Raw genomic sequence first — 55,657 nt, forward strand, 5'->3', positions numbered from 1 at the left:
GTGGATCGCGTACTTCACGCTCACGCCATGCTCGGTCAGCTTCTGCGCCAGTTCGTTCACGGCGTGCTGCGCACGCGCCACGGCCAGACCGTAACCCGGCACGATGATCACGCTGTCGGCGTTGCTCAGCATGTAGGCTGCATCGTCCGCACTGCCGCTCTTGACGGTACGCTGCTGCTGGTCGCCACTGGCAGCCGCACCGGCGTCCCCGCCAAAGCCACCCAGAATCACGTTGAAGAACGAACGGTTCATCGCCTTGCACATGATGTAGCTCAGGATGGCACCGGACGAACCCACCAGCGAACCGGCAATGATCAGCATGCTGTTGTTCAGGCTGAAACCAATGCCTGCAGCCGCCCAGCCCGAGTAGCTGTTCAGCATGGACACCACCACCGGCATGTCGGCACCGCCGATCGGGATGATCAGCAGCACGCCCAGCAGGAAGCCGATCAGCGTCACCAGGATGAAGGCGGTCCAGCTCTGCGTCATGGCAAAGCTCACAATGAAGAACAGCGCGGCAATGCCCAGGCCCAGGTTGATCCAGTGCTGGCCGGGGAAGGTCACCGGCGCGCCCTGGAACAGGCGGAACTTGTACTTGCCGGACAGCTTGCCGAAGGCAATCACGGAACCAGTGAAGGTGATGGCACCGATGAAGGAGCCCAGCGCCAGTTCCACGCGGTTGCCGACCGGAATCGGATCACCCAGCGCGGCAATGCCCAGCGCATGCGGCTCGGCCACGGCAGCAATGGCGATGAACACCGCAGCCAGACCGATCATGCTGTGCATGAAGGCCACCAGCTCTGGCATCTTCGTCATTTCGACGCGCTTGGCCATGATGGCACCGATGGAACCGCCGACCAGCAGGCCCAGCAGCACCCAGGTCAAGCCGATGGGCGAACCCGCCAGCTTGACGATCAGCGCCGCCGTGGTCAGCACGGCGATGGTCATGCCGACCATGCCAAACATATTGCCGCGGATGGAGGTGGTCGGATGCGACAGGCCCTTGAGCGCCTGGATGAAGCAGATGCTTGCAACCAGATAGAGCAGAGTAACTACGTTCATGCTCATTTTTCAGCTCCCTTCGCGGCGGGCGTCTTGCGCTCCTTCTTCTTGAACATTTCCAGCATGCGGCGCGTCACCAGGAAGCCGCCGAACACGTTGACCGCGGCCAACGCCACGGCAGCCACACCCATGGTCTTGGCCAGGGCGCCCTCGGTCAGGCCGGCGGCCAGCATGGCACCGACGATCACGATCGCGGACACCGCGTTGGTCACGGCCATCAGCGGCGTATGCAGCGCGGGCGTGACGTTCCACACCACGTGGTAGCCCACATAGATGGCCAGCACGAAGATGATGAGGTTGATGATGGTGGGAGAGACGATGTCCATGATTACTTCCTCTTCACTTCGCCGTTCTGCGTCATCAGGCAGGCCGCCACGATGTCGTCTTCCATGTCGACCTTCAGGCCCCCTTCTGCCGGCAGCACCAGCTTGAGGAAGTCGATCACGTTGCGCGCATAGAGCGAACTGGCATCGGCCGGCACCAGGCCGGCGATGTTGGTCTCGCCCACGATGGTCACGTCGTGCACGCGCACGGTCTGGCCGGCCTGCGTCAGCGGGCAGTTGCCATCCGTGCCGTTCGGGCCCTTGCCGGCGGCCATGTCCACGATCACGGAACCGGGCTTCATGGCCTTGACCATATCCTCGGTCACCAGCGTGGGCGCAGCGCGGCCCGGAATCAGCGCGGTGCTGATCACCACGTCGGCAGCGGCCACGCGCTTGGCCACTTCGGCCTTCTGGCGATCCAGCCAGCTCTGCGGCATGGGGCGGGCATAGCCCCCCACGCCTTCGGCCGCTTCACGCTCTTCGTCAGTCTCGTAAGGCACATCGATGAACTTGGCGCCCAGCGACTCGACCTGCTCCTTCACGCTCGGGCGCACGTCGGAGGCCTCGATCACGGCACCCAGGCGCTTGGCCGTGGCAATCGCCTGCAAACCGGCCACGCCGACGCCCAGGATCACCACGCGCGCGGCCTTGACGGTACCGGCAGCGGTCATCAGCATCGGAAAGAAGCGCGGGTACTTGTCGGCCGCCAGCATCACGGCCTTGTAGCCGGCGATGTTGGCCTGGCTGGACAGCACGTCCATGCTCTGCGCACGCGTGGTACGCGGAGCGGCTTCGAGGGCAAACGCGGTGATACCCGCAGCCGCCATGCGCTCCAGATTGGCGCGATCAAACGGATCAAGCATGCCGACCAGGGTGGCAGACGGCTTGATCTGGGCCAGTTCGGCTTCGGAAGGCGCACGCACCTTCAGCACCAGCTCGCTGCCCAGGGCAGTGGCCGCATCGACGATGTTGGCACCGGCCGTTTCATAGGCCGCATCGGTAATACCGGCACGAATGCCGGCGCCTGCCTGGACTTTCAGGGTATGTCCCTGTCCGACCAGCTTTTTCACAGTTTCCGGCGTTGCGGCCACGCGGGCCTCGCCGGGCACTGTTTCCAGTGGGACTCCAATTTGCACGATACTCCTCCAATATCAAACGGAACCTGTGTCTATCTGGCCTTCTGCGGGCCATTCGGCAAACGATCGTCGCGCCCCCCGTTTCACGGCACGGGACGAAGGCATCCCATGCTGCCTAATCTATTGCAACAGATATTAACAGTCAAAGGCCACGCCTTTCGATGTAATTACCAATAACCGGCCGGCAGCAACCACCCGAATTACTGCCGCGCGTTGCGCACGGCCGGTGGCAGCGCCTGCGGGTGGCTGGTGCGGAAGGGATTGATATCCAGCCCGCCGCGACGGGTGTATCGCGCATAAACCGAGAGTTTGACGGGCGCGCAGCGGCTCCAGATGTCGGTGAAGATGCGCTCCACGCACTGCTCGTGAAACTCGTTGTGGTTGCGGAAACTCACCAGATAGCGCAGCAACCCTTCGTGGCTGATTTGCGGGCCGCTGTAGCTGATTTGCACACTGCCCCAGTCCGGCTGCCCGGTAATCAGGCAGTTGCTCTTGAGCAGGTTGCTGGTCAGCGTCTCGCTCACGATGCCCTCTTCAGGGATGGTGGTCAGCAGCTCGGGCGCGGGATGGTAGTGCGTGCACTCGCAGTCCAGGCGATCCAGGCTGAGGCCGTCCAGCTCGTGGATCGGCTGCTGGTCGAACAGTTCGGCCGGCACCAGGCGCACGCCGATGCTGGCATCCATGGTAGCGGCCCCGCGCCAGGCCGCCTCGTTCAGGTCGGCAAAAATGCGCTCGCGCACTTCCTCGATCGAGCCGATGCGCGTGTTGTTGAAACTGTTCAGATAGAGCTTGAAGGACTTGCTCTCGATGATGTTGGGCGTCTCGCAGGGAATGTTCACCTGCAGCAGCGCCACCTGCGGTTTGCCGCGCAGATTGAGCCAACTGAGTTCATAGCCGGTCCACAGGTCGGCGCCCATGAAGGGCAGGCGGCCGGTAATGCCGATTTCATCGCGCTTGGGCTGGCGCGGCAGGGGAAACAGCAGCGTGGGATCGTACTGGTCGGCGTAGCTGACGGCCTTGCCGAGGGGAGATTGCTCAGGAGTGGGCATGGATTTTCAACCGGAAAAAAGCCGCCATGGCGCGGCGGCATGCATCTTTTCATTGTGACGCAGCACAGCCCCGCTGCGGCCTGGCCGTGGCGCCCACGTCACACCTTTGCGCGCCGATGCCGCCTCACTCCTGCCGGCGGCGAAACACCAGACGATCCGGACCGGAAGCCTCGGCCGCAAATGCATAGCCATCCGTGGCGAAACCCTGCAGCCCCTTGACCGACTTGATCTTGTGCTCGACCGCATAGCGCATCATCAGGCCACGCGCCCGCTTGGCATGGAAGCTGATGATCTTGTAGACGCCGTTCTTGTCATCCTCGAACACGCACTCGACCACGCGGGCCTTCAGCGCCTTGCGGTCCACCGCCTTGAAGTATTCCTGCGAGGCCAGGTTCACCAGCACCGGTTCGGCCGCGCCCTCTTCCTCGAAACGCGCATTCAGGTACTCGGCAATGCGGCTGCCCCAGAAGTGGTACAGATCCTTGCCACCGGGATTGGCCAGCTTCGTGCCCATTTCCAGGCGATAGGGCTGCATCAGGTCCAGCGGGCGCAGCACGCCATACAGGCCACTGAGGATGCACAGGTGCTGCTGCAGCCAGTCCAGCTGCGCCTTGCCCAGCGAGTTGGCATCCAGCCCATCGTACACATCGCCATTGAAGGCCAGCACCGCCTGCTTGGCATTGTCCGTATCGGCCTTGGTGCTCCAGGCCTGGTAACGACCCACGTTCAGGGCAGCGAGCTTGTCGCTCAGGCCCATCAGGGTGGCGATCTGCTGCGGCGACTGCTCGCGCAACACGGCAATCAGCTCGGCGGACTGTTCCGGAAACAGCGGCGCGCTGTGCGTGGCCACTGCAGGCGGGGTGTAGTAATCCAGGGACTTGGCGGGAGAGAGAACAAACAGCATGGCAGAAACAAAAATGGCAGGCGTTGTGAATGCCTGCCATTATCACCAAGGGTTCTGCTTACTGCAGGCGCGTGCTGCCTTGCACCCAGTCACGGCCCTGTTGCTCGGCGTAGCTGGCCGCCTCCAGCGCGCAGGCAAACTCGCCGGCAAAAGTCACGATGCGGTCGGTACGCGAGCAGCCGCTGCCGCTGGCGATGGACACGCGCGGCGCATAACCGCCGCTGGGCATGCGCAGCGGGCATGCCTGGATGTGGTAGCGGCCCAGCGCAATCGGCGCGCGAGCCTGGTTAATGGAATGGTTCATGTCTCAAAATCTTTCTGATAACGTCGCGGTCGGCATGCGCCAGCCGGCGTGCGCACGCAAAACGTGGCACTTCAAGTGGCAACTGTGGCCGAAAACTGTGACGGGAAAATGTCAATTGGGCGCTCCCGATCCGGGAGAAACCCGCAGCCCCATGAGCGAAACTGCAGCGAAGATGGCGGCATCCGGGAAAGGCCGGACACTGCCCTTGCATGCGTGCTTTTTATCGTGAAATCTAATGGGCACGCGAATGCAAAATGTAATATTAGCAAGAATCAACACCAGACTCAAGTCTTTCCATAGGCAAAAATGTAATTCTGTGGTTTACATTTCCGCCTCGGGGACATTTCACGTGTTTGTATGATGTCTGCCATGTCCATGCCCTTCACTCTCTCCCGGCCATGATCTGGAACAGCCTGCTGCTCGGCCTTTCCATCGGCACCGTCATGGGCCTGACCGGTGCCGGCGGCGGCATCCTGGCCATCCCGGCGCTGGTGCTGGGCATCGGCATGAGCATGGTGGCCGCCAAGCCGGTTGCCTTGCTGGCCGCCACGGCCGGTGCCATGCTGGGCGCGGCAGACGGCCTGCGGCGCGGGCTGGTGCGCTACAAGGCGGCGCTGTTCATGGTGCTGCTGGGCGCCATCACCTCTCCCATCGGCCAGTGGCTGGCCCATCAGGTGTCGCCCGAACTGCTGGCCGTGCTGTTCAGCGGCATCCTGCTGTTCGTGGCCGTGCGCGGCTGGCGGCAGGGCACGCGCTCCCGCAGCGCCATCCTGGTCGAGCGCGTCACCCCCTGCATGCTCAACCCCGCCACCGGCAAGTTCAGCTGGACGCCCCGCTGCTTCCTCACCCTGGGCGGCATCGGCGCCGTCACCGGCCTGATGACCGGCATGCTGGGCGTGGGCGGCGGCTTCTTCATCGTGCCCATGCTGCAGCGCTTCACCAACCTCAGCTACCAGAGCATCGTGCTCACTTCCCTGGCCGTGATTGCGCTGGTATCCGGCTCCACCGTGCTGCAGATGGTGCTGCACGGCACCCGCATCGAGCCCTCGGGCTGGTGGTTTGTCGGCGCCACGGCGCTGGGCATGTTCGCCAGCCGGCTGTTTGCCCACAAGGTGCCGCAGCACTGGCTGCACCGGGGCTTCGCCCTGCTGGTGCTGCTGGCCATGCTGTTGCTGCTGCTCAAGACCTTTGCCCCGCACTGGCTGCCCCTGGCCTGACCCATCCGACGCGAGGATTTGCCATGACGCTCCGCATCACCCCCTTCTTCGACAGCTTCTCGAGCACCCTGAGCTACGTGCTCGACCTGGGCGACGGCGCCCCGTGCGCCATCATCGACCCGGTGCTCGATTACGACCCCAAGGCCGGCCGCACCAGCACCGACAGCGCGCGCAAGCTGATCTCGCATGTGCAGCGTCACCGCCTGCAACTGCATTGGATCATCGAGACCCATGCCCACGCCGACCACCTCTCCGCCGCGCCCTTCATCCAACAGCAGCTGGGCGGCAAGACCGTCATCGGCAAGCACATCACCACCGTGCAGCGCACCTTTGCCGGCATCTACCATTTGCCCGGGCTGCCCACGGATGGCAGCCAGTTCGACGTGCTGCTGGGCGAAGGCGAACAAATCGAGCTGGGCGGCGTGCGCATCGAGGCCATGCATGTCCCCGGCCACACGCCCGCCGACACGGCCTGGCATGTGCATGCGCCGGCAGGAGAAGCCGATCTGGTCTTCGTGGGCGACACCCTGTTCGCGCCCGATGGGGGCACGGCGCGCTGCGACTTTCCCGGCGGTTCCGCCTCGCAGCTGTACCACTCGGTGCACCGCCTGCTGGCCCTGCCGGACGACACCCGTCTGTTCCTCTGCCACAACTATGCCGATGGCGTGGCCGACAACCCGGCGGCCTATTGCGAGCACACCGTGGCCGAACAGCGACGCAGCAACAAGCATGTGCGCGACGGCATCAGCGAACAGGAGTTCGTCACCATGCGCACGGCCCGCGACGCCACGCTGGACATGCCGCAACTCATCCTCCCGGCGGTGCAGGTCAATATTCGCGCCGGCGCCCTGCCGGAACCCGAGCACAACGGCACGCGCTATCTGAAAATTCCGCTGGACGTCCTGTAAGGCTGAACGCCTCCGGACAAGGCCGCAGGCTTGCAGTGCCAGCCAAGTCCCGTCACGCCCTGCCCGAACAGGCATGACGCCTCCCTGCAAGCACGCCCCGTTGTACCCGGAGACCGACACCTGCCACCAGGCAGCTCGCTGCACTGCACCATCCGCGTGCATGAGGCTGCCACAGGCCGTAAAATGAAAGTTTGGCCCGCGCCAGCGCGGCGTGGCGCCCCTGCATGACAAACTGCTTCCGGCCGCGGCCCCCTGCCGTGCAGCCATGGATGCCCATTCGACCCCACACCATCATGACCGACGCCCTGCAGCAACCTGGCCTGAACAGCCTGACCAAATCGTTTGAACCCGCCGCACTCGAGGCCCAGTGGGGCCCGGAATGGGAAAAACGCGGCTACGGCCAGGCCGGTTTCCGCGGCACCGGCACGCCCAGCGCGGCAGCACACGCCGCCGGCCATGACTTCGCCATCCAGCTGCCGCCGCCCAACGTCACCGGCACGCTGCACATGGGCCACGCCTTCAACCAGACCATCATGGACAGCCTGACGCGCTACCACCGCATGATGGGCTACAACACGGCCTGGATCCCCGGCACCGACCACGCCGGCATCGCCACCCAGATCGTGGTGGAGCGCCAGTTGCAGGGCCAGGGCATCAGCCGCCACGACATGGGCCCCACCCCGGCCGAGGCACGCAAGAACTTCGTCGCCAAGGTCTGGGAATGGAAGGAACAGAGCGGCAACACCATCACCACGCAGATGCGCCGCATGGGCGACAGCGTGGACTGGAGCCGCGAATATTTCACCATGGACGACAAGCTGAGCAAGGTCGTCACCGAAACCTTCGTTCGCCTGTATGAGCAAGGCCTCATCTACCGCGGCAAGCGTCTGGTCAACTGGGACCCGGTGCTCAAGAGCGCCGTGAGTGATCTCGAAGTGGAAAGCGAAGAGGAAGACGGCTTCCTCTGGCACATCGCCTACCCGCTGAAAGACGAAGACGGCAGCCTGCAGGCCGCCGGTGCGCCGAGCCACCTGACCGTGGCCACCACCCGCCCCGAAACCATGCTGGGCGACGTCGCCGTCATGGTGCACCCCGAAGACGAGCGCTACCAGGCCCTGATCGGCAAGACCGTGATCCTGCCGCTGGTCGGCCGCGAGATTCCGGTGATTGCCGATGACTACGTGGACCGCGCATTCGGCACCGGCGTGGTCAAGGTCACGCCCGCGCACGACCCCAACGACTACCTGGTCGGCCAGCGCCACAAGCTGCCGATGATCTGCGTGCTCAACCTCGACGCCACGATCAACGACAACGCCCCCGAAATCTTCCGTGGCATGGACCGCTTTGCCGCGCGCAAGGCCATCGTCAAGGATCTGGAGGCTCTCGGCGCGCTGGTCGAAACCAAGAAACACAAGCTGATGGTGCCGCGCTGCGCACGCACCGGCCAGATCGTCGAGCCGATGCTGACCGACCAGTGGTTCGTCGCCATGAACAAGGTGGGCGAAGGCGACCCCACCGGCAAGAGCATCGCCCAGAAGGCCATCGACGCCGTCGAAAGCGGCCAGGTGCGCTTCGTACCCGAGAACTGGGTCAACACCTACAACCAGTGGATGAACAACATCCAGGACTGGTGCATCAGCCGCCAGCTCTGGTGGGGCCACCAGATTCCGGCCTGGTATGACGACGAAGGCAACGTCTACGTCGCCCGCAACGAGGACGAAGCCAAGGCCCAGTGGAAAGCCCGCATCCAGGAGGGCATGGCCCACGCGCGTGTGCGTTGCCACACCTCGATTACGGACAGCCTGCAGCTCAAGCTGACGCAAGGGCCCAAGCTGACACGCGACGAGGATGTGCTGGATACCTGGTACTCCTCTGCTCTGGTGCCATTCAGCACCATGGGGTGGCCTGAATCGGCTGCGGGGGGCGCTTCGGCTCTCGGCGCTGCCGGGACGGCTCATGCTCGCTTCGCTCACGAAATCGCCGCTCCCGGCGCCGGTAGCAGCCGAGGCGATGTGCCGCCCGCCCCGAATAACGAAGAGAGTGTGGCTTCGACCGCAGCAGCTTTGGCTGAGGCCGGAATCGGATCCGGCGATTTGGCGAGCGCAGCGAGCATGAGCCGGACCGATTCCGGCCTCAGCCAAAGCGGCACCGAAGCCACAACGAACGACTACGACCTGTATTTGCCCAGCACCGTGCTGGTCACCGGTTACGACATCATCTTCTTCTGGGTCGCCCGGATGATCATGATGACCACCCATTTCACCGGCAAAGTCCCCTTCCGCCACGTCTACATCCACGGCCTGGTGCGCGATGCCCAGGGCAAGAAGATGAGCAAGTCCGAAGGCAACGTACTGGATCCGGTCGACCTGATCGATGGCATCGAACTCGCCCCGCTGCTGGACAAGCGCACCACCGGCCTGCGCAAACCCGAAACCGCACCCAAGGTGCGCAAGGACACCGAGAAGGAATTCCCCAACGGCATCCCCGCCTATGGCGCAGACGCACTGCGCTTCACCTTCGCCGCGCTCGCCAGCCTGGGCCGCAGCATCAACTTCGACAGCAAGCGCTGCGAGGGCTACCGCAACTTCTGCAACAAGCTCTGGAACGCCACCCGCTTCGTGCTGATGAACTGCGAAGGCCATGATTGCGGCATCGTGGCGGATCCGAATGCGCCGAAGGTCTGCGACAAGAGCCACAAGACCTTCTCCCAGCCGGATCGCTGGATCGTCAGCCAGTTGCAGCGTGTGGAGGCGGAAGTGGCCAAGGGCTTTGCCGAGTACCGCCTCGACAACGTCGCCAACACGCTCTACGACTTCGTCTGGAACGAGTTCTGCGACTGGTATCTGGAAATCGCCAAGGTGCAGATCCAGACCGGCGATGCGCCGCGCCAAACCGGCACGCGCTACACGCTGATCCGCGTGCTGGAAACGATCCTGCGTCTTGCCCACCCGATCATCCCCTTTATCACCGAAGAACTGTGGCAGAAGGTGGCCCCCATCGCCGGCCGCGCGGGCGACTCGATCAGCATTGCCGAGTATCCGGTGTGCAACCCCGAGAAGTTCGACGAGCAGGCCGAGGCGCATGTGGCCAAGCTCAAGCAGATGGTCGATGCCTGCCGCAACCTGCGCGGCGAAATGGGCGTATCGCCGGCACAACGCCTGCCGCTGTATGCGCTGGGCGATGCCGCCTTCCTGCAGGAAGTGGCACCCGCGCTGCAGGCGCTGGCCAAACTGAGCGAAGTGAAGGTGTTCGACAACGAAGCCGATTGGCAGGCCGCGGCCCAGGCCGCTCCGGTGGCCGTGGTCGGCGAGGCCCGCCTGGCCCTGTTCATGGAGATCGACAAGGACGCCGAACGCGCCCGCCTCTCCAAGGAAGCCGCCCGCCTCGAAGGCGAGATCGCCAAGGCCAACGGCAAGCTGAACAACCAGAACTTCGTCGCCAAGGCCCCGCCTGCGGTGATCGAACAGGAACAGAAGCGCGTGGCCGAGTTCGGTGCCACGCTGGCCAAGGTGAAGGAACAACTCGCCCGCCTGGGCTGATCCTTGCCCGACGGCGCAGCGCTCCCCGGCCTGCGCCGTTTTTCCCCTGCCGGCTTCGTCACCGGCAACCGTTACGACAAAGCATTCCACCATGTCCTCCCAGCCCGAAAGCAAGAACAACACGGCCGCCCTCACCCCGGACGACTATCTGAAGAAAATCCTCAACGCCCGCGTCTATGACGTGGCGAAGGAAACCCCGCTCGATCTTGCGCGCAACCTGAGCCGCCGCCTCAACAACACCGTGCTGCTCAAGCGCGAAGACAAGCAGCCCGTGTTCAGCTTCAAGCTGCGCGGCGCCTACAACAAGATGGCGCAGCTCTCGCCCGGGCAACTGCACAAGGGCGTGATCTGCGCCTCCGCTGGCAACCACGCGCAAGGCGTGGCGCTGGGTGGACGCACCCTGAACACACGCACCGTGATCGTGATGCCCATCACCACGCCGCAGCTCAAGGTGGATGCCGTCAAGGCCCTCGGCGGCGAAGTGGTGCTGGCCGGCGAGAGCTATACCGATGCCTACAACCACGCCGTCAAGCTGCAGGAGGAGGAAGGCCTGACCTTCATCCATCCCTTCGATGATCCGGACGTGATCGCCGGCCAGGGCACGGTTGCGATGGAAATCCTGCAGCAGCTGCAGTCGCTGCCGCACAAGCATCTGGATGCCGTATTCGTCGCCATCGGCGGCGGCGGGTTGATCTCCGGCGTGGCCAACTACATCAAGGCTGTGCGCCCGGGCATCAAGGTGATCGGCGTGCAGATGGATGATTCCAATGCCATGATCCAGTCGGTGCAGAAGGGCGAGCGCGTCACGCTCAATGACGTGGGCCTGTTCTCCGACGGCACCGCCGTCAAGCTGGTGGGCGAGGAGACTTTCCGCATTACCCGCAAGCTGGTGGACGACTATGTGGAGGTCGACACCGACGCCGTCTGCGCCTCCATCAAGGATATTTTCGTGGACACGCGCAGCATCGTGGAACCCGCCGGCGCCATGGGCGTGGCCGCCATCAAGCAGTATGTGGCCAAGCACCAGTGCGAGGGCAAGACCTTCGCCGCCATCCTCTGCGGCGCCAACATGAACTTCGACCGCCTGCGCTTCGTCGCCGAGCGCGCCGAGGTGGGCGAGGAGCACGAAGGCCTGTTCGCCATCACCATCCCCGAGGAGCGCGGCAGCTTCCGTCGTCTGTGCGCGCTGATCGACAACCTGGGCGGCGGCCCGCGCAGCGTGACCGAATTCAACTACCGCATGAACAGCAGCGAGCGTGCCCACGTGTTCGTCGGCATCAGCATGCACGGCAAGGGCGAGAGCAGGGAAATTGCCGCCAAACTGGTGGAACAGGGCTTCGACGCCATCGACCTCACCCACAACGAGCTGGCCAAGGCCCACGTGCGCTACATGGTAGGCGGCAGCAGCAGCGTGGCCACTGACGAGCGCCTGCTGCGATTCGAATTTCCCGAGCGCCCGGGTGCGCTGATGCGTTTCCTGAGCATGCTCAACCCGGCCTGGAACATCTCGCTGTTCCATTACCGTAACCAGGGCGCCGACTACAGCGAGGTGCTGGTCGGCATCCAGGCCCCTGCCTCTGACGATGCACGCTTCCACGAATTTCTGGAGCAGCTGGGCTATCCCTACGTGGAAGAAACAGACAACCCGGTCTACCGGATGTTCCTGTAAGCCGCCCCGGGCGTGCGGGCCTGAGCCCGGCACTGTAGCCGCTTCGCTACTGCCCACGAAACAGAAAAAGCGCACCTCCTTCACGGACGTGCGCTTTTTGCATGGCCAGACCGGATCCCGGGCTTACCAGCTGCGGCCCAACCAACGCAGATTGTGCAGCACGTTGGTTGCGTTGTTGACAGTACCCAGCGTGTCGTTGATTTCCTCGCTCTTGGCGCGGCGACGCTTGTTGGCCAGGTCGATTTCTTCCGAGGCGTTGGTACGCTGGCGGCGATGCTGGTCCAGTTCGGCACGGCTCACACGGGCAGATTCGCGATTGCGCGCCGACTTGATGGCAGCGGACTCATCGCCCATGCCGTACTCACCCACGCCACCGCCAGCAGCGCAGCCGGTGAGCACGAATACGGTCGAAATCAGGAACAGGGGAAAACGGGTTTTCATGGTCGTTAAGAGATAAGGGGTTGAACAGGCAGTAAAACGGATCAGCGGACGATCAGCACATCGGCACCATAGCCACCGGTTGCACGGCGCACGGCATCGGCTTCGTCCATCAGGCGCTCACGGCGCTCCTGACGGCGTTCGGCGCGTTCGGCACGCTCGAAGGCAGCGGTTTCACGGGCTGCGGCCCGGGCGGCCGCCGGGTCTGCCTCGAACGTGCGATAGCCAACCACGGGGCTGGAACATGCGGTCGCCAGGGCGGCAGCGGACAGCATCAGGGGTGTAACAAGATGGCGCATGGGTATCCTTGAGGGTTCAGTCACATTTGCTGACGAAAATTACCGGCGGATTATATACACGTGGAAGCATGAAAACTTAGGACCCAAATATTCATGCCCCCATTTTTTTCTGACCCCCGTCATGAAGACGTGATCCCCCCTGCTGCCGGGCGTCACGAAAGCTGCCATGCAGATGGTTTACAGTTCTGGCATGGAAAATTCCATCCGCCACCTGCTGCTGGCCATCCAGTTCTTCACGCGCCTGCCCTTGCCCGGTCCGGTGATGCAATGGGTGGGTTTCAGCCCTTTGCTGATGCGCAACGCCATGGGCCACATGCCGGCGGTGGGCTGGCTGGTCGGCAGTGTGGCAGCGGTGGCTTACGCCGGCACGCTCTGGCTGTGGGGCACTCCGGTCATGCTGATGGCCTCTTCCACCCTGCTGCTGGCACTGGCAGCCCTCATCAGCACCATCGCCACTATCTGGGTCACCGGTGCCTTTCACGAGGATGGCCTGGGCGATGTGGCTGACGCCCTGGGTGGCCATACCAGCCCCGAACGCGCGCTGGCGATCATGAAGGACTCCCGGGTGGGCAGCTATGCGGTCGTCACACTGATCGTGGCCCTGCTGCTGAAGGTGCTGCTGCTGGCCGCCCTGGGCATTCTCCAGACCACGGTCGTGCTGTGGGTGCTGGTGGCCGCGCATGTGCTGTCGCGCTTTCTGCCGCTGCTGCTGGTGAAGATGCTGCCGCACGTGGGGCTGGAGGGCCAGTCCAAAACCCTGCAGGCTACCGGCGGCATGCAGCAGCTGCCGATCTGGACTGCCGCGCTGTGGTGCACCCCGCTGGCCGGCCTGTCTCTGCTGGACCAGGGTCCAGGGCTGCTGGCCATCATCGCAACGGCCACGGTTGCAGCAGCCTTGGCCATGCTGCTGATGGGCTGGTGGTTCCGGCGCCGTCTGGGCGGCGTGACCGGGGATTGCCTGGGTGCCACCCAGCAGGTGTGCGAACTGGTGTTCTACGGCGCCGCACTCAGCGCCACTCTCAGCGCCATGGGGCAGCCATGATGCCGCACACGCCGATCACGCCCCATTGGTGGCTGCTGCGCCATGCCGCACCGCTGGTGCAGGAGGGTGTCTGCTACGGGCAGCTCGACGTCTCCGCGGATATCGAGGGCACGCACCACGCCGCGCTCAATTTCAGCCGCTTCGTGCAGTCGCGCCACGCTGCCCAGGGCGGCACCCGCATCCGGTTGCTGGCCTCGCCCCTGCAGCGCTGCCTGCAACTGGCACGCACGGTAGAGCGCCAGCTGCTGCAGGAAGGCCTGCACTGCCAGCTGCAGACCGATGAGCGCCTGATGGAGATGGACTTCGGCGATTGGGAAGGCCAGCCCTGGGACAATGTCTCGCGCAAGGAGTGGGACGACTGGATGGCGGACTTCGCCGGCTACGAGGTCGGCCGCCGCGGCGAATCGCTGGCGCAGATGATTGCCCGCGTACAGCAGGCCCGGCAGGAACAGGCTCCCGCAGAACCAGGGGAATGGATCGTCTGGGTAACCCATGCGGGCGTGATCAAGGCGCTTGAACTGCTGGGTCAGGGCCTGTCCGCCAGCGATATCACCTCGCCACGCCAGTGGCCACAAGCCTCCTGCACGCACGGGCAGTGGCTGGCCGCCCCGCTTTCGCTGGGCTCGGCATCCGTCTAGTGCGAAGCAGGCTCGGCGGCAGGTTCCGCCAGCGGGGCAGAAGCAGGGTTTTCATCGGCAGGGGTAGCGCCACCGTCGACTGGCGCTTCACCCTCGGCGGCAGACGCATCGGAGGCCATGGGGTCGGCAACAGGCGCGGCGGTCTCGACCGGATCCTGACGCTGCAGTTCAACACCACCCGGCGCCACGATGGCACCCGGCTCGGTCGGAGCCACGGCAGACGAGCCCCCCAGTGCGGATTTGCCGGTCATCAGTTCCATCTGGGAGGATGCTCCCAAATCCAGCGCCCCGGCACTGGCCGCGTCAGATGCGGCATCCTGCTTGACCGGGCTGCCCTGCCCCGCCCCAAGGCCCAGATAGACCCCGCCCACCACGGCAAACAGCACCAGTGCGGCCACGATGGCCAGTAGCAGGCGCTTGTCGACAGGCACTTCTACGCCGGCAATGGTGGTCGTGGCGGTGCGGCGCGAAGAAGGAGAAGAAGACGGACGAGGCATGGCAACACGATACGCACCCATGGCGCGCATGGCAAAAACGGAACACCCTGCTTTGTAACAGGAATATGCCTGGCTGGCTATCGACAGTCGGCAAGCTTTGTTGCCGTATGTCAATGAAGCCGCCTGGCGCTCACTGGCCGAAGAAAATATCCTCGCCCGCAGCTTCGATGCGAACCGGGCGCCTCGGAGTGTCGTCGATCGGATGCGCGATCATGGCAACCGCATCGTCACCTGGCAGCGCCGCAGGAACAGCCGTTACGTCGGAAGGGCGCAGGCCTTCCCGGGCAGATGCCATCGGCGGCAAGGTGTCGGGAACCATTTCGAGAGCCAGCGCTGCATCCTCCAGGGCCAGATCCATCGCGGCCTGGCGCTCCAGTTCCACCTCATGGATCACGCCATCCTCGTCAATCACCACTTCGCCGCGGGCAGCCGCCATCGCCAGTTCCGACGGCCCGGAATAATAGCGCGCCTGTCCCGGCTGCCGGCCCAGCAGGGTGCTCCCCTGCTCGTACGTGCCCAACTGCATCGGTTGAGAGGCATCTTCGGACTGCCCCATCGAGAACTGTTCACGCAAATGGCTGCCACGCAGCATGTCATTGCCGAATGCATACCCCCCGATGATGGCAACCAGAGCCAGAACGCATGCCCCGAGAACCAGCCATAGCCAGAAACGCACCCGGCTGTCCTGCACCTCGTCTGGTGCATCAGCCCCCGTGTCTGGCAAAGACTGCCATTGCGACGCAGAGTGTAATGGTGTGTTCATGGTGGATCTCCTCGCGCCAACCCGCTTTCCGGCCGGCCATGACCCGAGCATACAAGGATGCGGCAGGGCTTGCTGTCAGACTGGATCGCACCGCCGCGCCAGCCGCACGCGGCATGCCGTGCTGCTCGCCTCCGACAGACGCAATCGCGCTATCATCCCAGGCTAACAACTTCCGTGCCGCAGCACCCATTCCTGACCCGTTCCGCCATGCCTGCTACCCTCGAAGGCCAACTCGTCGTTGCCATCTCTTCCCGCGCGCTGTTCGACTTCGAGGAAGAGAACCGCCTGTTCGAAAGCGGTGACACCCATGGCTACATGCAGGCGCAACTGCACAAGCTGGATCAGCCGGCCGCCCCCGGCGTGGCGTTTTCGCTGGTCAAGAAGCTGCTGGCCTTCAACAGCGACGGCCAGCGCCGGGTGGAAGTGGTGGTGCTGTCGCGCAACGATCCGGTCAGCGGCATGCGCGTATTCCGCTCCGCCGCCGCGCATGGGCTGAACCTGATCGAGCGCGGCGTATTCACCCAGGGTAGCGACCCCTTCCGCTACCTGCGCCCGCTCGGCGCACATCTGTTCCTGTCTGCCAACGAGGCCGATGTGCGTCAGGCACTGGCGCTGAAGTTTCCCGCCGCGCGGGTCGCCACCGGCTCCATGCAGGCCAGCAACGAGCATCCCGATGAAGTACGCATCGCCTTCGACGGCGACGCCGTGCTGTTCGACGATGAGGCCGAGCGCGTCTACCAGCATGGCGGCCTGCAGGCCTTCCAGGCCCACGAAGTCGAAAACGCCGCCCTGCCGCTGCCCCCCGGCCCGTTCCAGCCCTTCCTGGCCGCCCTGCACCAGTTGCAGCAGGCCAGCCAGCAGGGGGCGGCTCCCCTGCGCATCCGCACCGCTCTGGTCACTGCCCGCAGCGCCCCGGCGCACGAGCGCGCCATCCGCACGCTGATGAGCTGGAACATCGCCGTGGACGAAGCCATGTTCCTCGGCGGCCTGCCCAAGGGGCCGTTCCTGCGCGAATTCGAACCCGATTTCTTCTTCGATGACCAGACCGGCCACGTCAGCAATGCCGCCGAACATGTGCCCTCGGGTCTGGTCACCTACGGCATCAGCCACGAACCCGTTCTCGCGTTTTCAGAATGAGCCTGTTTCCGCCGCTACTGCCCCGCCACGCCCTCGTGCTGTTCTCCGGCGGGCAGGACTCCACCACCTGCCTGGCCCACGCGCTATCACGCTACGAGCGGGTCGAAACCATCGCTTTTGACTATGGCCAGCGCCATCGTGTCGAACTGGATGCGCGGCTGAACGTGCTGCAGGCGCTGCGTCAGCAGTTTCCGGCCTGGGGCGAGCGCCTGGGCGAGGACCATCTGCTGGACGTGAACGTGCTCGGCCAGATCAGCGAAACCTCGCTCACGCGCGACACCGCCTTTGCCATGGAAGCCAGCGGCCTGCCCAACACCTTCGTGCCCGGCCGCAACCTGCTGTTCCTGACGCTGGCCGCGGCACTGGCCTATCGCCGCGGCATGGACGTACTGGTGACAGGCGTCTGCGAAACGGACTTTTCGGGTTATCCCGATTGTCGCGACGACACCATGAAGGCGATGCAGATCGCCCTGTCCCTCGGCATGGACAAACGCCTGCTAATCGACACCCCGCTGATGTGGATCGACAAGGCGCAGACCTGGCAGCTGGCGCACGAACTGGGCGATGCCTCCGGGGTGGCGGATGGCGGCAAGGCGCTGGTCGACCTGATCGTCGAACACAGCCATACCTGCTACCTGGGAGACCGGGAGCATCGCCACGCCTGGGGCTATGGCTGCGGCAGCTGCCCTGCGTGTGAACTGCGTGCACGCGGCTACGCGCGTTACTCGGCAGCGGCCTGAGCCGGTTGTCCGACACCTGCTGCGTCCACCGCACCTTCGCACCGGGCGCTCACTACGAGCCTCTCGGCCCGCAGCACGCCGGCGATGCGTGTTCTCTCATGCTGCCAGCTCGACCCGGTAGGCCGCTGCACCCTGGTGCACCGCCTCATCCGGGTTGGGCTGCAACACCCACAGGCGGTCATGGAAGGCTGCCACACTCTGGCGATGCGCCACCGACAGCAGCCCGCCGCCGTTGGCGCGCACCATGGCGATCAGCTCCCGGTACAGGCGCTCTTCCGTCGGCGCATCCAGCGCACTGGTGGCCTCGTCGGCAAAAATCCAGCGCGGCTGGCGCAACAGCGCCCGCGCAATCGCCACGCGCTGCTGTTCGCCGCCGGACAGCTTGTGGCCCCAGTTTTCCCGGTAATCCAGCTGCTCCACCAGCTGCGGCATGCGCACGATCTCCAGCACGCGGCGCAACTCGGCGTCGTCATAGGCATTTTCCGCTGCCGGATAGGCCAGCGCCGCACGCAGGCTGCCATGCGGCAGATAGGGGCGCTGCGGCAGGAACATGCTGCTCTCGGGCAAGGTCACCCGGCCATGCGCCAGCGGCCAGATGCCCGCAATCACGCGCAGCAGCGTCGATTTGCCACTGCCCGAGGGCCCCTGCACCAGCACGGTTTCGCCCGGCTGCATCTGCAGCGCATCGGCCTCCACCTGCACGTTGCCGCTGGGCAGTTGCGCCTTGGCATGAGCCAGTTCCAGGCGGTCACCGACAATCCGGTGCTCCCAGCCTTCCAGCCCGTCCTGCTCCACCTCGGGCAGCATCTTCCAGCTCTCTGTCACGCCCCGGTCGAACGAGGTCAGACGCTCGGTCGTCGCGCGCCAGCTGGCCAGCGCCGGATAGCTGTCGATGAACCAGCTCAGTGAATCCTGTACCTTGCCGAAGGCCGACGAGATCTGGATCAGGTCACCCAGCTTGATGGCGCCGGCAAAATAGCGCGGCGCCGCCACCAGGAACGGAAAGATGATGGCGGCCTGCTGGAAGAAGGAGGTGAACCACACCAGGCGTTTCTGCGTGCGGATCAGGTTCAGGTAGTTGCCCAGCACATGGCCGAAGCGGTAGTCCAGCTGTTCGCGCGAAGCCGGCTCGCCACGGTCCAACGCAATCGCCTCGCTGTATTCGCGCACGCGCACCAGGCTGTAGCGGAAATCCGCCTCGCGCCACTCCTGCCAGAAGTTCAGGCGGATCAAGGCGCGGCCGATGTAGTGCGCAATCACGCTGCCCACCGCGCAATAGGCAATCGCCGCCCATACCATATAGCCCGGCAGCGTATAGCTGCTGCCCCCCAGCGTGAAGCTGAAGCTGCCCGACAGCGTCCACAGGATGCCGATGAACGACACCAGCGTCACCACAGCATTGAGCAGGCCCATGCTGATGCCCAGCGTGCTGCCGGTGAAGCGGGCAATGTCTTCCTGGATGCGCTGGTCCGGGTTGTCCGACACCGCCGTGCCGCCGCTCTGGCGCGCCAGTTCAAGATGGTAGAAGCGGTGGTGGCCCAGCCACTTGTTCAGGTAGGTGCGCGTCATCCAGGCACGCCAGCGCAGGTCCAGCAGCTGCGTGATGTAGAACTTGTACACCGCCAGGATGATGGCGATCACCGCCAGCCAGCTGAAGCGGAACATCTGCGACCAGAACACCTCGACGTTCTTGTCCTGCAGCGCGTTGTAGAACACGTTGTACCACTGGTTGAACAGCACCGCCATGTACACGCCGCCCAGGTTGAGCGCCACGATCACGAATAGCATCAGCCGCGCGCGCCAGCGCTCTTCCGAATGAAAATACGGCCGCGCAAGCCGCCAGGCGTCCTTGAGGAAGGTGCTCCAGCTGCGGCCCGGGCCGCTCCACGGGTCCGGCAGGGTATGGGAATCGGTCATGAATCAGTCTTTCCGGGCGCCGCCCGTTCAGGGCGCATCCGTCGGGTCGCTCAGCACGCGCACCTCGCCGCTGGGCATGATCTGGCGCACGGCGGTGGAAGGCAGATCGCGCGAGAGATCCGGCAGTCCCGGTGCCAGCGGCCCCACCTGCCCCAGACGGCTGCGCAGCGACTGCGGCTGGCCCGTCAGCAGGATGGCGTAGTTCACCGTGTTGGAAAGCACCTTCTTCACGTAATCGCGTGTTTCGCCGAACGGAATGTTCTCGGCCCAGATCGCGCCTTCGAGCATCGGGCCGTTGCGCCAGGCACGCGGACGACCCGGACCGGCGTTGTAGGCCGCCGCCGCCATCGGCAGCGAGCCCTCGAAATCATCCTGCACCAGCTTCAGGTAACCGGTGCCCAGGCGCACGTTGGTGTCCAGGTGCGTCAGCATGGAGGGCTCGTAGGGAATGCCCAGCTTGCGCGCGGTATAGCGCGCCGTGGCCGGCATCACCTGCATCAGGCCGGAAGCCCCCACGCCGGAGCGTGCGGCACTGGCAAAGCGGCTTTCCTGCCGGATCAGGCCATACACATAGGCCGGATCGACCCCGGTGGACTGGCTGCGCGGCACCACCACGTTGCGGTACGGCGTCGGGAAGCGCTGCTGCAGGTCGAACACGCTCTTGGTGCGCTCGCTGGTGTTGATGCAACGATCCCACCATTCGCGCTCGCAGGCGAGCGCCGCCGCAGCCAGCAACTCGCGGTCGTTCATGCCGCCGCGCTGGTGCAGATTGGTGGTGTAGTTCCACTCGCGCGTGCCTTCGCTGCGCAGGCCGATGCTCATGGCGTAGATGGCGCGCTGCAGGCCGGGGTTGGCACGCGCCGCTGCCCGCTCCGAGCCGGACAGGCCGGCTGGCGTTGCCGGCGTGCCGATGCGTTCGCCCAGTGCCTCCAGCGCCAGTTGTTCATAGAAGCCCTGGTGCCCCGCAATGCTGCGATACAGCGCGGCCGCTTCGCGATCCGGCCCATGTCCCAGATGCAGCCCGCCCTGCAGTGCACGCGCCCGCCAGTACACCCAGATGGGCTCACGCTGCGCCTCGAGCGACATGGCTTCGATGGCATGACGCACCTGCGGCCAGTAACCCATGCGCAGCGCAGCGCGGGCCATCCAGCCCAGCTTCACGTCGTCCAGGTCACGCAGCTGGCGCACCTGGCTGAAATAGTTCATGGCCGAACTGTCCAGGTTGAGCGCCGCCTGTTTGCCGATCTCGCCCCATACCCAGTTGCGGTCATGCGCCTCCAGCCGCGCGGCCCAGCCGCTCTGCATGGCCTGCGCGGCCGACATCGGGTTGCTCGATGCCATGCGCAACAGGGCGAGTACCGCCAGCTCGCGCCCGCTGCGGCTGCCGGCATCGGCCTGAGTGGCAAGATAGCTGGCGGGACTGGAGAAAATCCCCGGCACGCTCATGGCCGCCGCGCCGTCGATCACCCCCACCGCCGTGCGTGCAGTCCCCATGCGGTTGGTTTCGGCGGCCAGGCGCGCCTTGCGCCAGATATCCGCGTCGCGAATCACGCCCTTCTGCCGCAGACCGCCTGCCGCCAGGGTGCAGCCGTCATCGCTGTCGCGCTGGCCATACCAGCTGTCTCGGAATTCCTGCGCCATCTCACCGCCACTGCGTCCGCCGAGCACGGCATCCGCATACAGCGCATAGCAGCGCACTTCGCGGTCATCCCGCATGCGGAACGCCGGGTAATAGCGCGCAAACCCTTCAAAGTCACGGTTCTTGCCAAGCTGCAGCAGCCAGTCGTTGCGCAGGCGGTCTTCCTGGTAAGTGCCGGCATAGCGCTGCAGGAAGGCATCCACCTCGCCGGCACTGGCGCTTTCCAGCCGCGCATTCAGTTCCCAGTAGGCCGCCCAGGGCTCCAGCGGATGGCCGGATGCCTGCGGCAGCAGCATGGACAGCGTCGCGGTGTCCTTCTTGCGCCAGGCCTGCGCCATGTTGAGCAGCGTATCGTCGCCGCCCACGGCGGGCTGCGCCTGCGAAGCCACTGTGCCGAGTGTCATCAGGCATGTCACAATGGCTCTCAGGCCGAATCGGATGTGCGAAGAGAATTGCATAAGGGCGATTATGGATAAAAAAAATGGTAAACAGAGTCTGCGTCAACGGCTGATCAGGGAACGGCTCGATCTTCCCGACCGTCTGCTGCTGTCCGAACAGCTGCAGCGCGTGATGCGCTTCTGGCTGGTTGACCGGCAGGATACCGTGATCGGCGCCTATTGGCCGATCAAGGGCGAATTCGATCCCCTGCCCGCCCTGCACCGCTGGAAGGAAGACGGCGAACTGCTGGAGGAACCCCAGCTGCGCCGCATCGCCCTGCCGGTGATCAACAAGGAAAACAAGACGCTCACCTTCCATGCCTGGTATCCCGGCTGCCCGATGGAGGAAGATGCCTACGGCATTCCCAAGCCCAAGGATACCGAGCTGGTCACGCCCACCCTGCTGTTCGTGCCCTGCGTCGGCTACGGTCCCGGCGGCTACCGCCTGGGCTATGGCGGCGGCTTCTACGACCGCACCCTGGCCTCGCTCGAACCGCATCCCTTCACCGTGGGCCTGGGTTTTACGCACGGTTTTGTCGAGGATCTCATGCCGGACGAACACGACATCCCGCTGGACGCCATCCTGAATGACAATGGCGTGGTCTGGCCGCTGGGTGCGGTCTGAGCGCCCCGGGCAAGGGTGCTCGCGGTCCGGCACCCATGCACGACAAAGGCCTCCGCAGAGGCCTTTGTCCTTGCACCGGGGGCATATTCGCCCAGCCGGCTCAACGGTACAGCTGGTTGCCTTCCACGCGCACGCGGTCGTTCACGCGCAGGTTGGGCAGGCTGGCATAGTCGAACGCCCGTGTTTCACCATTGTCCAGACGCACCGTCACGCGGTACACCGAAGTGGTGGTATTCGGATTGGTCGTCCCCATGGCCTGGTTCGCCATCACCGCCACGGCAACGGCGGTTGCAATACTGGCAAGGTCGCCCGAGCCAGTCGGCAGGCCAGCTCCCAGCACGCTGCCGGGAATCGTCCCCATTCCGCCACCGGTGGTATTGGCCGGCAGGTACTGGATACCCGTCACCGTGCCATAGAGCGCCGCGCTGGGCGTAACCACTCCCGGCAACCCGAGCACGTTGCCCGGAACCGTGGTCACGGGGTTTCCGTAGGGATCGGTCGCGCAGCCTGCCAGAACGGCCGCCGAAGCGATTGCCGCCATCGAAATCAGTTTGCGGTGCGTATTCATCAAGAGCCTCCTTTTTGCGTTCTTCGCCGGTCATTGCGTCGCGGCCAAGCAAGGGCCGGCAACGTACTATCCATGATTGCACAAGGCGGGCCGCTCCGTGTAGGCTTGCGCCGCGTTCCGTCATAGGCAACACGCTGCCCCAGATGCAAACAGGCCCCGAAGGGCCTGCTTTGGCTGGGGGAAGCAAGGTCCATCAACGATAGACCTGATTGCCCTCCACGCGCACGCGGGTGCCGATGGCCACCTCGGGCGACTGTGCGTAGTCGAAGCTGCGGGTCTCGCCGCTGTCCAGACGCACCGTCATCCGGTAGAACGGCTGGCTGGAGCGAGCCACGCCAGAGGTGTTCTGCTGGATGGCCTCGCCGATCAGCGCGCCGGCCACCGCACCAATGGCGGTGCTGTAGCGACGGTCCTTGTCATTGCGCAGCGCATACTGGCTGGCGCCCACACCACCCACCACCGCGCCAATCGCGGCACCGGCGTAATTGCCGAGCGTACTGCCGGCGGGCATGTATTGCACGTTCGTCACCGTGCCGTACTGGCTGTAGGCGGCAGCACCCGTGCTGCCCACCGGCTGCGTACCGTAGGAAGGACCGTAACCGGTACAGGCAGACAGACCCAGTGCTGCGGCAGCCAGGGTCACACCGGCGATCAGGCGTTGCGATTTGGTTTGCATATGAATCTCCTTGGCGGCTTCCTTTTCCGAAGCCCGACTTGCTCGCCTGCCCCCACTGGGCTGGCACAACCGCATCATGCACCAAGCCGGCCTGCTCAGGTGTATACACCCATGCAGAGTTGTTACAAGACACTGTGACAAGGCTTACGCCTCGCTGCTGCGCCCGTGCTTCCAGGCGCCGAACAGCGCCAGCGCCCCCGGCACCAGGATCAGCCCCCAGATGATGAATTCCAGATTCGCCTTCACCCAGGGAATGTTGCCGAAAAGATACCCCGCCAGTGTCACGCTCAGAATCCAGACGGCCGCACCGAACACGTTGTAGAAGGTGAACTTGCCCCTGCTCATCTCCGCCACCCCGGCCACGAAAGGCACAAAGGTACGGATGAACGGCATGAAGCGCGCCAGCATGATGGTGATGCCGCCATAGCGCTCGTAGAAGGCATGCGCCTTGTCGAAAGCCTTCTTGTTGAAGAAACGCGAATCCTCCCACTGGAATACCTTGGGCCCGATGAAGCGTCCGATGCTGTAGTTGGTCTGGTCACCCAGCACCGCTGCAACAAACAGCACCCCCATGGCCAATGCCAGATCCATGTGCCCCGTGGCACACAGCGTTCCCACAATGAACAGCAGCGAATCCCCCGGCAGGAAAGGCATCACCACCAGACCGGTCTCCACGAACACGATCAGGAACAGCAGCGCATACACCCACGGACCGTAGGCCTCGACAAACGCCAGAATGTGCTTGTCGATATGCAGGATGAAGTCGAGCAAAAAACTGATAATTTCCATCATTCCACCTGGCGCCTGGCGGCGCATGAACCAAGGCAGGATTATCGCTGCTGGCGCCGCGGTTCTGCCGGTGCGCCGTGTATCCAGTCGTCTCGCTACAATCATTGCGGTGAACCATCTTCCCCCTGCCCGCACCATAGAACCGCTGCCGGACGAGCTCATCAGCCAGATCGCCGCCGGCGAAGTCATCGAGCGCCCGGCCGCCGTGGTGCGCGAACTGCTCGACAACGCGCTCGACTCCGGCGCCACCCAGATCACCATCCGCCTGCAGGCCGGCGGCGTGCGCCTGATCGCCATCGAGGACAACGGCTGCGGCATCCCGCCCGAACAGCTCCCGCTGGCCATCCAGCGCCACGCCACCAGCAAGATCCGCAGCCTGCACGACCTCGAATCGGTGGCCACCATGGGCTTTCGCGGCGAGGCCCTGGCTGCCATCGGCGCGGTATCCGAACTGACGCTGCTCTCCGCCACGGCCGATGCTGCCCATGGCCATTTCCTGGATGCGCGCAGCGGCGAACTGCGTCCCGGCGCGCGTGCGGCCGGCACCTCCGTGGAGGTGAAAGAACTGTTCTTCAGCACCCCGGCCCGGCGCAAGTTCCTCAAGAGCGACGCCACCGAGCTGGCGCACTGCCTCGACGCCGTACGCCGCCATGCGCTGGCCCGGCCGCACGTCGGCTTCACGCTCTGGCACGACGGCAAGCTGATCGAGCAGTGGCGCACCACGCAAGACCCCGAACAGCGCCTGGCCGACATCCTGGGCGACGACTTTCTCGCCCAGAGCCTGTCTGTCGACTACAGCGTGCAGACCGCTGGCGGCACCGTGCGGGTGCGCGGCCGCTGCGGCCTGCCCGACTACGCCCGCAGCCGTGCCGACCAGCAGTACGCCTATGTCAACGGCCGCTATGTGCGTGACAAGGTCATCACCCACGCGGCCCGCAGCGCCTACGAGGACGTGCTGCACGGCCAGCGCCAGCCCGTCTACGTGCTGATGATCGAGATCGACCCGCTGCGCGTGGACGTGAACGTGCACCCGACCAAGATCGAGGTGCGCTTCCGCGACAGCCGCGAGGTACACCAGGCGGTGCGCCACGCCATCGAAAATGCCCTGGCCCCATCGCGCGCCGCACTGGCCGAAGGCGCACAAAGCCTTGCCAGCGGTAGCGATGTGCAAGGGGCCGCTGCGGGAGCCCTTGCTGCCGATCGACAATGGCAGCAGCAATTCATGCCATTGCATGCGCCCCAGGGCAATCCATACTGGAACCGCCCGCCCGCTTGGCAGGCACGCGAAGGCAACCCCTGGGGCTTCACGCCGCAGAAGGGGCAGGACGCAGCACAGCACGCCCTCCCTCCCGGCGCCGACAGCAGCACGTTGGCAGAATATTCCTGGCCAGCCAATCCGGCCACAGCCGCAACCATGGCTGTCGAGGATGCCACTCCAGCCGCTGCAAACCCCGCATCATCGCCCGACAGCCAATGGCCGCTGGGTCGCGCCATCGCACAATTGCATGGTGTCTACATCCTTGCCGAAAACACCCATGGCATGGTCATCGTGGATATGCACGCAGCCCACGAACGCATCGTCTACGAACAGCTCAAGCAGCAACTCGAGCACGCTGCTCTGCACAGCCAGCCACTGCTGATCCCGGCCACATTCGCCGCCACACCGCAGGAAATGGCCGCGGCCGATCAATACGCCGACGCCCTGCTGCAGCTCGGTCTGGAACTGAGCCCCCTCTCCGGCAAGACGCTCGCAGTACGCGCCGTGCCCAGTCAGCTGGCGCAAGGCGACGCCGTGGAACTGTCACGCCAGGTACTGGCCGAACTGATCCAGCACGATGCCAGCACGGTACTGCAGCGCGCGCGCAATGACATCCTGGCCACCATGGCCTGTCATGGGGCGGTGCGCGCCAACCGCCGCCTCACGCTGGAAGAAATGAATGCCCTGTTGCGCCAGATGGAAGCCACAGAGCGTGCCGACCAATGCAACCATGGCCGCCCCACCTGGCGCCAGCTCGGCATGCGTGACCTGGACAACCTGTTCCTGCGCGGGCGCTGAACCATGGCTGCCCTCGCCCCGCACTACCTGGCCCTGGCCGGCCCTACGGCCAGTGGCAAGACTGCCTCGGCGCTCGCCATTGCCCGCCATGCCCGCACGCACTGGAACCTCCCTGTCGAAATCGTCAGCGTGGACTCGGCCCTGGTCTATCGCGGCATGGACATCGGCACCGCCAAGCCATCTGCCGAAGAGCTGGCGGCAGTGCCGCACCACCTGATCGACATCATCGACCCACGCGACAGCTACAGCGCCGCCCAGTTCGCCCGCGACGCCCAGCGCCTGATTGCCGAAATCCGGCAGCGTGGCCATCTGCCCCTGCTGGCCGGCGGCACCATGCTGTACTTCAAGGCGCTGTTCGAAGGCCTGAGCGACCTGCCTGAAGCCGAACCAGCGCTGCGCAGCCAGCTCGAGCAGGAAGCGCTGCGCCATGGCTGGCCGGCCATGCACGCCCGCCTCGCCACGGTAGACCCGGCAACGGCGGCGCGCCTTGCCCCCAACGACAGCCAGCGCATCGGACGCGCGCTGGAGGTCTGGCACGCCACCGGCAAGCCCCTGTCGCACTGGCACGCCCAGGGCAGCGACACCGGCGTGACCGGACTGCGCCCTCTGGCCCTGATCAGCCTGGAGCCGGAACAGCGCAGCTGGCTGCATGAGCGCATCGCCCAGCGCTTCGATCTGATGCTGGAGCAGGGCTTTCTGCAGGAGATGCAGGCCTTGCGCTCGCGGGGAGATCTGGACCTCGCACTCCCCTCGATGCGCTGCGTCGGCTACCGGCAGGCGTGGGAAGGACTGGAGAAAGGCGAACCGCTTTCATTGTGGCGCGAGAAAGCCATTGCTGCCACGCGCCAGCTCGCCAAGCGCCAGCTCACCTGGCTGCGCAGCATGCCCTGGCGCCAGCGGGTGGCCTGTGATGCGCCCGATGCGCTGGAACAGGTGCTGAAGCTCGCTGGACAGGCCATCAAGCCCCGGCTGCCCGCCACTCCGACGTAGCCTTACTGCAGCCTGCGCTTGGAAATGTTCGGCACCGGCAGCGACACCACATCGATGCCCTCGTCCCGCAGCTGCTGCGCCTCGTCGGGCGAGGTGCGCCCGCGGATGGGCGCTTCGGCCACTTCGCCGTGGTGCATCTTGCGTGCCTGGTCCGCGAACTGCTCCCCCACGTCTGTGGTGTGCTCCATCACGTGCTGCACCATGCGCTCGTACATGGCCTGCATCACCTGCAGGCGCTGCTGTTCATTGCCGTCGCCGGCTGCCGCAGGGGCAGCCCGCTCCGGCTCCGCACTGCCGGCACTGCCGTGGCCCAGGTTGAGATGCGGTGCAGACAGCATCTTCTCGATGCGCGTATTGCCGCAGACCGGGCATTCGATCAACTGCTGGCGCTGCTGCGACTGGAAATCCTCCTCCGAGGAAAACCAGCCTTCGAAATCATGGCCCACCCCGCAGCGCAGGTTCAACACCTTCACGCTGCCAGCTCCTGCCAATCCAGCGCCCAGAGGCCACTGTCGACCAGTTGGAGCCACAGCAGGCAGGTGAGCGTCTTGGCGTCCGTGAGCGCGCCGCTGCGGGTCAGCTCCAGCAGTTCGGGAAGTGTGGCCGCGGACAAGTGCAGCAGTTCGCCCTCTTCCAGCGCCTGCTCGTGCTGGCTCAGCCCGCGCGCAAACCAGATCTCGATATGTTCGTCGGAATAGCCAATGCAGTTGTGCATCACGCCCGCATAGGCCCATTCGCGCGCCTCGCAGCCGGTTTCCTCGCGCAATTCGCGACGGGCACAATCGAGGCCGGACTCGCCGTCATCGAGCTTGCCCGCAGGAAATTCGATCATCATGCGGGCCATGGGATGCCGATACTGCCGTTCCAGCAGGTAGCGGCCATCGTCCAGCATGGGAACCACCACCACCGCTCCCGGGTGCTGTACGTACTCGCGCGTGGCCAGCTTGCCGTTGGGCTGCAGCACCGTATCGCGCACCACGCGCAGGAACCTGCCCTGCAGTACGCACTGCTGTTCCTGGGTGACTTCGGCCAGAGGCTGGTGATTCTCCCGCACCTGGTCGACCAGGGAGGGATAGGAAGCTTGCTTGCCTGTCATGCCGTTCAGTCGTTGTGCCGCATCAGGTGGCTATAGACAAAGCCGGGGAAGGCAAACGTGGCGAACAGAGCCAGGGTCGTTGCGTAGAACTCCCAGCCCTGCGGATAGATCTGGCCGGCGTTGCGCTCCAGCAGCAGGAAGAAGCCGCCCGCCACGAAATACAGCACCAGCCACTCCAGCAACTGCAATCCGAAACCCTTGCGACCCCTGGCCTGTCGCCGTGGCAGCACGGCGAACAGGCGCTGGTTGATGAAGGGCAGGTTGGCGGCGACGAACGCCACCAGGATCACCAGCCAGACAGTCAGGTTCAAGGACATCGTATCCGCGATCCCCGCCCGTCAGGCGCTCAGCATGCGATAGATCGCATGGGCGCACAGGTTCATCAGGCCGGCAGGCAGCAGGCCCAGCACGAGCACCAGGGCACCATTCACCGACAGTACCGAACGCACTTCGAAGTTCGCCTGGATCTTGGTGGGCAGCTGCGGGTTGGGAGCGTCGAAGTACATGACCTTGATCACGCGCAGGTAGTAGAACGCACCGATCAGGGACATGATCACGGCAAACACCGCCAGCCCGATATGGAAGGCCTGGCCGGAAGCCACCAGCACCTGGAGCACGGTCAGCTTGGCATAGAAGCCGACCATGGGCGGAATGCCGGCCAGCGACAACAGGCTGATGGCCATCACGCCGGCGTACAGCGGGCTGCGCTGGTTCAGTCCGGCCAGATCGCTGATGTTGTCGCACTCGAAGCCTTCGCGAGCCAGCAGCATGATCACACCGAAGTTGACCAGCGTCGTCAGCACGTAGGTGACGATGTAGAACATGGCAGCCGAGTAGGCATCCACCACGGTGTTGAAGCTGTTGTTCACGTAACCGGCAACAAATGCCAGCAGCACGAAACCGACCTGCGCGATGGTGGAGAACGCCAGCATGCGCTTGAGGTTTTTCTGCATGATGGCGGCCAGGTTACCGACCAGCAGGGAAGCAATGGCCAGCACCACCAGCATTTGCTGCCAGTGGAAGGCCATGGGCAGCAGGCCCTCGACCAGCAGACGGATCATGATGGCAAAGGCAGCCAGCTTGGGCGCACCTGCCACGATCAGGGCCACCGAAGTGGGCGCGCCTTCGTAGACGTCAGGCATCCACATGTGGAACGGCACGGCACCCAGCTTGAACGCCAGACCGGCAACCACGAACACCACGCCCAGAACCAGGATCTGCTGCTTGGCCACGCCGGAAGCCACCACCTGTTGCACCTCGTTGATCATCAGCGTGCCGGTCGCGCCGTACAGCATGGACATGCCGTACAGCAGGAAGCCGGAAGCCATGGCACCCAGGATGAAGTATTTCATCGCTGCTTCCACCGCATTGGCGTTGTCGCGGCGCAGGGCCACCAGCGCATAGCTGGACAGCGTCAGCAGTTCCAGACCCAGATAGATGATCAGGAAGTTGTTGCCGGAGATCATCACGAAGATGCCCAGCAGGCTCAGCAGCGACAGGATGAACAACTCACCGCCGCGGCGCAGCATGTCACGGTCCTGCGAATAGGGACGCGCGTAGACCATGGTCACGAACATCGCCATGGCGGCAAAGCACTTGAGCCAGTTGCCCATGCTGTCGCTCACCAGCAGGTTGCTGAAACCGTACATGGTGTAGCCATTCATGGCGTACATGGCCTGCATGCCGGCCACACCAGCCAGTGTCGCCAGGGTCAGGTAATAGGTCAGGGTACGCCCTGCACTCTTAACGCTGATGTCTGCCAGGATGATCACGCAGGTCATTACCAGCAGGACGATCTCCGGATACACCGCGATCCAACTCAGTTTGTCAATCATTGCAGACTCTCTCAGTGCAGTTTACTTGTGGCCACATGCTGCAGCAGCTGGACAACGGAGGCGTCCATCACATCGGTCATGGGTTTGGGATACACACCCATCCAGATCACGGCAATCGCAAGAACGGCCATGATGAGGAACTCACGGGAATTGATGTCGTTCAGGGCACGCACATTGTCGTTCGTGACCGGGCCCAGATAGACACGCTTGTACATCCACAGGCTGTAGGCGGCTCCCAGGATCAGGGCCACGGCAGCGCCCAGGCCGATCCAGAAGTTGGCCTTGACGGCAGCGATGATCACCATCCACTCGCCGACGAAACCGGCCGTAGCGGGCAGACCGCAGTTGGCCATGGTGAACAGCAGTGCAAAGGCAGCAAACTTGGGCATGGTGTTGATCACGCCGCCGTAGTCGGCGATTTCACGCGAATGCACGCGGTCGTACAGCACGCCGATGCACAGGAACATGGCGGCCGACACGAAGCCGTGGGCGATCATCTGCACAATGCCACCGGCCACGCCGATGTCGCTGAAGATGAAGAAGCCCAGGGTCACGAAACCCATGTGCGCCACGGAGGAGTAAGCCACCAGCTTCTTCATGTCCTTCTGCACGATGGCCACCAGACCGACGTAGATCACGGCGATCAGGGACAGGGCAATCATCAGCCAGGCCCATTTCTGGGAGGCGTCCGGAAGAATGGGCAGCGAGAAGCGCAGGAAACCGTAGGCACCCAGCTTCAGCATGATGGCGGCCAGTACGGCGGAACCACCGGTGGGCGCTTCCACGTGCACGTCGGGCAGCCAGGTATGTACCGGCCACATCGGCACCTTCACGGCGAAGGCTGCGAAGAAGGCGAAGAACAGCAGGCTCTGTGCGTCGATGTCCAGCGGCAGCTTGTACCAGGTCTGCAGGTCGAAACTGCCACCCGAGGTGTTGAACAGGTACACCAGCGCGATCAGCATCAGCAGCGAGCCGAGCAGCGTATACAGGAAGAACTTGAAAGCGGCGTAAATCTTGCGCGGACCACCCCAGATACCGATGATCAGGTACATCGGGATCAGCGTGGCTTCGAAGAACACGTAGAACAGCATCGCATCCTGGGCGGAGAAGACACCGATCATCAGGCCGCTCAGGATCAGGAAGGCACCCATGTACTGGTTGACGCGCTTGGTGATCACTTCCCAGCCGGCGATCACGACGATCACGGTGATGAAGGCCGTCAGCAGCACGAACCACAGGGAGATGCCATCAACGCCAAGATGGTAGTTGATGTTGAAGCGCGGAATCCACTCGTTCTTCTCGACGAACTGCAGCGCGGCAGTCTGCAGCTTGAAGCCGGTGTACAGCGGAATGGTAACCAGGAAGCTGGCCAGCGAGCCCAGCAGGGCCAGCCAGCGCACCATGCGCGCGTGACGGTCCTCCCCGAAGGCAAGCAGTACTGCTCCGATTACGATTGGCAGCCAGATGGCCAGGCTCAGCAATCCCATTTTTATATTTCTCCTTATTTGCCGTACCAGACGAACCAGGTCATCAGGGCTACGACACCCAGAATCATCATCAGGGCATAGTGGTAGAGGTAACCGGATTGCAGTCGACGGGCGATGGCAGCGATGCCGCCCACGACTTTCCAGGAGCCGTTCACCAGTGCGCCATCGATCAGGCCCTGGTCAGCGCCCTTCCACAGGCCCACACCCAGCAGGCGGGCGCCACGTGCAATGATGTTCTCGTTGATCCAGTCGAGGAAATACTTGTTCTCGAGGATGACGACCAGCGGAGACAGCGCCTTGCGGATGCTGGCAGCCACGTTGTTGTTCATCATGTACAGGAAGTAAGCGACGGCAAAACCGGCAACCGTCAGCCAGAACGGAAGGGTCATCACGGCGTGCGTGGCGAAGCCGACAGCACCGTGGAAGGTGTTCGTCCACTCATGGGCATAGGTGGCCATGGCCGGATGGCGCGGATCCACGAAGATGACGTTCTTGAAGAAATCGCCGAACAGCATGGAATCGACCGTCAGGAAACCGATGATCACGGACGGGATGGCCAGCAGAATCAGTGGCAGCGTTACCACCCACTTGGATTCGTGCGGCTTGCCATCGCCATGGTGACCATGGTCGTCGTGGTGATCGTCATGGTGCGCGTCGGGGTTCTGGTCATAGCGCTCCTTGCCATGGAAGACCAGGAAGTAGACGCGGAAGCTGTACAGCGAGGTCACGAACACGCTGGCCATGGCCGCCAGGTAGGCGATGTGGGAAGCCGGCTGGTTGCTGAAGTGCAGCGCCTCGATGATGCTCTCCTTCGAGTAGAAGCCCGAGAAGAACGGCGTGCCGATCAGCGCCAGGGTACCGATCAGGAAGGTGATCCAGGTGATCGGCATGTACTTGCGCACGTTGCCCATCCAGCGGATGTCCTGGTTGTGGTGCATGCCGATGATTACGGAACCTGCGGCAAGGAACAGCAGTGCCTTGAAGAAGGCATGCGTCATCAGGTGGAACACGCCCACCGAGTAGGCGGAAGCGCCCAGCGCCATGGTCATGTAACCCAGCTGCGACAGCGTGGAGTAGGCCACCACACGCTTGATGTCGTTCTGGATCACGCCCAGGATACCCATGAAGAAGGCGGTGATGGCGCCGATGATCAGGATCATGTTCAGGGCGGTGTCGCTCAGCTCGAACAGCGGAGACATGCGGGCGACCATGAAGATGCCGGCCGTCACCATGGTGGCGGCGTGGATCAGCGCGGAGATCGGGGTCGGGCCTTCCATGGAGTCGGGCAGCCACACGTGCAGCGGGAACTGGGCAGACTTGCCCATGGCACCGATGAACAGGCAGATGGCAGCCATGGTGGCCACGTTCCAGCCCAGGCCCGGATAGGTCTGGGAAGCCAGCGTATCGACCTTGCCGAAGAACTCGGTGTAGTTGAAGGTTCCGGTGTAGGCCAGGATCAGGCCGATGCCCAGGATGAAACCGAAGTCACCCACACGGTTGACCAGGAAGGCCTTCATGTTGGCGAAGATGGCGGTCGGGCGGTTGAACCAGAAGCCGATCAGCAGGTAGGACACCAGACCCACCGCTTCCCAGCCGAAGAACAGCTGCAGGAAGTTGTTGCTCATGACCAGCATGAGCATGGAGAAGGTGAACAGGGAAATATAGGAGAAGAAGCGGTTGTAGCCCTCGTCTTCTTCCATGTAGCCCATGGTGTAGATGTGCACCATCAGCGACACGAAGGTCACCACGCACATCATCATCGCCGTCAGGCTGTCGACCATGAAGCCAACTTCCATCTTCAGCGTACCGATGGTCATCCAGTGGTACACCGTCTCGTTGAAGGTCGCGCCATCCAGCACCTGCATGAACACCATGGCGGACAGGATGAAGGACAGCAGCACGCCGCCAATGGTCAGCAGTGCCGAGGCCGAGCGCCCCAGCAGGTTGCCGCCCATCTTGGTACCGAAGATACCAACCAGTGCCGAGGCCGCCAGCGGTGCCAGCGGGATCGCCAGCAAGGTAGTAGCGGAAAGGGTCTGACTCATTTTTCTGTTACCCCTTCAAGGTGTTGAGTTCTTCCACATCGAGACTGTCGCGTGTGCGGAACAGCAGCACGAGAATCGCGAGCCCGATGGCCGACTCTGCAGCCGCAACGGTCAGGATGAAGAACACGAAGATCTGTCCGGACAGGTCACCCCAGAAGTGGGAGAACGCCACGAAGTTCATGTTGACGGCCAGCAGCATCAGCTCGACGGCCATCAGCAGCACGATCAGGTTCTTGCGGTTCAGGAAGATGCCGATGACCGACAGGGCGAACAGGATGCCTCCCAGGGTCAGGTAATGGCCAATGGTGAGTGTCATGCCTTCTTCTCCTCTGCATCGGCGGCCGGATCGGCAGCCACCGGTGCCGGCTTGGTGATGTCCATCTTGACGATGCGCATGCGGTCCTGCGGACGCACGCGGACCTGTTCGGCCGGCGACTGGAACTTGCTGTCCTTGCGCTTCCGCATGGTCAGGGCAATCGCGCTGATCATGGCCACCAGCAGCAGCACCGCAGCGATCTCCAGCGGGTACAGGTAGTGCGTGTATAGCAGCTTGCCCAGCTCGGTCGTGTTGGATGCGTTGGGCGCCAGCACAGCACCGTCCATGCCACGCATCGGCAGCGCCTCGGTTTCGGTGAAGTTGCTCATCAGCACGGCAGCCATCTGCACGATGATGAACACGGCAATCACCGCGGCCATCGGGAAGTTCTTCCAGAAGCCGCGCTTGAGCGTCTCGACATCGATGTCCAGCATCATCACGACGAACAGGAACAGCACCATGACGGCGCCGACATACACCAGCACCAGGGTAATGGAAAGGAATTCGGCCTTCAGCAGCATCCAGATGGCGGATGCCTGGAAGAACGACAGCACCAGGTACAGCACGGCATAGACCGGGTTGCGCACGGTGACCACGCGGAATGCTGCAAAGACCAGCACCGCTGAAAATACGTAGAAGAGACCTGTTTTGACGTCCATGGGAGAGTCCTGTTGTGTTCTAGGCCTGGCCGGGATCAGCGGTAAGGCGCATCGGCTGCCTTGGTGGCCGCGATCTGCGCTTCGTACTTGTCACCCACCGCCAGCAGCATGTCCTTGGTGAAATACAGGTCGCCCCGCTTCTCTCCGTGGTATTCGAAGATCTGCGTCTCGACGATGGAATCCACCGGGCAGCTCTCTTCGCAGAAACCGCAGTAAATGCACTTGGTGAAGTCGATGTCGTAGCGCGTGGTGCGGCGGCTGCCGTCTTCGCGCTGCTCGGACTCGATGGTGATGGCCATGGCGGGGCACACGGCCTCGCACAGCTTGCAGGCGATGCAGCGCTCTTCGCCGTTCTCGTAACGGCGCAGCGCATGCAGGCCGCGGAAACGCGGACTCAGCGGCGTCTTCTCTTCGGGGTACTGCACAGTGAACTTGCCCTTGAAGGCGTAGCGTCCGGTCAGTGCCATGCCCCTGAACAGCTCCGTCAGCATGAAGCTGTTCAGGAAATCCTTGAGGGAGAACCCGGATTCCGGCTTGGTGGTTACAGTTGACATTTCTCTACCCTTGCTCACTTCCAGATGTTCCAGGAGGTTTGCATCCACACAGCGATCACGATCAGCCAGATCAGTGTCACGGGAATGAAGATCTTCCAGCCCAGACGCATGATCTGGTCATAGCGATAGCGCGGGAACGTGGCACGAATCCAGATGAACATGCTCACGACCACGAAGGTCTTCAGGCCCAGCCAGATCCAGCCGGGGATGAAGCTGAGGAATTCGAACGGAGGCAGCCAGCCGCCGAGGAACATGACCACGGCCAGCACCGAGAACAGGATCATGTTCGCGTATTCGGCCAGGAAGAAGATGGCAAAGCCCATGCCGGAGTACTCGACCATGTGGCCGGCCACGATCTCGGCCTCGCCTTCCACCACGTCGAAGGGGTGACGGTTGGTTTCTGCGACACCCGAGATCAGGTAGACCATGAAGATCGGCAGCAGCGGCAGCCAGTTCCAGGACAGCAGGTTCATGCCCTTGTCGGCGAACATGCCCTTGGCCTGCTCGGTCACGATGTCGCTCATGTTCATGCTGCCGGTGATCATCAGCACCACCACCAGGCAGAAGCCCATGGCGATTTCGTACGACACCATCTGTGCGGAAGCACGCAGCGCACCCAGGAACGGGTACTTGGAGTTGGACGCCCAGCCGGCCATGATCACGCCGTAGACTTCCACGGAAGTGATGGTCATCACCAGCAGCAGGCCGGCGTTGATGTTGGCCAGAGCCACTTCGGGGCCGAAGGGAATCACCACCCAGGCAGCCAGCGCCGGCATGAAGGCCATGATCGGGCCGAGATAGTAGACCGCAGGGTTGGCACGATCCGGACGGATCACTTCCTTGGTCAGCAGCTTGAGGCCGTCGGCCATGGGCTGCAGCAGGCCGAGCGGGCCGACGCGGTTGGGACCGTGACGCACCTGCATGAAGCCCAGCAGGCGGCGTTCCCAGTAGGTCAGGTAGGCAACGGCAATCAGCAACGGCAGGACCAGCACGACGATCTTGAGCAGCGCCCAGATCACCGGCCATGCGATATTCGCCCACCAGGCAGCCTCGATCAGGCCCTGGCCGGCAGCGTTCAGTGCGTCAATCATGCGCTCACCTCCTGGCTAGGATTGGCAGCACGGGCATCGGCCGTGGCCTGCAGCGACGGTGCACGGCGCACCAGGCTGTCAAGTTGATAGATGCTCGCCGTCACCGGCTTGGTACGGGCCTTGCCCACCACGATGGCAGCATCCGTGCGGTTGTTCAGGCGCGCCGCGTCGACGGTGGCGCTGTCGCCACTGCGGTTCAGCGGCAGCGTGGCCATGACTTCCTGCGAGGTCTCGGCAGCAAAGCCGGAGAGCTGCAGCAGGCTGCCCAGCACGCGCAGCACCTTCCAGCCCGGACGGGTGTCACCCAGCGGGCGCACCACGGCATGGAAGCTCTGGGCGCGGCCTTCGGCGTTGATGAAGGTGCCGGACGTCTCGGTGAAGGGGCTGATCGGCAGCAGCACGTCGCTGAAGGCCAGATTGGTCTTGAACGGGCTGAAGGTGACCACCATCTGCGCCTGGTTCAGGCTGGCGACGGCAGCACTGCCGGCGGCACAGTCGAACTCGGGCTCGACGTTGAACAGCAGGGCCGCCTTGAGCGCGCCGCCCTCGGTCATGGCGCCGGCATTCAGGCCACCGGACCTGGGACGTGCACCAGCCAGCTGGGCGCCCACGGTGTTGGCCGCTTCGGTCAGGTAACCCCAGCTGGCGCCGGTTTCGGTTGCAATCCACTGCGCCAAGGCCAGCAGGCTGCTGGCCTGCTCGTGGTGTGCTGCGGCATTGCCCAGCAGCACGGCCTTGCGCTCGCCACCCAGCAGGGAGGCCGCGATGGCCTTGGCGGCCTCCGTGGCCTGGCCTTGTGCAGGCGCAGTGACGCCCTTCTGCTCGGCCACGGCGGCAGCGATGTCTGCCAGGGACTGCGTCCACTCGGTAGCGTCGGCTTCGAGTACCGTGTGCATCTTCATCGCCCAGTCCTGGCGCTGCTCGACCAGCGCGGACACCTGGGCGCCGTGGCGGCTGGCCTGGCGGATGCGCTGCGCGAACAGCGGATGATCCTTGCGCAGATTGCTGCCAACGACGAGTACACGCTGCAGCTTGCTCAGCGCTGCGATGGGCATGCCCAGCCAGCGAATCTCGCTGCCGGTGGCAAACTCGGCGTTGCGCAGGCGGTAGTCGATGTTGTCGCTGCCGAGGCCGCGCACCAGTTCACCGGCCAGCGCCAGTTCTTCCAGCGTGCTGTGCGGGCTGACCAGGGCGCCGATGCTGGAAGCGCCGTGCTCGTCCCGGATCTGCTTGAGGCCGTTGGCCACATATTCGAGGGCGGTCTGCCAGTCGACTTCCTTCCAGCTGCCACCCTGCTTGATCATGGGAGCGGTCAGGCGGTCGGTGCCGTTGAGCGCTTCGTAGCTGAAACGGTCGCGGTCGGCAATCCAGCATTCGTTGACGGCTTCATTCTCGAGCGGCACCACGCGCATCACGCGGTGGTTCTTGACCTGCACGATCAGGTTGGCACCGGTGGAGTCATGCGGAGCGACCGACTTGCGGCGGCCCATTTCCCAGGTGCGGGCGCTGTAGCGGAACGGCTTGCTGGTGAGCGCGCCCACCGGGCAGATGTCGATCATGTTGCCGGACAGTTCGGAATCGACCGTGGCACCAACGAAGGTCTCGATCTCGGAGTGCTCGCCGCGGTTGGACATGCCGAGCTCCATCTGGCCGGCGATTTCCTGACCGAAGCGCACGCAGCGCGTGCACTGGATGCAGCGCGTCATCTCCTCCATGGAGATCAGCGGACCGACATCCTTGGGCACGACCACGCGCTTCTCTTCCTCGTAGCGGGAGCCGCTGGAGCCGTAACCGACCGCCAGATCCTGCAACTGGCACTCACCGCCCTGGTCGCAGATCGGGCAATCCAGCGGGTGGTTGATCAGCAGGAATTCCATCACGGACTGCTGGGCCTTGATGGCCTTGTCGCTCTTGGTGTGAACCACCATGCCCTGGGCCACCGGCGTAGCGCAAGCCGGAACCGGCTTGGGCATCTTCTCGACGTCCACCAGGCACATGCGGCAGTTGGCCGCGATGCTCAGCTTCTTGTGGTAGCAAAAATGCGGAATATAGGTTCCGGCCTGCTCGGCTGCATGCATCAGCATGCTGCCTTCGGCAACCTCGACCTTTTTACCGTCCAGTTCGATTTCAACCATGGTGATCCACTTGTCAAATGTATGCAGGCACCATGCAGGTCTTGTGCTCTACGTGGTATGCAAATTCGTCACGGAAATGCTTGAGCATGGCGCGCACAGGCATGGCGGCGGCATCGCCCAGGGCACAGATGGTGCGGCCCTGGATGTTGGCGGCGACGGAGTCGAGCACGTCCATGTCCTGCGGACGGCCCTGCCCTTTCTCGATGCGGTCGACCATGCGCCACAGCCAGCCCGTTCCTTCGCGGCAGGGCGTGCACTGGCCGCAGGATTCGTGCATGTAGAAGTAGCTCAGGCGCTGCAGCGACTTGACCATGCAGCGGCTGTCATCCATCACGATCACGGCGCCGGAGCCCAGCATGGAGCCGGCCTTGGCGATGGAGTCGTAGTCCATCGTGCATTCCATGATGATGTCGGCCGGCAGCACCGGGGAGGAGGAACCACCCGGGATCACCGCCTTGAGCTTGCGGCCGGTGCGGACACCGCCCGCCAGCTCGAGCAGCTTGGAGAACGGCGTGCCCATGGGAATTTCGTAGTTGCCGGGCAGGTTCACGTCACCGGAGACCGAGAAGATCTTGGTGCCGCCATTGTTCGGCTTGCCACACTCGAGATACGCCTGGCCCCCGTTCATGATGATCCACGGAACGGCTGCGAAGGTCTCGGTGTTGTTGATGGTGGTGGGCTTGCCGTATAGGCCGAAACTGGCCGGGAACGGCGGCTTGAAGCGCGGCTGGCCCTTCTTGCCTTCCAGCGATTCGAGCAGCGCGGTTTCCTCGCCGCAGATGTAGGCGCCGAAACCATGATGGGCATGCAGCTGGAAGCTGAAGTCGCTGCCCATGATCCTGTCGCCCAGATAGCCGGCGGCACGTGCCTCTTCCAGCGCCGCCTCGAAGCGTTCGTACACCTCGAAGATTTCGCCGTGGATGTAGTTGTAGCCCACGCTGATGCCCATGGCATAGGCCGCGATGGCCATGCCCTCGATCACGATGTGCGGGTTGAACATCAGGATGTCGCGGTCCTTGCAGGTACCGGGCTCACCCTCGTCGGAGTTGCAGACCAGGAATTTCTGGCCAGGGAACTGGCGCGGCATGAAGCTCCACTTCAGGCCGGACGGGAAACCGGCACCGCCACGACCGCGCAGCGCGGATTCCTTGACGGTGGAGATCACCTGGTCCTGGGTCATGGCTTCGCCGCCATCCTTGCCCAGAATCTTGCGCAGCGCCTTGTAACCGCCGCGCGCCTCGTAATCCTTGAGGCTCCAGTTGCTGCCGTTCAGATCCTTGTAGATCTGCGGATCGATGTGACGGCCATGAAAGCAGGTTTCATTGCCGGAAGACGCAAATTGCGCGAGAACGTTCGCTACCGACATCATTTGCCCTCCGCGGACTTCAGGCCTTCGACCAGTGCCGTCATGCGTTCGACAGACATGTAGCTGCACATGGTGCGGTCGTTGACCAGCATCACCGGCGCATCGGCGCAGGCGCCCAGGCATTCGCACTGCTGCAGCGTGAACATGCCGTCGGCGGTGGTTTCGCCGGCGTGGATGCCCAGCTTCTCCTCGAGGAACTGCAGCGCCTTGCCGCCGTCACGCAGCTGGCACGGCAGGTTGGTGCAGACGGCGAGCTTGAACTTGCCCACCGGCTGCTGGTTGTACATGTTGTAGAAGGTGGTGACTTCGTGCACGGCCATCGGAGGCATCTCCAGATAGTCGGCAATCTCCTTCTCGCTTTCGGGCGATACCCAGCCCTGCTCCTGCTGGACGATGGACAGGCAAGCCATGACCGCCGACTGCTTGTGCTCGGCCGGGTATTTCGCCACTTCCTTGGCGAAACGGGCTTTGGTTGCTTCAGAAATCATCGGTCAATCTCTCCAAACACAATGTCCAGCGTGCCAATGATGGCCACGGCGTCGGCCAGCATGTGGCCCTTGGACAGCTCATCCAGCGCAGCCAGGTGCACGTATCCCGGCGGACGGATCTTCATGCGGTAGGGCTTGTTGGCTCCGTCGCTCACCATGTAGATGCCGAACTCGCCTTTCGGGTGCTCGACAGCGGCATAGACCTCGCCCTCGGGCACGTGGAAGCCTTCGGTGAACAGCTTGAAGTGGTGGATCAGGTCCTCCATGTTGGTCTTCATGCCTTCACGCGAGGGCGGCGCCACCTTGTTGTTGTCGGTGATGACCGGGCCCGGGTTGGCACGCAGCCAGTCCACGCACTGCTTGATGATGCGGTTGGACTGGCGCATTTCCTGCATGCGGCACAGGTAGCGGTCGTAGCTGTCGCCGGTGACACCGACGGGCACGTCGAAGTCGACCTTGTCGTAGGCGTCATAGGGCTGCGTCTTGCGCAGGTCCCAGGCAATGCCAGAACCGCGCAGCATGGGGCCGCTCATACCCAGGTTCAGGGCGCGCTCGGGAGACAGCACACCGATGCTCACGGTACGCTGCTTCCAGATACGGTTGTTGGTGAGCAGGGTCTCGTACTCGTCCATGCACTTGGGGAAGCGCTGGGTGAAATCGTCGATGAAGTCGAGCAGCGAACCCTGGCGGGCGGCATTGAGCTTTTCCATGGCCTTGCTGTTGCGCAGCTTGCTCGGGGCATGCTGGGCCATGGTGTCGGGCAGGTCGCGGTAGACGCCACCCGGACGGAAGTAGGCTGCGTGCATGCGGGCGCCGGAGACGGCCTCGTACATGTCCAGCAGGTCTTCCCGCTCACGGAAGGTGTAGATCAGGATGGTGGAGCTGCCGCAGTCGTTGCCGTGCGAACCCAGCCACAGCAGGTGGTTGAGCAGACGCGTGATTTCCGAGAACATCACGCGGATGTATTGCGCACGGATCGGCACCTCGATGCCCAGCAGCCGCTCGACGGCCAGGCAGTAGGCGTGCTCGTTGCACATCATGGACATGTAGTCCAGGCGGTCCATGTAGGGCAGCGCCTGCAGGTAGGTCTTGTGCTCGGCCAGCTTTTCGGTGGCACGGTGCAGCAGGCCGATGTGCGGGTCGGCGCGCTGCACCACCTCGCCATCGAGCTCCAGCACGAGGCGCAGCACGCCGTGCGCTGCCGGGTGCTGCGGACCAAAGTTGAGCGTGTAGTTCTTGATTTCAGCCATAGATCAAACCCCTGTCGCCTGAGCGATCAGTGCAAGCCTCCATAGTTGTCTTCACGGATGATGCGCGGCGTGATTTCGCGCGGCTCGATGGAGACGGGTTCGTACACCACACGCTTCTGCTCGGGGTCGTAGCGCATCTCGACATGACCGGAGAGCGGGAAGTCCTTGCGGAAGGGATGGCCGATGAAGCCGTAGTCGGTCAGGATACGGCGCAGGTCGGGGTGACCCTCGAACACGATGCCGAACAGGTCGAAGGCTTCGCGCTCGAACCAGTTGGCGGAGTTCCAGATGTCATTGATGGAGGCAACCACGGGGAAGTCGTCATCGGGAGCGAACACCTTCAGGCGCAGGCGCTGGTTCAGCGACACGGACAGTAGGTGCACCACGACGCAGAAGCGCTCGCGCTCCCAGACCTGCTGCTTGTAGTCGGAATAGTCGACACCGCACAGATCGATCATGATCTCGAACTTGCAGCCGGCGGAATCGCGCAGCAGACGGCAGGCGTCGACGTAGTCGGCGGCGCCAACCTCGACGGTCAGCTCGCCACGGTCAATCACAGAATGCTTGAGCTTGTCACCCAGCACCGCAGACACGGTGTTGGCCAGCTCCTGAATATCAACAGCGTAGGCAGTCATGGGGTCTCCGGATCAGGCGCGGGCAATGGTGTTGGTACGGCGGATCTTCTGCTGCAGCTGCATGATGCCGTAAATCAGCGCCTCGGCCGTGGGCGGGCAGCCCGGGACGTAGACGTCGACCGGCACCACGCGATCGCAGCCACGCACCACCGAGTAGCTGTAGTGGTAATAGCCACCGCCGTTGGCGCAGGAACCCATGGAAATCACCCAGCGCGGCTCGGCCATCTGGTCATAGACCTTGCGCAGGGCCGGCGCCATCTTGTTGCACAGCGTGCCAGCCACGATCATCAGGTCGGACTGGCGGGGACTGGCGCGGAATACCTCGGCACCGAAACGCGCCAAGTCGTAGCGCGCGGCAGCGGCGTGCATCATCTCGACGGCGCAGCAGGCCAGACCGAAGGTCATGGGCCAGACGGAACCGGTTTTGGCCCAGTTCGCCACCGCGTCGTAGCTGGTGGTGATGAAGCCTTCTTTGAATACACCTTCAAGCGACATGCAACTCTCCAATCAATTCCCGCAGGAGCGCGGCATGCACGCTCCCGGTATCAGGAACTTGTGCTTATTCCCAATCCAGGGCGCCTTTTTTCCATTCGTAGATGAAACCCACGACGAGGATGCCCAGGAAAATCATGACGGACCAGAAAGCCACGGGACCCAGCTGCTTGTAGGCGGCCGCCCAGGGGAACAGGAAGGCGACTTCCAGGTCGAAAAGAATGAACAGGATGGCAACGAGGTAGTAGCGCACATCGAACTTCATGCGCGCGTCTTCAAAGGCCTCGAAGCCGCATTCGTAGGGGGAGTTCTTGGCGGGATCAGGACGGTTCGGGCCGAGTGCCGAACCAAGACCCAGGGTCACTGCACCGGCAACCAGGCCGACCAGGATGAACAGGAGAACGGGGAGATAAAGTGCAAGATCCATCTTTGTTACGTTTGTAAATTTTGGCGCAGAGCCAAAGATGTTTCTGGTGCCGTCGGCGAGACTCGAACTCGCACAGCTTTCGCCACTACCCCCTCAAGATAGCGTGTCTACCAATTCCACCACGACGGCAATCGTGTCTCGCCCGGAGCCGGCTGAGACTATTTCTTAGCACTCCGGATCAGCCCTGCATTGTAACCATAAACAACTTAGTCGACGCTTACAACACAGGTTTTTTGTGCCCGCCGGACGCATTGCACGCCCGGCTTTTCGCTTAGCGGGAAGCGGCTGCGGCGGGGGCTACCGGGGCAGGCTGGGAAGCGGGAACAGCAACGCTTGCGGGCGCCACGGCGGCGGCCGGCTGCTGTCCGGGAATCAGTGCGGAAGGACCGGTTGCAGGGGCTGCATCAGACGCAGGGGCTGAGGCCGGTGCGGTCACGGCGGCGGGAGCGACCATGCCGCTGAGCACGCTACCGGAGCCGCCGGTGTTGCGCAGGTTGCCGAAGTACGCGAGAACCAGCGTGGCAACGAAGAAAATCGTGGCCAGCACGGCGGTGGTGCGCGACAGGAAGTTGGCACTGCCGGAGGCGCCGAACAGGCTGCCGGAGGCCCCACTGCCGAATGCGGCACCCATGTCCGCACCCTTGCCATGCTGAACCAGGATCAGGCCGATCATCGCCAGTGCCGACAGCACCTGCACGACCAGCAGGAGGTTGAGAAGAAAAGTCATTGTGTTCTTGCCAGAGGAATGTGGGAAGCGGCAGCGTACTGCCGCAAAGCCCGTTATTTTATTGCGCTGCCGCAATGATGGCCAGGAAATCGGCCGCCTTCAGGGAAGCGCCGCCAATCAGGCCGCCATCGATGTCGGGTTGCGCCAACAGCGCAGCCGCGTTGCTGGCGTTCATGCTGCCGCCGTACAACAGGCGGATCTTGTCTGCATGCTCGGTTGCCGCACGCAGCTGTGTACGCAGTACCGCGTGCACTTCCTGCGCCTGCTCGGGAGTGGCCGTCTTGCCGGTACCGATGGCCCAGACCGGCTCGTAAGCTACCACGATCTCGCTGATGCAATGCCCCACCAGGTGGATCACGGCCGCAAGCTGGCGCTTGACGATGAATTCGGTCATGCCCTCCTCGCGCTCGCGCAGGGTTTCACCGACGCAGACGATGGGAGTGATACCGGCCTCGAGGGCACGCTCGGCCTTGATGGCGACATGGGTGTCGCTCTCGGCCTGGTGCAGGCGGCGCTCGCTGTGGCCGACGATGGCGTAGCGGATGCCGAACTCCTTCAGCATGGCGGCAGACACGTCACCGGTATAGGCGCCGGATTCGTGCGAGGAAACGTTCTGCGACCCCATGACAATGGCGTCCTGACCCGCCAGCAGGCCCTGGACTTGCTGGAAGTACGGGCTGGGCACGCAGATGGCCACATCGCACGCCGGAGCGCCGATGCCGGCGCGCAGCTCGTTGATCAGCGTTTCGTTGCCTGCCAGACTGGCGTTCATTTTCCAGTTGCCAGCGATCAGTTTTTTCATTGTGTGCCTCCGTTACCAGGTCAATACGATTTTGCCAATGTGTTGGTTGCTTTCCATCAAGGCGTGCGCCTCGGCGGCCTGGGCGGCCGGAAAGGTGCGGTAGATAACCGGCGCGATGGCGCCGTTTTCCACCAGTGGCCAGACCTTCTCGCGCAGCGCGCGGGCGATGGCGGCCTTGAAGGCCACCGGGCGCGGACGCAGCGTCGAGCCGGTGATGGTCAGACGGCGGCGCAGCACCTGCCCCGCATTGAAGCCCGACTTGACGCCACCCTGGATGGCGATGATGACGATGCGGCCATCGTCTGCGAGGCACTCCACTTCACGGGCGATATAGTCGCCGGCAACCATGTCCAGCACCACATCCACACCTTTGCCATCGGTCAGGCGCTTGGCCTCCTCGACGAAATCGTGGGTCTTGTAGTTGATGGCGTGGTCGGCGCCGAGCTTGACGCAGGCCTCGCACTTGTCGTCGCTGCCGGCGGTAACAATGACCGCGGCGCCCAGCGCCTTGGCCATCTGGATGGCGGTGACGCCGATGCCGCTGCTGCCGCCTTGCACCAGCAGGGTTTCTCCCGGCTGCAGTCTGGCGCGGTCGAAGACATTGCTCCAGACGGTGAAGAAGGTTTCGGGCAGGCTGGCGGCCTGCACCATGTCAAGTCCGGCCGGAACCGGCAGGCACTGGGCTGCGGGGGCCACGCACAGCTCGGCGTAGCCGCCGCCGGCGACCAGCGCACACACCTTGTCGCCCAGTTTCAGGCCAGCCTGCGCCATGGCGTCGGCATCGCCGGCGACGATCTCGCCGGCAACCTCCAGGCCGGGCAGTTCGGAAGCGCCCGGCGGCACCGGGTAGTGGCCCTTGCGCTGCAGCACGTCGGGACGGTTGACGCCCGACGCCGCCACGCGGATCAGCACCTCGCCCGCACCCGCGACCGGATCGGCGCAGGTGACGGGCTTGAGCATTTCCGGCGCGCCGTAGGCCTCGATGGCAATGGCTTGCATGACTGCCCTGCCCCGCTTACTGCTGCTGTTGTTGCTGCTGCTCGGCAGAGGAACGGCCGTTGCCGTTGCGCTCGCCACGGTCGCCGCGTTCGGCGCGCTCCGGGCGGTCACCGCGCTCAGGACGGTCCAGCAGCGCCTTTATGGACAGCTTGATGCGGCCCTTGTCGTCGGTTTCCAGGGCCTTGACCTTGACGATCTGGCCTTCGCTCAGGTAATCGGACACCTTCTCGACGCGCTCGTGCGCGATCTGGCTGATGTGCAGCAGGCCATCCTTGCCCGGCAGCACGTTGATCAGCGCGCCAAAATCCAGCATCTTGACGACCGGACCTTCGTAGATCTTGCCCACTTCCACTTCGGCCGTGATCTCTTCGATGCGGCGCTTGGCTTCCTCGGCCTTGGCGTTGTCGTTGCTGGCGATGGTGATGGTGCCGTCTTCGGCGATGTCTATCTGGGTGCCGGTTTCTTCCGTCAGCGCACGGATGGTGGCGCCGCCCTTGCCGATCACGTCGCGGATCTTCTCGGGGTTGATCTTCATGGTGAACAGGCGCGGAGCATAGGCCGACACCTCGGCCTTGGCCTCGCCCATGGCATCCTGCATCTTGCCCAGGATGTGCATGCGCGCTTCCTTGGCCTGGGCCAGGGCGACCTGCATGATTTCCTTGGTGATGCCCTGGATCTTGATGTCCATCTGCAGGGCGGTGATGCCGTCGGCAGTACCGGCCACTTTGAAGTCCATGTCGCCCAGGTGATCTTCATCGCCCAGGATGTCGGTCAGCACGGCGAAACGGTTGTCTTCCTTGATCAGGCCCATGGCGATACCGGCCACGTGCGCCTTCAGCGGCACGCCAGCGTCCATCATGGACAGGCAGCCGCCGCAGACGGAAGCCATGGAGGAGGAACCGTTGGATTCGGTGATCTCGGACACCACGCGGATGGTGTAGGGGAATTCGTCCTTGCTCGGCAGCACGGCGGCCAGGGCACGCTTGGCCAGACGGCCGTGGCCCACTTCGCGGCGCTTGGTGGAGCCCATGCGGCCCACTTCACCGGTGGCGAAGGGAGGCATGTTGTAGTGCAGCAGGAAGCGGTCTTCGTATTCGCCGGCCAGCGCGTCGATGCGCTGGGCATCGCGCTCGGTACCCAGCGTGGACACCACCAGCGCCTGTGTTTCGCCACGCGTGAAGAGTGCGGAACCGTGGGTGCGGGGCAGCACGCCGTTGCGGATCTCGATCGGGCGCACGGTGCGGGTGTCACGGCCGTCGATGCGCGGCTCGCCGGACAGGATCTGGCTGCGCACGATGCGGGCTTCGGCATCGAACAGCAGGTTGTCGACCTTGACCGGATCGAACTCGACGCCCTGCTCGGTCAGTTCGGCCTTGACGGCAGCATAGGCTTCGCGGCAGGCCTGGGTGCGCGCCTGCTTGCTGCGGATCTGGTAGGCAGCGCGCAGCTTGTCTTCAGCCAGGCCGTTGACCTTGGCGATGAATTCCTCGTCCTTGGCTTCGGGCTGCCAGTCCCACACCGGCTTGCCCGCGTCGCGCACCAGCTCATGGATGGCGTTGATCGCGATCTGGCCCTGCTCGTGGCCGAACACCACGCCGCCCAGCATGATTTCCTCCGACAGCTGCTGTGCTTCGGATTCGACCATCAGCACGGCAGCTTCGGTGCCGGCGACGACCAGGTCCATCTGGCTGTCCTTGCGCTGGGTCTGGCCCGGGTTGAGCACGTATTCGCCGTTGATGTAGCCGACACGGGCAGCACCGATCGGGCCATTGAACGGGATGCCGGAAATGGCCAGGGCCGCGCTCACGCCGAGCATGGCGGCGATGTCGGCATCGACTTCAGGATTCAGGGACACGGTGTGCACGACCACATGCACTTCGTTGTAGAAACCTTCGGGGAACAGCGGGCGGATCGGACGGTCGATCAGGCGGCTGGTGAGGGTTTCGAGTTCGGAGGGCTTGGCTTCGCGCTTGAAGAAGCTGCCGGGGATCTTGCCGGCGGCGTAGGTTTTCTCGATGTAGTCGACGGTCAGGGGGAAGAAGTCCTGGCCGGGCTTGGCGCTCTTGGAAGCAGCCACGGTGGCGAGCACGACGGTGTCGTCGATGTTGACGAGCACGGCGCCGGCGGCCTGGCGGGCGATTTCACCGGTTTCGAGGGTGACGGTGTGCTGGCCCCACTGGAAGGTCTTGGTGACTTTGTTGAAAATGGACATGGTTATCTCCGGGATGGAGCTTCTTGCAGCACACGATGCCATTCCAGCAGGACCCTGCCCGGCGCAGGATGTTGATGGAATGACACAGCTTCGCGCGCAATATCTCCGGGTTGAAAAACAAAAACGCCTGAGGGAAGGATTCTCTCAGGCGTTCTGCATGCGATGCCTGCTTACTTGCGCAGACCCAGCTTGGCGATCAGGGCCAGGTAGCGGTCAGCGTCCTTGGACTTCAGGTAGTCCAGCAGCTTGCGGCGGCGGCTCACCATGCGCAGCAGGCCGCGACGGCCGTGGTGGTCCTTGGCGTGCGTCTTGAAGTGCGGGGTGAGTTCGTTGATGCGTGCGGTCAGCAGCGCAACTTGTACTTCGGGGCTGCCAGTGTCATTGGCGGCGCGGGCGTTATCCTTGATAACGGCAACTTTATCGACCATTTTGGTATTTCCTTGAAGGTATTTGACTTGCGCTGCAGGCCGGACTACCCGCAGCGTGCGCTCCGCCGAACTGGCATGCCAGTATGGAACAGAACCGGGTGATTATAGCGGGGACTTGTCGGGCTGGCTAGTGGGTGCGATCACGGGCGGAAACCGCAGATAGAATAATACTAAAATACTCAATATTGCCATGCCCAGCGCCTACCACAACCCCCTCTCCTGTTTTGCTGCCCTCGCCGTTTTCGCCCTGTCGATCCCCGCCCCGGCTTTCCCGGCCCCGGCTGCCGATCCTCCGTCAGCGCTTGCCGCCACTCCCGCGGCAAGCAGCGCCGCCTCCGCAGCGCGAGCCATGTCGCGCACGCGTGTGCTCGTGCTGCGCGGCAATGAGGAAAGCACGGCCAAGCGGGAGCGTCGTCTGAAACGGGAATGCCGCGGCCGGCCCAATGCGGGTGCCTGCCTGGGGTTTGCCAGCTAGGCAGCCAGATTCGCCCCTGCCCGAAGGCCGGGTCAGGCGTCGAGTTGCTGCAGATCCCAGCGCGGACGGACGTCGAAGGCGTACTCCTTGCGCGCTTGCGCCATCCCGGCCTGCAGCCGCATGGCGCCGGCCAAGGCAATCATGGCACCGTTATCGGTGCACAGGTGCAGTTCCGGGTAATGTACGCGCACCCCGCGTCTGGCACAGGCGGCGTTGAGTTCTTCCCGCAGGGAGGCATTGGCCCCTACCCCGCCAGCCACCACGAGCCGCTTCAGGCCTGTCGTATCCAGCGCCTTGAGCGATTTTCTGACCAGCACTTCGACGATGGCAGCCTGGGTGCTTGCAGCGAGGTCAGCCAGCACCTGGTCGCAGGGCTGCCCTTCCAGCTTTTTGACCTGGGTCAGCACCGCGGTCTTGAGGCCCGCGAACGAAAAATCCAGATCACCGCTGTGCAGCAGCGGGCGGGGTAGCTTGTATGCCTTCGGATCGCCGAAGGTGGCCAGGCGCGACAGGGCCGGGCCACCAGGGTAGCCCAGCCCCATCAGCTTGGCCGACTTGTCGAAAGCCTCGCCCGCCGCGTCGTCGATGGTTTCGCCCAGCAGAGTGTAACAGCCGACGCCATCGACCTGCATCAGCTGGGTATGGCCACCGGAAACCAGCAGCGCGACAAAGGGAAACTCGGGCGGGTCGGCGCTGAGGAAGGGAGAGAGCAGATGGCCTTCCAGGTGATGGACGGGCAGCACCGGCTTGTCCAGCGCGGCAGCCAGGCTGCAGGCGACGCCTGCCCCCACCAGCAGTGCCCCGGCCAACCCGGGCCCCTGGGTGTAGGCGATGACGTCGAGCTGCTGCAGCGTGCGCCCGCCCTGCTCCAGCACCTGGCGCGCCAGCGGAATGACACGGCGGATATGGTCGCGGCTGGCCAGCTCCGGTACCACGCCGCCATAGGCGCGGTGCATGTCGATCTGGCTGTGCAGCGCATGGGACAGGAGGCGCGGTGCCGTGCCGGGGCCCCCGGTTTCGACCAGAGCGACACCGGTTTCATCGCAGGAGGACTCGATGCCGAGAACCAGGGTGGGTGGGTTGGAAGAGTTTTGCATCAGACCGCCATTGTGCCGCGAGTTGGGTTGAGCGCGAGAGCGGCATTTCTTCCCTGACAATACCACCATGCATGAAACCCTGATTCCCTATCTGAAAGGCGTCGGACGCGGCAAGGAAGGCGCGCGACCGCTGACACGCGAAGAGGCGAGTGACGCCTGGCAGTTGCTGTTGCAAGGCCAGCCTGACGAGATGGCCATGGGGGCGTTTCTGCTGGCGATGCGGATCAAGGGCGAGACGCGGGAAGAGATGGCGGGATTTCTGGATGCCACCCATTGCGATCTGCACCTGCCGGAACTGGCGGACGACAGCCGCTTCGCGGTGGTCATTCCCAGCTACAACGGGGCGCGCAAGCTGCCACTGCTCACGCCGATGCTGGCCTGGCTGCTGGCACGGGAAGGGCTGCGCGTGCTGATGCACGGCCATCCGACCGAGGACGGGCGCGTGACCGTGCCCGAAGTGCTGCAGGCCTTGCGGCCGCTGCTGCCGGTGCAGGACAGCGATCCGCTCTGGCTGGACACGGCTGCGCTCAGCCCTGGACTGGCCCGCGTGCTGGATGCGCGCCGTCGCATCGGGCTGCGCAATTCGGCGCACAGCCTGGTCAAGCTGATGAATCCGCTGCACGGCACGCCGCTGCAGCAGCGCAGCCTGGTGATCGGGGCCTACACGCATCCGGAGTATGCGGTGTCGATGGCGGAGGTGATCGGACTGATGCAGGGCAACGCCCTGCTGCTGCGTGGCACCGAGGGCGAGGTGGTGGCAGATGCGCGCAGGGTGCGCCAGATGGATGGTTATGTACGTGGCGAGCCGGTGCGGCTGGTTGAAGCGCAGACGGGCAGCCTGACGGAATTGCCCGGGATACCGGAGGGGACGGATGCTGCCGCGACGGCGCGCTATAGCGCCGATGTGCTCGCGGGCGCCTTGCCGGTTCCCGAGCCGATTGCGCGGCAGGTGCAGGCGGTGCTGGATCTGGTGGCAAAGGTCGAATCATGAGCGCGGCCCGTTTCGATGCCGTGGTCATCGGCGCCGGCGCTGCCGGGCTGTTCTGCGCCGCGCAGGCTGGCCAGCGCGGCGTGAAGCTGCTGCTGCTGGACCACGCCGCCAGACTGGCCGAGAAAATCCGCATCAGCGGGGGCGGACGCTGCAACTTCACCAATGTGCAGGCCGGCCCCGCCAACTACCTGAGCCAGAACCCGCATTTCTGCCGCAGCGCCCTGTCGCGCTACACCGCGCAGGATTTCATCGCGCTGGTGCAGAAACATGGCATTGCCTTTCACGAGAAGCACAAGGGGCAGCTGTTCTGCGACCGCTCGGCAGGCGACATCATCGACATGCTGGTGCGGGAGTGCGATGCAGGTGGCGTGACGCGCTGGCAGCCCTGCGCTGTGGAATCCGTAGCCCATGATGGCGAAGCCGGCGATTATGTGCTGCAGACTGCACGGGGCGAGGTACGTGCCGCCAGGATGGTGCTGGCTTGCGGCGGCTTGTCGATCCCGAAGATTGGCGCGACTGACCTGGCGTGGCGGCTGGCGGAGCAATTCGGCCTGCGCACCGTGGCGCCGCGGCCCGGACTGGTGCCACTCACTTTTGATGCCAGGCAGTGGCAGCCTTTTGCCGCGCTGGCCGGGGTGTCGCTGCCGGGGGAAATCAGTGTGGAAGTCGCGCAGGGCAAGCGCAAGCAGCGGGTGCGCTTCAGCGAGGATCTGCTGTTCACCCATCGCGGCCTGAGCGGTCCGGCCATCCTGCAGATTTCCAGCTACTGGCTTGACGGCCAGCCGCTGCAGATCAACCTGATCCCCGATGCAGACAGCCCCCTGCCCGATGCCCCGCAACGTGCCCCGCTGCTGGAACAGTTGCGCGCGGCCAAGGCACGCGGATCACGCAAGCTGGTGGCCAATGAGGTGGGCAACTACCTGCCATCCCGTCTGCTGGACCACTGGCTGGCAGGCCATCCGGGCTGCCAGCGCCCATTGGCCGCGACGGCGGACAAGGCGCTGCAGCAACTGTGCCAGAGCCTGCAGCAGTGGGAAATCACGCCCAGCGGCAGCGAAGGCTATGCCAAGGCGGAAGTGACGCTGGGCGGCATCGATACGCGCGATGTGTCATCGCAGACCATGGAAACGCGCCAGCCCGGCCTGTACGTCATCGGCGAAGCCGTGGATGTGACGGGCTGGCTGGGTGGCTACAACTTCCAGTGGGCCTGGGCCAGTGCCCATGCATGCGCGGAGGCGCTGGCCGGTTGAAGAGGAACGCATCTGGCCAAAATGCAAAAGGACTGGCGCCCGCAAGTGCCAGTCCATTTTTTTATGAGGCAATCCGAAGTCAGTTACCGCGACTTCAGAGGGAAGTCCGGCTGCTCAGGACAACAGCCGCAAATCCACCCTCATTGCGCGATCACACCTCGGCCAGACGCTTTTCCAGCAGAGCCTTGGTCTCGACCAGCTCCTTCGGCAGATTGTGCTTGAGCTTTTCGAAGTGCTCTTCGTGGGACTTGAACTCTTCTTCCCAGGCCGCCTTGTCGATGCTGGTCACGGTCTTGAACTGCTCTGGGCTGAAATCCAGGCCGGTCCAGTTCAGTTCGCCGTAGGCCGGAGCGATACCGAACATGGTTTCCTCGCCCTCGGCCTTGCCTTCGATGCGGTCGATCATCCACTTCAGCACACGCATGTTTTCGCCGTAGCCCGGCCAGACGAACTTGCCGTCGGCATCCTTGCGGAACCAGTTGACGCAGAAGATCGGGGGCAGCGTGTGACCCTTCTCTTCCAGCTTCTTTTCCATGTCGAGCCAGTGCTGGAAATAGTCGCTCATGTTGTAGCCGCAGAACGGCAGCATGGCGAAGGGATCGCGGCGCACCACGCCCTGGGCGCCAAAGGCGGCAGCCGTGGTTTCGGAGCCCATGGTGGCAGCCATGTAGACGCCTTCGGACCAGCTGCGCGCCTCGGTCACCAGCGGCACGGTGGTGGAGCGGCGGCCGCCGAACACCATGGCGTCGATGGCCACGCCGTTGGCGTCGTCCCACTGGGCGTCCAGCGCCGGGTTGTTGGTGGCCGCAATGGTGAAGCGGGCGTTGGGGTGGGCAGCCTTGCGGCCGGCCTTGCCGTCTTCCGGCGTCCAGTCCTTGCCCTGCCAGTCGACCAGATGGGCCGGCAGCTCGCCGCCGACATCCTTTTCCATGCCTTCCCACCACACGTCGCCATCGTCGGTCAGCGCGACGTTGGTGAAGATGACGTCCTTGTACAGGCTCTTCATGCAGTTGGGGTTGGTGTGCAGGTTGGTACCCGGAGCCACGCCGAAATAGCCGGCTTCGGGGTTGATGGCGTACAGGTTGCCGTCGTCATGCGGCTTGATCCAGGCGATATCGTCACCGATGGTGGTGACTTTCCAGCCTTCGAAGCCGGCCGGCGGCACCAGCATGGAGAAGTTGGTCTTGCCACAGGCGCTCGGGAAGGCTGCGGCGACGTGGTATTTCTTGCCCTCGGGGTTGGTCACGCCCAGGATCAGCATGTGCTCGGCCAGCCAGCCCTGGTCACGGCCCATGGTGGAAGCGATGCGGAGCGCCAGGCACTTCTTGCCCAGCAGCGCATTGCCGCCGTAGCCGGAGCCGTAGGACCAGATTTCGCGCGTTTCGGGGTAGTGCACGATGTACTTGACGGTGGGGTTGCATGGCCAGCTGGTCTGGTCCGTCTCGCCCTCGGCCAGCGGCGCGCCCACGGTGTGCATGCAGGGCACGAATTCGCCATCGGTGCCCAGCACGTCGAACACGGCCTTGCCCATGCGCGTCATCAGCTTCTGGTTGACCACCACGTAGGCGCTGTCCGTCAGCTCGACACCGATGTGCGCGATGTGGCTGCCCAGCGGGCCCATGCTGAAGGGCACCACGTACATGGTGCGGCCCTGCATGCAGCCGTCGAACAGCGGGTTGAGCGTGGCGCGCATCTCGGCCGGGTCCATCCAGTTGTTGGTCGGGCCGGCGTCCTCCTTGTTCGCGCTGCAGATGTAGGTGCGGTCTTCCACGCGGGCCACGTCGGACGGGTCGGTCCAGGCCAGGTAGCTGCCGGGGCGCTTGGCCGGGTTCAGCTTCTTGAAGGTGCCGGCATCCACCAGCTGCTGGCACAGGCGGTCGTATTCTTCCTGACTGCCGTCGCACCAGACCACTTGCGCGGGCTTGCACAGTGCGGCCATTTCGGACACCCAGGCGACGAGGCGCGGGTGCTTGACATAGTCGGGGACGTTGAGATTCAGCCCGGTGGCGGATGTGGACATCAGAGGACTCCAGTAACGAAAAGAAAAACGGCGGCAGGGCCTTCCTTCGCAGGACTTCGACGAGGCTGGCGCTGGATATGCGGGCGGGCGCACAAAGCTGGCGCAGGACCCCTCCCAGAAACGGGGTCGCCAGCTTTTCCCGGAATTTCGAAGAATAGCACCAATGACCATGAAACGATGGTGAAAACCGGCATCCGTAATACATTATTCAAGCCCCAGAGGGAGCGCTGCAGCCAGATTGAAACGATCGACAGCGAATTGAAAGTTCCACGTAAGCCTGGGGTTTGTCCTGAGGCAAAGAAACACCCTGTTTCCTCCGCAGGACATCAAACGCTCGCATCACGCTCCTAGAATGGTTCAAGCAAGTCATCCGCGTACGCTCGGCCGCCGTGGGGGGATGACCATGGCAGCCGTTCTTCGTCTTCATCCCTGAGTGAGGAGAGTTGCCATGCCTGCCATGATGAGAGCCGCTGTCTTTGTCGAGCCCGGACGTATCGAGCTTGCCGACAAGCCGATTCCCGACGTCGGACCCAACGATGCGCTGATCCGCATCACCACCACCACCATCTGCGGCACGGACGTGCACATCCTCAAGGGCGAGTACCCGGTGGAGAAAGGCCTGACGGTGGGCCATGAGCCGGTGGGCGTGATCGAGAAACTGGGCAGCGCCGTCAAGGGTTACCAGGAAGGCCAGCGCGTGATTGCCGGAGCCATCTGCCCGAACTTCAACTCCTACGCCGCACAGGATGGTGCGCCGTCGCAGGATGGCAGTTATCTGATTCCGAGCGGGCGTTGCGGCTGCCATGGCTACAAGCTGACGGCCGGCTGGCGCTTCGGCAACCTGATCGACGGCACCCAGGCCGAGTACGTGCTGGTGCCGGATGCCGAAGGCAACCTGGCGCCGATTCCGGACGGCCTGACCGACGAACAGGTGCTGATGTGCCCGGACATCATGTCCACCGGTTTCAAGGGCGCCGAGAATGCCAATATCCGCATCGGCGATACCGTGATCGTGTTTGCCCAGGGGCCGATCGGCCTGTGCGCCACGGCGGGCGCGAAGCTGCTGGGGGCCACCACCATCATCGCTGTGGATGGCAACGACGAGCGTCTGGCCGTATCGAAGAAGATGGGCGCCGACGTCACGCTGAACTTCAAGAACGTGGATGTGGTGAGCGAAGTGATGAAGCTGACCGGCGGCAAGGGCGTGGATGGTGCCATCGAGGCGCTGGGCACGCAGGCCACCTTCGAATCGGCTTTCCGCTGCCTGCGGCCGGGCGGCACGCTGTCGAGCCTCGGCGTGTATTCGACCGACCTGAAGATTCCGCTGGATGCCTTTGGCGCCGGCCTGGGTGACCACCGCATCAACACCGCGCTGTGCCCGGGCGGCAAGGAACGCATGCGCCGGCTGATGAACGTGG

The 55,657-nt window shown here is 63.9% G+C and carries 54 protein-coding genes and 1 tRNA gene (2 of these 55 running past the window's edge); 15 read left to right on the forward strand and 40 right to left on the reverse strand.

Going from position 1 to position 55,657, the window contains the following annotated elements; genetic code table 11:
• From KKQ75_RS06455 to KKQ75_RS06480, 6 genes are all read right to left on the reverse strand, one after another.
• Nucleotides 1-1,068 carry the 5' portion of an NAD(P)(+) transhydrogenase (Re/Si-specific) subunit beta gene (locus KKQ75_RS06455; protein ID WP_213361096.1) on the reverse strand. The gene continues 354 nt to the left of window position 1, outside the view, so only the first 1,068 of its 1,422 coding nucleotides appear in the window; the start codon lies at nt 1,066-1,068; its stop codon lies beyond the left edge, outside the window.
• Nucleotides 1,065-1,388 (reverse strand): NAD(P) transhydrogenase subunit alpha, encoded by a 324-nt coding sequence (locus tag KKQ75_RS06460; protein ID WP_091814108.1) that lies wholly within the window; start codon nt 1,386-1,388, stop codon nt 1,065-1,067. The genes KKQ75_RS06455 and KKQ75_RS06460 overlap by 4 nt, the downstream gene beginning before the upstream one ends.
• Nucleotides 1,389-1,390: 2 nt before the next feature.
• Nucleotides 1,391-2,521 (reverse strand): Re/Si-specific NAD(P)(+) transhydrogenase subunit alpha, encoded by a 1,131-nt coding sequence (locus tag KKQ75_RS06465; protein ID WP_213361097.1) that lies wholly within the window; start codon nt 2,519-2,521, stop codon nt 1,391-1,393.
• A gap of 200 nt (nt 2,522-2,721) precedes the next feature.
• Nucleotides 2,722-3,570: an NADPH-dependent 7-cyano-7-deazaguanine reductase QueF gene (gene queF, locus KKQ75_RS06470; RefSeq protein WP_213361098.1), complete on the reverse strand. Its 849-nt coding sequence runs from the start codon at nt 3,568-3,570 to the stop codon at nt 2,722-2,724.
• Nucleotides 3,571-3,694: 124 nt separating this feature from the next.
• Complete coding sequence (yaaA, locus tag KKQ75_RS06475; protein ID WP_213361100.1) at nt 3,695-4,474, reverse strand: peroxide stress protein YaaA; 780 nt, start codon at nt 4,472-4,474, stop codon at nt 3,695-3,697.
• Nucleotides 4,475-4,532: 58 nt separating this feature from the next.
• Nucleotides 4,533-4,778, reverse strand: coding sequence for a hypothetical protein (locus KKQ75_RS06480; RefSeq protein WP_091814098.1), 246 nt, complete (start codon nt 4,776-4,778; stop codon nt 4,533-4,535).
• Between KKQ75_RS06480 and KKQ75_RS06485 the strand changes: the two genes are divergently transcribed.
• The 5 genes from KKQ75_RS06485 to ilvA all read left to right on the forward strand — a co-directional run bounded on the left by KKQ75_RS06485 (nt 4,777) and on the right by ilvA (nt 12,111).
• The gene (locus KKQ75_RS06485; protein ID WP_159430707.1) at nt 4,777-5,007 is read left to right on the forward strand and encodes a hypothetical protein; all 231 of its coding nucleotides are present in this window, start codon (nt 4,777-4,779) and stop codon (nt 5,005-5,007) included. The two genes, KKQ75_RS06480 and KKQ75_RS06485, sit on opposite strands and share 2 nt — an antisense overlap.
• Before the next feature lie 169 nt (nt 5,008-5,176).
• Nucleotides 5,177-5,995, forward strand: a complete 819-nt coding sequence (locus tag KKQ75_RS06490) for a sulfite exporter TauE/SafE family protein (protein ID WP_091814095.1) — start codon at nt 5,177-5,179, stop codon at nt 5,993-5,995.
• 23 nt (nt 5,996-6,018) lie between these two features.
• A complete protein-coding gene (locus KKQ75_RS06495) occupies nt 6,019-6,903 on the forward strand; it encodes an MBL fold metallo-hydrolase (protein ID WP_213361102.1) in 885 nt (294 codons plus the stop codon).
• 269 nt (nt 6,904-7,172) lie between these two features.
• Nucleotides 7,173-10,442 (forward strand): valine--tRNA ligase, encoded by a 3,270-nt coding sequence (locus KKQ75_RS06500; RefSeq protein ID WP_434087721.1) that lies wholly within the window; start codon nt 7,173-7,175, stop codon nt 10,440-10,442.
• 91 nt (nt 10,443-10,533) lie between these two features.
• The gene (gene ilvA, locus KKQ75_RS06505; RefSeq protein ID WP_213361106.1) at nt 10,534-12,111 is read left to right on the forward strand and encodes a threonine ammonia-lyase, biosynthetic; all 1,578 of its coding nucleotides are present in this window, start codon (nt 10,534-10,536) and stop codon (nt 12,109-12,111) included.
• A 123-nt stretch (nt 12,112-12,234) separates the two neighbouring features.
• On the opposite strand, the gene KKQ75_RS06510 is transcribed toward ilvA, so the two are convergent.
• Entirely contained in the window at nt 12,235-12,552 is a 318-nt protein-coding gene (locus tag KKQ75_RS06510) for an NGK_0946 family protein (protein WP_091814084.1), read from the reverse strand.
• A 41-nt stretch (nt 12,553-12,593) separates the two neighbouring features.
• Complete coding sequence (locus KKQ75_RS06515; protein WP_091814081.1) at nt 12,594-12,848, reverse strand: hypothetical protein; 255 nt, start codon at nt 12,846-12,848, stop codon at nt 12,594-12,596.
• A gap of 190 nt (nt 12,849-13,038) precedes the next feature.
• Between KKQ75_RS06515 and KKQ75_RS06520 the strand changes: the two genes are divergently transcribed.
• Together KKQ75_RS06520 and KKQ75_RS06525 are read left to right on the forward strand one after the other, a co-directional pair.
• Nucleotides 13,039-13,890, forward strand: coding sequence for an adenosylcobinamide-GDP ribazoletransferase (locus KKQ75_RS06520; RefSeq protein ID WP_213361108.1), 852 nt, complete (start codon nt 13,039-13,041; stop codon nt 13,888-13,890).
• Nucleotides 13,887-14,528 carry a histidine phosphatase family protein gene (locus tag KKQ75_RS06525; RefSeq protein WP_213361109.1) on the forward strand — a complete coding sequence of 214 codons (642 nt, stop codon included), beginning with the start codon at nt 13,887-13,889 and terminating at the stop codon, nt 14,526-14,528. The genes KKQ75_RS06520 and KKQ75_RS06525 overlap by 4 nt, the downstream gene beginning before the upstream one ends.
• Here KKQ75_RS06525 and KKQ75_RS06530 read toward each other — a convergent pair.
• Nucleotides 14,525-15,055: a hypothetical protein gene (locus KKQ75_RS06530; RefSeq protein WP_213361110.1), complete on the reverse strand. Its 531-nt coding sequence runs from the start codon at nt 15,053-15,055 to the stop codon at nt 14,525-14,527. The genes KKQ75_RS06525 and KKQ75_RS06530 overlap by 4 nt on opposite strands.
• A gap of 100 nt (nt 15,056-15,155) precedes the next feature.
• Nucleotides 15,156-15,788 carry a hypothetical protein gene (locus KKQ75_RS06535; RefSeq protein WP_213361111.1) on the reverse strand — a complete coding sequence of 211 codons (633 nt, stop codon included), beginning with the start codon at nt 15,786-15,788 and terminating at the stop codon, nt 15,156-15,158.
• 207 nt (nt 15,789-15,995) lie between these two features.
• On the opposite strand from KKQ75_RS06535, the gene KKQ75_RS06540 reads away from it, so the two are divergent.
• Both KKQ75_RS06540 and queC read left to right on the forward strand, forming a co-directional pair.
• Nucleotides 15,996-16,925 carry a 5'-nucleotidase gene (locus KKQ75_RS06540; protein ID WP_213361112.1) on the forward strand — a complete coding sequence of 310 codons (930 nt, stop codon included), beginning with the start codon at nt 15,996-15,998 and terminating at the stop codon, nt 16,923-16,925.
• Nucleotides 16,922-17,665, forward strand: a complete 744-nt coding sequence (gene queC / locus KKQ75_RS06545) for a 7-cyano-7-deazaguanine synthase QueC (RefSeq protein WP_371686880.1) — start codon at nt 16,922-16,924, stop codon at nt 17,663-17,665. The genes KKQ75_RS06540 and queC overlap by 4 nt, the downstream gene beginning before the upstream one ends.
• 96 nt (nt 17,666-17,761) lie before the next feature.
• Here the strand turns inward: queC and KKQ75_RS06550 are convergent, their stop codons facing one another.
• A complete protein-coding gene (locus tag KKQ75_RS06550) occupies nt 17,762-19,582 on the reverse strand; it encodes an ABC transporter ATP-binding protein/permease (protein ID WP_091814068.1) in 1,821 nt (606 codons plus the stop codon).
• A gap of 27 nt (nt 19,583-19,609) precedes the next feature.
• Complete coding sequence (locus KKQ75_RS06555; protein WP_213361113.1) at nt 19,610-21,625, reverse strand: lytic transglycosylase domain-containing protein; 2,016 nt, start codon at nt 21,623-21,625, stop codon at nt 19,610-19,612.
• A 64-nt stretch (nt 21,626-21,689) separates the two neighbouring features.
• On the opposite strand from KKQ75_RS06555, the gene KKQ75_RS06560 reads away from it, so the two are divergent.
• Nucleotides 21,690-22,283 (forward strand): 5-formyltetrahydrofolate cyclo-ligase, encoded by a 594-nt coding sequence (locus tag KKQ75_RS06560; RefSeq protein WP_091814063.1) that lies wholly within the window; start codon nt 21,690-21,692, stop codon nt 22,281-22,283.
• A 100-nt stretch (nt 22,284-22,383) separates the two neighbouring features.
• Here KKQ75_RS06560 and KKQ75_RS06565 read toward each other — a convergent pair whose 3' ends face one another.
• The 3 genes from KKQ75_RS06565 to KKQ75_RS06575 form a co-directional block, all read right to left on the reverse strand.
• Nucleotides 22,384-22,761, reverse strand: a complete 378-nt coding sequence (locus KKQ75_RS06565) for a DUF2442 domain-containing protein (protein ID WP_143280539.1) — start codon at nt 22,759-22,761, stop codon at nt 22,384-22,386.
• Between the two features lie 283 nt (nt 22,762-23,044).
• Nucleotides 23,045-23,527 carry a glycine zipper 2TM domain-containing protein gene (locus KKQ75_RS06570; protein WP_159430706.1) on the reverse strand — a complete coding sequence of 161 codons (483 nt, stop codon included), beginning with the start codon at nt 23,525-23,527 and terminating at the stop codon, nt 23,045-23,047.
• A 144-nt stretch (nt 23,528-23,671) separates the two neighbouring features.
• Nucleotides 23,672-24,316, reverse strand: coding sequence for a DedA family protein (locus KKQ75_RS06575; RefSeq protein WP_091815456.1), 645 nt, complete (start codon nt 24,314-24,316; stop codon nt 23,672-23,674).
• A 25-nt stretch (nt 24,317-24,341) separates the two neighbouring features.
• Here KKQ75_RS06575 and mutL point away from each other — a divergent pair, with 25 nt between their 5' ends.
• Nucleotides 24,342-26,372, forward strand: coding sequence for a DNA mismatch repair endonuclease MutL (gene mutL / locus KKQ75_RS06580; RefSeq protein ID WP_213361115.1), 2,031 nt, complete (start codon nt 24,342-24,344; stop codon nt 26,370-26,372).
• Nucleotides 26,373-26,375: 3 nt separating this feature from the next.
• On the forward strand, nt 26,376-27,362 hold the full coding sequence (miaA, locus tag KKQ75_RS06585) for a tRNA (adenosine(37)-N6)-dimethylallyltransferase MiaA (RefSeq protein ID WP_091814053.1): 987 nt from the start codon (nt 26,376-26,378) through the stop codon (nt 27,360-27,362).
• Nucleotides 27,363-27,364: 2 nt separating this feature from the next.
• On the opposite strand, the gene KKQ75_RS06590 is transcribed toward miaA, so the two are convergent.
• From KKQ75_RS06590 to tsaD, 24 genes are all read right to left on the reverse strand, one after another.
• Nucleotides 27,365-27,835 carry a DUF1178 family protein gene (locus KKQ75_RS06590; RefSeq protein ID WP_091814051.1) on the reverse strand — a complete coding sequence of 157 codons (471 nt, stop codon included), beginning with the start codon at nt 27,833-27,835 and terminating at the stop codon, nt 27,365-27,367.
• Complete coding sequence (locus tag KKQ75_RS06595; protein ID WP_213361116.1) at nt 27,832-28,458, reverse strand: NUDIX domain-containing protein; 627 nt, start codon at nt 28,456-28,458, stop codon at nt 27,832-27,834. The genes KKQ75_RS06590 and KKQ75_RS06595 overlap by 4 nt, the downstream gene beginning before the upstream one ends.
• A gap of 5 nt (nt 28,459-28,463) precedes the next feature.
• Nucleotides 28,464-28,775: a DUF2818 family protein gene (locus KKQ75_RS06600; protein ID WP_091814045.1), complete on the reverse strand. Its 312-nt coding sequence runs from the start codon at nt 28,773-28,775 to the stop codon at nt 28,464-28,466.
• A 21-nt stretch (nt 28,776-28,796) separates the two neighbouring features.
• Nucleotides 28,797-30,293 carry an NADH-quinone oxidoreductase subunit NuoN gene (gene nuoN / locus KKQ75_RS06605; RefSeq protein ID WP_091814042.1) on the reverse strand — a complete coding sequence of 499 codons (1,497 nt, stop codon included), beginning with the start codon at nt 30,291-30,293 and terminating at the stop codon, nt 28,797-28,799.
• A gap of 11 nt (nt 30,294-30,304) precedes the next feature.
• Nucleotides 30,305-31,780, reverse strand: coding sequence for an NADH-quinone oxidoreductase subunit M (locus tag KKQ75_RS06610; RefSeq protein WP_213361117.1), 1,476 nt, complete (start codon nt 31,778-31,780; stop codon nt 30,305-30,307).
• Nucleotides 31,781-31,794: 14 nt separating this feature from the next.
• The gene (gene nuoL / locus KKQ75_RS06615) at nt 31,795-33,825 is read right to left on the reverse strand and encodes an NADH-quinone oxidoreductase subunit L (protein WP_091814036.1); all 2,031 of its coding nucleotides are present in this window, start codon (nt 33,823-33,825) and stop codon (nt 31,795-31,797) included.
• A 7-nt stretch (nt 33,826-33,832) separates the two neighbouring features.
• Entirely contained in the window at nt 33,833-34,141 is a 309-nt protein-coding gene (nuoK, locus tag KKQ75_RS06620) for an NADH-quinone oxidoreductase subunit NuoK (protein WP_091814033.1), read from the reverse strand.
• Nucleotides 34,138-34,800 carry an NADH-quinone oxidoreductase subunit J gene (locus KKQ75_RS06625; protein WP_091814031.1) on the reverse strand — a complete coding sequence of 221 codons (663 nt, stop codon included), beginning with the start codon at nt 34,798-34,800 and terminating at the stop codon, nt 34,138-34,140. Before KKQ75_RS06625 ends, nuoK begins: the two co-directional genes overlap by 4 nt.
• A 35-nt stretch (nt 34,801-34,835) precedes the next feature.
• The gene (gene nuoI, locus KKQ75_RS06630) at nt 34,836-35,354 is read right to left on the reverse strand and encodes an NADH-quinone oxidoreductase subunit NuoI (protein WP_091814028.1); all 519 of its coding nucleotides are present in this window, start codon (nt 35,352-35,354) and stop codon (nt 34,836-34,838) included.
• Between the two features lie 14 nt (nt 35,355-35,368).
• Nucleotides 35,369-36,445 carry an NADH-quinone oxidoreductase subunit NuoH gene (nuoH, locus tag KKQ75_RS06635; RefSeq protein WP_213361118.1) on the reverse strand — a complete coding sequence of 359 codons (1,077 nt, stop codon included), beginning with the start codon at nt 36,443-36,445 and terminating at the stop codon, nt 35,369-35,371.
• Nucleotides 36,442-38,580, reverse strand: coding sequence for an NADH-quinone oxidoreductase subunit NuoG (gene nuoG / locus KKQ75_RS06640; protein ID WP_213361119.1), 2,139 nt, complete (start codon nt 38,578-38,580; stop codon nt 36,442-36,444). The genes nuoH and nuoG overlap by 4 nt, the downstream gene beginning before the upstream one ends.
• 13 nt (nt 38,581-38,593) lie before the next feature.
• Nucleotides 38,594-39,949, reverse strand: coding sequence for an NADH-quinone oxidoreductase subunit NuoF (gene nuoF / locus KKQ75_RS06645; RefSeq protein WP_213361120.1), 1,356 nt, complete (start codon nt 39,947-39,949; stop codon nt 38,594-38,596).
• Nucleotides 39,946-40,434: an NADH-quinone oxidoreductase subunit NuoE gene (nuoE, locus tag KKQ75_RS06650; protein ID WP_213361122.1), complete on the reverse strand. Its 489-nt coding sequence runs from the start codon at nt 40,432-40,434 to the stop codon at nt 39,946-39,948. Before nuoE ends, nuoF begins: the two co-directional genes overlap by 4 nt.
• Nucleotides 40,431-41,684 carry an NADH-quinone oxidoreductase subunit D gene (locus KKQ75_RS06655; protein ID WP_213361124.1) on the reverse strand — a complete coding sequence of 418 codons (1,254 nt, stop codon included), beginning with the start codon at nt 41,682-41,684 and terminating at the stop codon, nt 40,431-40,433. Before KKQ75_RS06655 ends, nuoE begins: the two co-directional genes overlap by 4 nt.
• Nucleotides 41,685-41,710: 26 nt before the next feature.
• Entirely contained in the window at nt 41,711-42,319 is a 609-nt protein-coding gene (locus KKQ75_RS06660) for an NADH-quinone oxidoreductase subunit C (protein ID WP_213361126.1), read from the reverse strand.
• A gap of 12 nt (nt 42,320-42,331) precedes the next feature.
• Nucleotides 42,332-42,814: a NuoB/complex I 20 kDa subunit family protein gene (locus KKQ75_RS06665; protein ID WP_091814011.1), complete on the reverse strand. Its 483-nt coding sequence runs from the start codon at nt 42,812-42,814 to the stop codon at nt 42,332-42,334.
• A 64-nt stretch (nt 42,815-42,878) separates the two neighbouring features.
• Entirely contained in the window at nt 42,879-43,238 is a 360-nt protein-coding gene (locus KKQ75_RS06670) for an NADH-quinone oxidoreductase subunit A (RefSeq protein WP_213361128.1), read from the reverse strand.
• Nucleotides 43,239-43,282: 44 nt separating this feature from the next.
• Nucleotides 43,283-43,367 (reverse strand) — tRNA-Leu (locus KKQ75_RS06675).
• Between the two features lie 142 nt (nt 43,368-43,509).
• Nucleotides 43,510-43,965 carry a preprotein translocase subunit SecG gene (secG, locus tag KKQ75_RS06680; RefSeq protein WP_213361130.1) on the reverse strand — a complete coding sequence of 152 codons (456 nt, stop codon included), beginning with the start codon at nt 43,963-43,965 and terminating at the stop codon, nt 43,510-43,512.
• A 58-nt stretch (nt 43,966-44,023) separates the two neighbouring features.
• On the reverse strand, nt 44,024-44,767 hold the full coding sequence (gene tpiA, locus KKQ75_RS06685) for a triose-phosphate isomerase (protein ID WP_213361132.1): 744 nt from the start codon (nt 44,765-44,767) through the stop codon (nt 44,024-44,026).
• A 12-nt stretch (nt 44,768-44,779) separates the two neighbouring features.
• Complete coding sequence (locus tag KKQ75_RS06690; RefSeq protein ID WP_213361134.1) at nt 44,780-45,766, reverse strand: NAD(P)H-quinone oxidoreductase; 987 nt, start codon at nt 45,764-45,766, stop codon at nt 44,780-44,782.
• A 16-nt stretch (nt 45,767-45,782) separates the two neighbouring features.
• On the reverse strand, nt 45,783-47,978 hold the full coding sequence (gene pnp / locus KKQ75_RS06695; protein WP_213361136.1) for a polyribonucleotide nucleotidyltransferase: 2,196 nt from the start codon (nt 47,976-47,978) through the stop codon (nt 45,783-45,785).
• Between the two features lie 170 nt (nt 47,979-48,148).
• A complete protein-coding gene (gene rpsO, locus KKQ75_RS06700) occupies nt 48,149-48,406 on the reverse strand; it encodes a 30S ribosomal protein S15 (protein ID WP_091813995.1) in 258 nt (85 codons plus the stop codon).
• Between the two features lie 507 nt (nt 48,407-48,913).
• A complete protein-coding gene (gene tsaD / locus KKQ75_RS06705) occupies nt 48,914-49,978 on the reverse strand; it encodes a tRNA (adenosine(37)-N6)-threonylcarbamoyltransferase complex transferase subunit TsaD (RefSeq protein WP_213361138.1) in 1,065 nt (354 codons plus the stop codon).
• Between the two features lie 67 nt (nt 49,979-50,045).
• Here tsaD and ybiB point away from each other — a divergent pair, with 67 nt between their 5' ends.
• Entirely contained in the window at nt 50,046-50,969 is a 924-nt protein-coding gene (gene ybiB / locus KKQ75_RS06710) for a DNA-binding protein YbiB (protein WP_213361140.1), read from the forward strand.
• Nucleotides 50,966-52,219, forward strand: a complete 1,254-nt coding sequence (locus KKQ75_RS06715) for an NAD(P)/FAD-dependent oxidoreductase (RefSeq protein ID WP_213361141.1) — start codon at nt 50,966-50,968, stop codon at nt 52,217-52,219. Before ybiB ends, KKQ75_RS06715 begins: the two co-directional genes overlap by 4 nt.
• Before the next feature lie 151 nt (nt 52,220-52,370).
• Here KKQ75_RS06715 and KKQ75_RS06720 read toward each other — a convergent pair whose 3' ends face one another.
• On the reverse strand, nt 52,371-54,239 hold the full coding sequence (locus KKQ75_RS06720; protein ID WP_213361142.1) for a phosphoenolpyruvate carboxykinase (GTP): 1,869 nt from the start codon (nt 54,237-54,239) through the stop codon (nt 52,371-52,373).
• A 448-nt stretch (nt 54,240-54,687) separates the two neighbouring features.
• On the opposite strand from KKQ75_RS06720, the gene KKQ75_RS06725 reads away from it, so the two are divergent.
• Nucleotides 54,688-55,657, forward strand: the 5' portion of a protein-coding gene (locus KKQ75_RS06725) for an NAD(P)-dependent alcohol dehydrogenase (protein WP_213361143.1). It continues 128 nt past the right edge of the window; the window shows 970 of its 1,098 coding nt (coding positions 1-970); the start codon lies at nt 54,688-54,690; its stop codon lies off the right edge, out of view.

Source organism: Brachymonas denitrificans, assembly GCF_907163135.1.
GTDB lineage: Bacteria > Pseudomonadota > Gammaproteobacteria > Burkholderiales > Burkholderiaceae_C > Brachymonas > Brachymonas denitrificans_A.

What these genes read in the sequence shown, in the direction of transcription:
- KKQ75_RS06460 (WP_091814108.1), bottom strand. Translation starts at nt 1,388, where the DNA reads ATGGACATCGTCTCTCCCACCATCATCAACCTCATCATCTTCGTGCTG.
- queF (WP_213361098.1), bottom strand. Translation starts at nt 3,570, where the DNA reads ATGCCCACTCCTGAGCAATCTCCCCTCGGCAAGGCCGTCAGCTACGCC.
- yaaA (WP_213361100.1), bottom strand. Translation starts at nt 4,474, where the DNA reads ATGCTGTTTGTTCTCTCTCCCGCCAAGTCCCTGGATTACTACACCCCG.
- KKQ75_RS06485 (WP_159430707.1), top strand. Translation starts at nt 4,777, where the DNA reads ATGTCTCAAAATCTTTCTGATAACGTCGCGGTCGGCATGCGCCAGCCG.
- KKQ75_RS06480 (WP_091814098.1), bottom strand. Translation starts at nt 4,778, where the DNA reads ATGAACCATTCCATTAACCAGGCTCGCGCGCCGATTGCGCTGGGCCGC.
- KKQ75_RS06490 (WP_091814095.1), top strand. Translation starts at nt 5,177, where the DNA reads ATGATCTGGAACAGCCTGCTGCTCGGCCTTTCCATCGGCACCGTCATG.
- KKQ75_RS06495 (WP_213361102.1), top strand. Translation starts at nt 6,019, where the DNA reads ATGACGCTCCGCATCACCCCCTTCTTCGACAGCTTCTCGAGCACCCTG.
- KKQ75_RS06500 (WP_434087721.1), top strand. Translation starts at nt 7,173, where the DNA reads ATGCCCATTCGACCCCACACCATCATGACCGACGCCCTGCAGCAACCT.
- ilvA (WP_213361106.1), top strand. Translation starts at nt 10,534, where the DNA reads ATGTCCTCCCAGCCCGAAAGCAAGAACAACACGGCCGCCCTCACCCCG.
- KKQ75_RS06510 (WP_091814084.1), bottom strand. Translation starts at nt 12,552, where the DNA reads ATGAAAACCCGTTTTCCCCTGTTCCTGATTTCGACCGTATTCGTGCTC.
- KKQ75_RS06515 (WP_091814081.1), bottom strand. Translation starts at nt 12,848, where the DNA reads ATGCGCCATCTTGTTACACCCCTGATGCTGTCCGCTGCCGCCCTGGCG.
- KKQ75_RS06520 (WP_213361108.1), top strand. Translation starts at nt 13,039, where the DNA reads ATGGAAAATTCCATCCGCCACCTGCTGCTGGCCATCCAGTTCTTCACG.
- KKQ75_RS06525 (WP_213361109.1), top strand. Translation starts at nt 13,887, where the DNA reads ATGATGCCGCACACGCCGATCACGCCCCATTGGTGGCTGCTGCGCCAT.
- KKQ75_RS06530 (WP_213361110.1), bottom strand. Translation starts at nt 15,055, where the DNA reads ATGCGCGCCATGGGTGCGTATCGTGTTGCCATGCCTCGTCCGTCTTCT.
- KKQ75_RS06535 (WP_213361111.1), bottom strand. Translation starts at nt 15,788, where the DNA reads ATGAACACACCATTACACTCTGCGTCGCAATGGCAGTCTTTGCCAGAC.
- KKQ75_RS06540 (WP_213361112.1), top strand. Translation starts at nt 15,996, where the DNA reads ATGCCTGCTACCCTCGAAGGCCAACTCGTCGTTGCCATCTCTTCCCGC.
- queC (WP_371686880.1), top strand. Translation starts at nt 16,922, where the DNA reads ATGAGCCTGTTTCCGCCGCTACTGCCCCGCCACGCCCTCGTGCTGTTC.
- KKQ75_RS06550 (WP_091814068.1), bottom strand. Translation starts at nt 19,582, where the DNA reads ATGACCGATTCCCATACCCTGCCGGACCCGTGGAGCGGCCCGGGCCGC.
- KKQ75_RS06555 (WP_213361113.1), bottom strand. Translation starts at nt 21,625, where the DNA reads ATGACACTCGGCACAGTGGCTTCGCAGGCGCAGCCCGCCGTGGGCGGC.
- KKQ75_RS06560 (WP_091814063.1), top strand. Translation starts at nt 21,690, where the DNA reads ATGGATAAAAAAAATGGTAAACAGAGTCTGCGTCAACGGCTGATCAGG.
- KKQ75_RS06570 (WP_159430706.1), bottom strand. Translation starts at nt 23,527, where the DNA reads ATGCAAACCAAATCGCAACGCCTGATCGCCGGTGTGACCCTGGCTGCC.
- KKQ75_RS06575 (WP_091815456.1), bottom strand. Translation starts at nt 24,316, where the DNA reads ATGGAAATTATCAGTTTTTTGCTCGACTTCATCCTGCATATCGACAAG.
- mutL (WP_213361115.1), top strand. Translation starts at nt 24,342, where the DNA reads ATGAACCAAGGCAGGATTATCGCTGCTGGCGCCGCGGTTCTGCCGGTG.
- miaA (WP_091814053.1), top strand. Translation starts at nt 26,376, where the DNA reads ATGGCTGCCCTCGCCCCGCACTACCTGGCCCTGGCCGGCCCTACGGCC.
- KKQ75_RS06595 (WP_213361116.1), bottom strand. Translation starts at nt 28,458, where the DNA reads ATGACAGGCAAGCAAGCTTCCTATCCCTCCCTGGTCGACCAGGTGCGG.
- KKQ75_RS06600 (WP_091814045.1), bottom strand. Translation starts at nt 28,775, where the DNA reads ATGTCCTTGAACCTGACTGTCTGGCTGGTGATCCTGGTGGCGTTCGTC.
- nuoN (WP_091814042.1), bottom strand. Translation starts at nt 30,293, where the DNA reads ATGATTGACAAACTGAGTTGGATCGCGGTGTATCCGGAGATCGTCCTG.
- KKQ75_RS06610 (WP_213361117.1), bottom strand. Translation starts at nt 31,780, where the DNA reads ATGGGATTGCTGAGCCTGGCCATCTGGCTGCCAATCGTAATCGGAGCA.
- nuoL (WP_091814036.1), bottom strand. Translation starts at nt 33,825, where the DNA reads ATGAGTCAGACCCTTTCCGCTACTACCTTGCTGGCGATCCCGCTGGCA.
- nuoK (WP_091814033.1), bottom strand. Translation starts at nt 34,141, where the DNA reads ATGACACTCACCATTGGCCATTACCTGACCCTGGGAGGCATCCTGTTC.
- KKQ75_RS06625 (WP_091814031.1), bottom strand. Translation starts at nt 34,800, where the DNA reads ATGGACGTCAAAACAGGTCTCTTCTACGTATTTTCAGCGGTGCTGGTC.
- nuoI (WP_091814028.1), bottom strand. Translation starts at nt 35,354, where the DNA reads ATGTCAACTGTAACCACCAAGCCGGAATCCGGGTTCTCCCTCAAGGAT.
- nuoH (WP_213361118.1), bottom strand. Translation starts at nt 36,445, where the DNA reads ATGATTGACGCACTGAACGCTGCCGGCCAGGGCCTGATCGAGGCTGCC.
- nuoG (WP_213361119.1), bottom strand. Translation starts at nt 38,580, where the DNA reads ATGGTTGAAATCGAACTGGACGGTAAAAAGGTCGAGGTTGCCGAAGGC.
- nuoF (WP_213361120.1), bottom strand. Translation starts at nt 39,949, where the DNA reads ATGATGTCGGTAGCGAACGTTCTCGCGCAATTTGCGTCTTCCGGCAAT.
- nuoE (WP_213361122.1), bottom strand. Translation starts at nt 40,434, where the DNA reads ATGATTTCTGAAGCAACCAAAGCCCGTTTCGCCAAGGAAGTGGCGAAA.
- KKQ75_RS06655 (WP_213361124.1), bottom strand. Translation starts at nt 41,684, where the DNA reads ATGGCTGAAATCAAGAACTACACGCTCAACTTTGGTCCGCAGCACCCG.
- KKQ75_RS06660 (WP_213361126.1), bottom strand. Translation starts at nt 42,319, where the DNA reads ATGACTGCCTACGCTGTTGATATTCAGGAGCTGGCCAACACCGTGTCT.
- KKQ75_RS06665 (WP_091814011.1), bottom strand. Translation starts at nt 42,814, where the DNA reads ATGTCGCTTGAAGGTGTATTCAAAGAAGGCTTCATCACCACCAGCTAC.
- KKQ75_RS06670 (WP_213361128.1), bottom strand. Translation starts at nt 43,238, where the DNA reads ATGGATCTTGCACTTTATCTCCCCGTTCTCCTGTTCATCCTGGTCGGC.
- secG (WP_213361130.1), bottom strand. Translation starts at nt 43,965, where the DNA reads ATGACTTTTCTTCTCAACCTCCTGCTGGTCGTGCAGGTGCTGTCGGCA.
- tpiA (WP_213361132.1), bottom strand. Translation starts at nt 44,767, where the DNA reads ATGAAAAAACTGATCGCTGGCAACTGGAAAATGAACGCCAGTCTGGCA.
- KKQ75_RS06690 (WP_213361134.1), bottom strand. Translation starts at nt 45,766, where the DNA reads ATGCAAGCCATTGCCATCGAGGCCTACGGCGCGCCGGAAATGCTCAAG.
- pnp (WP_213361136.1), bottom strand. Translation starts at nt 47,978, where the DNA reads ATGTCCATTTTCAACAAAGTCACCAAGACCTTCCAGTGGGGCCAGCAC.
- rpsO (WP_091813995.1), bottom strand. Translation starts at nt 48,406, where the DNA reads ATGGTCGATAAAGTTGCCGTTATCAAGGATAACGCCCGCGCCGCCAAT.
- tsaD (WP_213361138.1), bottom strand. Translation starts at nt 49,978, where the DNA reads ATGCAAAACTCTTCCAACCCACCCACCCTGGTTCTCGGCATCGAGTCC.
- ybiB (WP_213361140.1), top strand. Translation starts at nt 50,046, where the DNA reads ATGCATGAAACCCTGATTCCCTATCTGAAAGGCGTCGGACGCGGCAAG.
- KKQ75_RS06715 (WP_213361141.1), top strand. Translation starts at nt 50,966, where the DNA reads ATGAGCGCGGCCCGTTTCGATGCCGTGGTCATCGGCGCCGGCGCTGCC.
- KKQ75_RS06720 (WP_213361142.1), bottom strand. Translation starts at nt 54,239, where the DNA reads ATGTCCACATCCGCCACCGGGCTGAATCTCAACGTCCCCGACTATGTC.